The organism is Photobacterium satsumensis, assembly GCF_050336935.1.
Classification (GTDB): Bacteria; Pseudomonadota; Gammaproteobacteria; order Enterobacterales; family Vibrionaceae; genus Photobacterium; species Photobacterium satsumensis.
This window is the reverse complement of record NZ_JAKJSK010000018.1, coordinates 57,672-99,562: the sequence shown is the minus strand read 5'-3', so window position 1 is coordinate 99,562 and position 41,891 is coordinate 57,672. Positions and strand designations below refer to the sequence as shown.

32 protein-coding genes, 1 tRNA gene and 2 rRNA genes are annotated in these 41,891 nt (G+C 51.5%); 18 read left to right on the top strand and 17 right to left on the bottom strand.

Translation table 11 applies throughout. The features are described from left to right. The 4 genes from L4D79_RS26925 to L4D79_RS26910 form a co-directional block, all read left to right on the top strand. Positions 1 to 214, top strand: a 23S ribosomal RNA gene (locus tag L4D79_RS26925); the annotation flags it as partial. A gap of 124 nt (positions 215 to 338) precedes the next feature. Further along, positions 339 to 454 (top strand): 5S ribosomal RNA (gene rrf / locus L4D79_RS26920). A gap of 66 nt (positions 455 to 520) precedes the next feature. Then, positions 521 to 597: transfer RNA gene (locus L4D79_RS26915), tRNA-Asp, on the top strand. Between the two features lie 708 nt (positions 598 to 1,305). After that, positions 1,306 to 3,801 (top strand): FG-GAP repeat domain-containing protein, encoded by a 2,496-nt coding sequence (locus L4D79_RS26910; RefSeq protein ID WP_428656331.1) that lies wholly within the window; start codon positions 1,306 to 1,308, stop codon positions 3,799 to 3,801. 61 nt (positions 3,802 to 3,862) lie between these two features. On the opposite strand, the gene L4D79_RS26905 is transcribed toward L4D79_RS26910, so the two are convergent. The 5 genes from L4D79_RS26905 to L4D79_RS26885 form a co-directional block, all read right to left on the bottom strand. Then, positions 3,863 to 4,207: a DUF2799 domain-containing protein gene (locus tag L4D79_RS26905; protein WP_428656328.1), complete on the bottom strand. Its 345-nt coding sequence runs from the start codon at positions 4,205 to 4,207 to the stop codon at positions 3,863 to 3,865. A 37-nt stretch (positions 4,208 to 4,244) separates the two neighbouring features. Next, positions 4,245 to 5,444, bottom strand: coding sequence for a multidrug effflux MFS transporter (locus L4D79_RS26900; protein WP_428656326.1), 1,200 nt, complete (start codon positions 5,442 to 5,444; stop codon positions 4,245 to 4,247). Between the two features lie 243 nt (positions 5,445 to 5,687). Then, on the bottom strand, positions 5,688 to 5,987 hold the full coding sequence (locus L4D79_RS26895) for a hypothetical protein (protein WP_428656323.1): 300 nt from the start codon (positions 5,985 to 5,987) through the stop codon (positions 5,688 to 5,690). An 88-nt stretch (positions 5,988 to 6,075) separates the two neighbouring features. Further along, a complete protein-coding gene (gene dapD, locus L4D79_RS26890; protein WP_428656322.1) occupies positions 6,076 to 7,107 on the bottom strand; it encodes a 2,3,4,5-tetrahydropyridine-2,6-dicarboxylate N-succinyltransferase in 1,032 nt (343 codons plus the stop codon). Positions 7,108 to 7,358: 251 nt separating this feature from the next. Continuing rightward, a complete protein-coding gene (locus L4D79_RS26885; RefSeq protein WP_428656319.1) occupies positions 7,359 to 7,658 on the bottom strand; it encodes a YebG family protein in 300 nt (99 codons plus the stop codon). An 83-nt stretch (positions 7,659 to 7,741) separates the two neighbouring features. Here L4D79_RS26885 and L4D79_RS26880 point away from each other — a divergent pair, with 83 nt between their 5' ends. Beyond that, positions 7,742 to 8,428: a DNA-3-methyladenine glycosylase I gene (locus L4D79_RS26880; RefSeq protein ID WP_428656342.1), complete on the top strand. Its 687-nt coding sequence runs from the start codon at positions 7,742 to 7,744 to the stop codon at positions 8,426 to 8,428. A 2-nt stretch (positions 8,429 to 8,430) separates the two neighbouring features. On the opposite strand, the gene L4D79_RS26875 is transcribed toward L4D79_RS26880, so the two are convergent. Further along, positions 8,431 to 9,315, bottom strand: coding sequence for a LysR substrate-binding domain-containing protein (locus L4D79_RS26875; RefSeq protein WP_428656317.1), 885 nt, complete (start codon positions 9,313 to 9,315; stop codon positions 8,431 to 8,433). A gap of 152 nt (positions 9,316 to 9,467) precedes the next feature. Here L4D79_RS26875 and L4D79_RS26870 point away from each other — a divergent pair, with 152 nt between their 5' ends. The 4 genes from L4D79_RS26870 (at position 9,468) to recD (ending at position 20,123) form a co-directional block, all read left to right on the top strand. Further along, on the top strand, positions 9,468 to 10,448 hold the full coding sequence (locus L4D79_RS26870; RefSeq protein WP_428656315.1) for a TDT family transporter: 981 nt from the start codon (positions 9,468 to 9,470) through the stop codon (positions 10,446 to 10,448). A 142-nt stretch (positions 10,449 to 10,590) separates the two neighbouring features. Next, on the top strand, positions 10,591 to 14,049 hold the full coding sequence (gene recC / locus L4D79_RS26865; RefSeq protein WP_428656313.1) for an exodeoxyribonuclease V subunit gamma: 3,459 nt from the start codon (positions 10,591 to 10,593) through the stop codon (positions 14,047 to 14,049). Positions 14,050 to 14,341: 292 nt separating this feature from the next. After that, positions 14,342 to 17,986, top strand: coding sequence for an exodeoxyribonuclease V subunit beta (recB, locus tag L4D79_RS26860; RefSeq protein ID WP_428656311.1), 3,645 nt, complete (start codon positions 14,342 to 14,344; stop codon positions 17,984 to 17,986). After that, positions 17,979 to 20,123, top strand: coding sequence for an exodeoxyribonuclease V subunit alpha (gene recD / locus L4D79_RS26855; RefSeq protein ID WP_428656340.1), 2,145 nt, complete (start codon positions 17,979 to 17,981; stop codon positions 20,121 to 20,123). Before recB ends, recD begins: the two co-directional genes overlap by 8 nt. A gap of 189 nt (positions 20,124 to 20,312) precedes the next feature. Here recD and argA read toward each other — a convergent pair whose 3' ends face one another. Continuing rightward, positions 20,313 to 21,638 carry an amino-acid N-acetyltransferase gene (argA, locus tag L4D79_RS26850; RefSeq protein WP_428656309.1) on the bottom strand — a complete coding sequence of 442 codons (1,326 nt, stop codon included), beginning with the start codon at positions 21,636 to 21,638 and terminating at the stop codon, positions 20,313 to 20,315. A 250-nt stretch (positions 21,639 to 21,888) separates the two neighbouring features. Between argA and L4D79_RS26845 the strand changes: the two genes are divergently transcribed. Then, positions 21,889 to 22,290, top strand: a complete 402-nt coding sequence (locus L4D79_RS26845; RefSeq protein WP_428656307.1) for a DUF2850 domain-containing protein — start codon at positions 21,889 to 21,891, stop codon at positions 22,288 to 22,290. 13 nt (positions 22,291 to 22,303) lie between these two features. Here the strand turns inward: L4D79_RS26845 and L4D79_RS26840 are convergent, their stop codons facing one another. Then, the gene (locus L4D79_RS26840; RefSeq protein ID WP_428656305.1) at positions 22,304 to 22,537 is read right to left on the bottom strand and encodes a hypothetical protein; all 234 of its coding nucleotides are present in this window, start codon (positions 22,535 to 22,537) and stop codon (positions 22,304 to 22,306) included. Positions 22,538 to 22,787: 250 nt separating this feature from the next. Here L4D79_RS26840 and mltA point away from each other — a divergent pair, with 250 nt between their 5' ends. Continuing rightward, complete coding sequence (gene mltA / locus L4D79_RS26835) at positions 22,788 to 23,876, top strand: murein transglycosylase A (protein ID WP_428656302.1); 1,089 nt, start codon at positions 22,788 to 22,790, stop codon at positions 23,874 to 23,876. A gap of 90 nt (positions 23,877 to 23,966) precedes the next feature. Further along, the gene (tcdA, locus tag L4D79_RS26830) at positions 23,967 to 24,779 is read left to right on the top strand and encodes a tRNA cyclic N6-threonylcarbamoyladenosine(37) synthase TcdA (protein ID WP_428656299.1); all 813 of its coding nucleotides are present in this window, start codon (positions 23,967 to 23,969) and stop codon (positions 24,777 to 24,779) included. Between the two features lie 97 nt (positions 24,780 to 24,876). On the opposite strand, the gene csdE is transcribed toward tcdA, so the two are convergent. Continuing rightward, the gene (csdE, locus tag L4D79_RS26825; protein WP_428656297.1) at positions 24,877 to 25,308 is read right to left on the bottom strand and encodes a cysteine desulfurase sulfur acceptor subunit CsdE; all 432 of its coding nucleotides are present in this window, start codon (positions 25,306 to 25,308) and stop codon (positions 24,877 to 24,879) included. Positions 25,309 to 25,316: 8 nt separating this feature from the next. Beyond that, positions 25,317 to 26,537 (bottom strand): cysteine desulfurase CsdA, encoded by a 1,221-nt coding sequence (csdA, locus tag L4D79_RS26820; RefSeq protein WP_428656295.1) that lies wholly within the window; start codon positions 26,535 to 26,537, stop codon positions 25,317 to 25,319. Positions 26,538 to 27,015: 478 nt separating this feature from the next. Between csdA and L4D79_RS26815 the strand changes: the two genes are divergently transcribed. The 4 genes from L4D79_RS26815 to rlmM are packed head-to-tail and all read left to right on the top strand — an operon-like array spanning position 27,016 to position 30,116. Then, on the top strand, positions 27,016 to 27,936 hold the full coding sequence (locus tag L4D79_RS26815) for a transcriptional regulator GcvA (protein ID WP_428656293.1): 921 nt from the start codon (positions 27,016 to 27,018) through the stop codon (positions 27,934 to 27,936). A 14-nt stretch (positions 27,937 to 27,950) separates the two neighbouring features. Next, on the top strand, positions 27,951 to 28,631 hold the full coding sequence (locus tag L4D79_RS26810) for an alpha/beta family hydrolase (protein ID WP_428656291.1): 681 nt from the start codon (positions 27,951 to 27,953) through the stop codon (positions 28,629 to 28,631). 9 nt (positions 28,632 to 28,640) lie between these two features. Then, entirely contained in the window at positions 28,641 to 29,024 is a 384-nt protein-coding gene (locus L4D79_RS26805) for a DUF423 domain-containing protein (RefSeq protein WP_428656288.1), read from the top strand. Positions 29,025 to 29,033: 9 nt separating this feature from the next. After that, positions 29,034 to 30,116, top strand: coding sequence for a 23S rRNA (cytidine(2498)-2'-O)-methyltransferase RlmM (gene rlmM / locus L4D79_RS26800; RefSeq protein WP_428656285.1), 1,083 nt, complete (start codon positions 29,034 to 29,036; stop codon positions 30,114 to 30,116). 202 nt (positions 30,117 to 30,318) lie between these two features. On the opposite strand, the gene xni is transcribed toward rlmM, so the two are convergent. The 5 genes from xni to queF form a co-directional block, all read right to left on the bottom strand. Further along, the gene (gene xni / locus L4D79_RS26795; protein WP_428656283.1) at positions 30,319 to 31,095 is read right to left on the bottom strand and encodes a flap endonuclease Xni; all 777 of its coding nucleotides are present in this window, start codon (positions 31,093 to 31,095) and stop codon (positions 30,319 to 30,321) included. A gap of 100 nt (positions 31,096 to 31,195) precedes the next feature. Continuing rightward, positions 31,196 to 32,572 carry a nucleotide 5'-monophosphate nucleosidase PpnN gene (ppnN, locus tag L4D79_RS26790; RefSeq protein ID WP_428656280.1) on the bottom strand — a complete coding sequence of 459 codons (1,377 nt, stop codon included), beginning with the start codon at positions 32,570 to 32,572 and terminating at the stop codon, positions 31,196 to 31,198. Positions 32,573 to 32,803: 231 nt separating this feature from the next. Continuing rightward, positions 32,804 to 34,360 (bottom strand): sensor domain-containing diguanylate cyclase, encoded by a 1,557-nt coding sequence (locus L4D79_RS26785; RefSeq protein WP_428656278.1) that lies wholly within the window; start codon positions 34,358 to 34,360, stop codon positions 32,804 to 32,806. 133 nt (positions 34,361 to 34,493) lie between these two features. Continuing rightward, positions 34,494 to 36,773, bottom strand: a complete 2,280-nt coding sequence (locus L4D79_RS26780; protein WP_428656276.1) for a tetratricopeptide repeat-containing diguanylate cyclase — start codon at positions 36,771 to 36,773, stop codon at positions 34,494 to 34,496. A 175-nt stretch (positions 36,774 to 36,948) separates the two neighbouring features. Beyond that, positions 36,949 to 37,794 carry an NADPH-dependent 7-cyano-7-deazaguanine reductase QueF gene (gene queF, locus L4D79_RS26775; RefSeq protein WP_428656274.1) on the bottom strand — a complete coding sequence of 282 codons (846 nt, stop codon included), beginning with the start codon at positions 37,792 to 37,794 and terminating at the stop codon, positions 36,949 to 36,951. 63 nt (positions 37,795 to 37,857) lie between these two features. On the opposite strand from queF, the gene syd reads away from it, so the two are divergent. Both syd and L4D79_RS26765 read left to right on the top strand, forming a co-directional pair. After that, positions 37,858 to 38,424 (top strand): SecY-interacting protein, encoded by a 567-nt coding sequence (syd, locus tag L4D79_RS26770; RefSeq protein WP_428656272.1) that lies wholly within the window; start codon positions 37,858 to 37,860, stop codon positions 38,422 to 38,424. Between the two features lie 3 nt (positions 38,425 to 38,427). Continuing rightward, entirely contained in the window at positions 38,428 to 39,204 is a 777-nt protein-coding gene (locus L4D79_RS26765) for a Zn-ribbon-containing protein (protein ID WP_428656270.1), read from the top strand. A gap of 79 nt (positions 39,205 to 39,283) precedes the next feature. Here L4D79_RS26765 and L4D79_RS26760 read toward each other — a convergent pair whose 3' ends face one another. Together L4D79_RS26760 and L4D79_RS26755 are read right to left on the bottom strand one after the other, a co-directional pair. Then, complete coding sequence (locus L4D79_RS26760; protein WP_428656268.1) at positions 39,284 to 39,562, bottom strand: hypothetical protein; 279 nt, start codon at positions 39,560 to 39,562, stop codon at positions 39,284 to 39,286. Positions 39,563 to 39,639: 77 nt separating this feature from the next. Then, the gene (locus L4D79_RS26755) at positions 39,640 to 39,870 is read right to left on the bottom strand and encodes a DUF2789 domain-containing protein (RefSeq protein WP_428656266.1); all 231 of its coding nucleotides are present in this window, start codon (positions 39,868 to 39,870) and stop codon (positions 39,640 to 39,642) included. Positions 39,871 to 41,891: the final 2,021 nt, after the last annotated feature.

The following is a 41,891-nucleotide window of genomic DNA, read 5'->3' as shown; positions in this document are numbered from 1 at the left end:
CGGGTTGTGTCGCCAGACGCATTGCCCGGTAGCTAAGTTCGGAATCGATAACCGCTGAAAGCATCTAAGCGGGAAGCGAGCCTCGAGATGAGTCATCCCTGAACCTATAAGGTTCCTAAAGGGTTGTTGAAGACTACGACGTAGATAGGCAGGGTGTGTAAGCGCTGTGAGGCGTTGAGCTAACCTGTACTAATTGCCCGTGAGGCTTAACCATACAACACCCAAGGGGTTTTAGCGGACTCCATGAGCACTTGGATGAGTGTTGAGAACAACTAGTCAGATTTTCCCAGATTATGAAGATATTCCGCCTACCAGCTGAATGTTTTCAAAAGAATTTGCTTGGCGACCATAGCATTATGGACCCACCTGATCCCATGCCGAACTCAGTAGTGAAACGTAATAGCGCCGATGGTAGTGTGGGGTCTCCCCATGTGAGAGTAGGACATCGCCAGGCTCCCAATTTAGATATACGGATTGAACGACGTGTATCGGATAGACATGAACATGTTTATCACCGTGTGGAGCGGTAGTTCAGTTGGTTAGAATACCGGCCTGTCACGCCGGGGGTCGCGGGTTCGAGTCCCGTCCGCTCCGCCACTTATTAAAGAAACCTCAGTCGAAAGGCTGGGGTTTTTTGCTATCTGTAGCATTGAAAAAGTATTCTCACGAGCCTGCGGCTTGAGTCCCGCTTGTACGCAAGCCCGGCCGTTCCGCCACTTATACTAAGCCCGAGACTAGGCGTCCCCGACGAAAGACTCGGGCTTTTTTACACCTGTCGGATATGTTCGCCTTGCAGGCGAATGAGTCCCGCCGGAGTGCCGGCCCAGCCGCTCCGCCACTTATTAAGAAGCCTCGCTAGAAATAGCGAGGCTTTTTTGCATTCTGTGCGCCCTAAAAGTGCTGCGCACTTTAGTTGCGGCACTGGCCGTGCGCGTTGAGTCCCATCAGCTCCGCCACTTATTAAGAAGCCTCGTCGAAAGACGGGGCTTTCTTGTATCTGATGCTCCCGAAAGTGCTGTGCACTTTGGTCACGCCCGGAAGCCCGGCCCTCCGCCACTTATACTAGGCCCAAGCAGAAATACTGAGGCTTTTTTGTATCTATTGTTTTTGTGCTAATGGTTGCTTATTTGTAAGCAATAGCCCTTCATGCTTCTGGGGTATATTCGTTCATTTTTAGAGCTTGTGTTCTGTTTTTTAATGATTTGAAATAATTGTAAGTTGTTGTATTGAATTGGATTGTGCTAATTTCCCGGCGCGATGTATGCCATGGTATGCAATTCGTTAAAACTCATATATGGAATAATAATGGACATAAAAATAAAAAAACGGCTGCTTACAAGCGCTTTACTCTCTGTGCTGTTAGCAGGGTGTGGTGGAGACAGCAAGGATGCGCCTAGCGCCGAATTCGATGTGAATACTCAGTTTGCCGCGACTTACTTACAGTCGATTGGTAATGAGCAGGCTGACTCAGTTTCGGGTTACGCATCAAAATCGGCCAAAGCAACACAGGTTACACAGGACAAGCGTTATGACGGTGTCCTTGAAGTCACTGATATTCTAACGAATGACAAGCAAACATTTGATTGGCCTGTCACCCAGAAAGTAGATAGTGACGGCAATGTTGAGACAATTTCGCACCGCTCGTTGGCACTAAAGCCAGGAACCTATGATTTTGTTTTGTTGCTGAATTCAAGGGATGCCCAGCAGCGACAATATGTCGCACAGGCACTTGGTGAAAAAATTGTTGATGGCGTAGAACCTGAAATTGACTTTATCTTGTTGCCAAACCTAGGCGATACAATCAGTGACTTTGATAAAGTACAGTATGTTTCTAAACTTACGTTCTCTTGGCCGGCAGAAGAGCTGGAAGCACTGAACAATCCACAGTTTGGTTTATCTATTAATAATGCAGCCGAAACTGTTTACACCATCAACAAGGAAACAGGGATTGCCGAGATCATCATGAATGTAGAGCCAGGGGAGTACCTGATGGCGATGCGTCTTTATGATGGTAATTTGATGGTGGGCAAGAGCGAGGATGAAGAGAACCGCATTAACTTCGTTGAAGGTGAAGATGCGAAGATGGATGTCATCCCTCTTCAGACCGATGTCGACTTTGTGCTTGATGAGCTTAAGGATGAAGGCACATTTAGCTTTGTCATTCCCAATGAAGTTGTGGAGGAAGCGGGTTCGGCACAAGATTTGGCGCTGATTGTCAGGTTGAGCGGCGAGCATGTTCCCCCGCAGGAGAAAGTGCTAGAAGTCAAAGATGTGAACGGCACCTATAAAGCCAGTGAGATGTTTTTGACCGGCGGCCAAGATACAGTCGCGGCATACCTTGCATTCCACCAGGCTAATGAAGCCTCGGACCAATATAACTCGGTACCGTTCGCAAGCTGTAACACCTCTATCAATGTCGAGATCAACCAGACCCTAGGTTGTAAGCTTGAACTTAAGCGGGAGAGCATTATTTCCGGCCGTATCCTGGGGACGATGATGTTAAGCGTTCTGGATCGGGATTGGCAGCCAGCGATGGGCGCTGAGGTTTATATCAATGATAAATTGGTTGGTCTGACAGGCTCTGAATACAACACGGGTTCATTTAAGGCTCATTTGGTTGCAGGTGAGCATAACATTGCCGTTCGTGACAGTATCTTCGGTGCCTCTGAAACCTTGGTTATGGAACCCTTGGCGGTTGAAAACCTGCTGTTGCACCTAGAGAAGCGTGATGATATTGGTGACGGTCACTTTGAAAAACACCAACAAATCACTTATGGGGGCAGTGGTGAAGAACGCTATGCTAATGCGTCTACGCTAGCGGATATTACCGGTAATGGCCATCTTGACCTTGTCGTTGGTAAACGAACTAATGGAGTTATGATTTACCAAAATGATGGCAAGGGTAATTTCACTGAGTCTGAATTGAGCTTTGTTGATCAACGCCGTACCAACGCCATCTTTGCTGCTGATTTAAACGGTAACGGCCGCCAGGATCTTGTCCGAGCGACGTCTGATGGCGATCAGATTTTCTTCAATGGTGGAAACGGCAAGCTTGTTGATTCCGGTATTTTGCTTGGCAAAGGGGCGACAAAATCTATTGCTGTCGGTGATTTGAATGGCAATGGCTATCTAGATATTGTTGTTGGTCAAGAGTGGAAGGCGCCACTGGTTTATTTCAACGATCGCCAGGGTGGTTTTATTGATAGCGATGAGTATTTGAGTGAGCATGGAGCTTCATCACATTCATCCAACGTGGCGCTTGCAGATGTTGATGGGGTAAATGGGTTAGACATCATCTATGGTGGTGGCGATAACAGCACCATGATTTACCTCAATGACGGAGAAGGGCATTTTACCGATTCCGGCCAACGCTTTGGCGTCAGCCAAAAAGAGAAGCGCTTTAATGTTGCCGTGGGTGATGTGAATGGTAATGGCAAGCCGGACATTCTCCTTACCAATATGGACTTTCAGGGCGTTGAGCAAAATAACTTGTATATCAATGATGGCACCGGAGTTTTTGAAAAATCCGATGTTCCATTTGGTGTCAATGGCCGGGCTGTCGCTTTTGCTGATGTAAACAGTAATGGCCACTTGGATGTGGTTATTACAGGTGCATATGTTGAAGATGCCCAGCTTTACTTCAATGATGGTTCTGGTCAATTTACGCCATCAAGCAGCGGTAATTTCGGCAAATATCACAATGAACCGTTATTTGGAGATCTGGATGATGACGGCGATTTGGACTTGATTCTGTTTGGTTCGAGCGACAGTGGGGTTTACCTTAACCAACCCGCTCAATAAAAACTCAATGGCAGCCTCGGCTGCCATTTTTTTATTTAGGCTAACGTAGGGTGAATAACGCTTAATACCCCCGCTCAACCAAGCCATAGCTCGAACTTGATTGGCTATCTTGGCAGTCATCCGGATAGCCCGGGTTAATGACCGTCCCCACGGTTTGCTTACCCGTACAGTAATCAAATCGCCCTTTCAGGTAGCCTGCCCGGTATTTTTCATAGTCTATTTCAGAAAAGCCGCCACGCTTTCCGAGATCTATCTCATCCAATTCCCGATAACCTTGCTCTCCATGATAGGCACCAAGCTCTTCCCACTGCTTGTTTTTCGCCAAGTCGGTTTCATACTGGCTTGAACAGGCTGCCAGAAAAGTGAGTGAAATGCCCAGTAAGCAAAAACTCAGTAACCTAGCCATGGTTATTCCTCAATTAAAGAACTGAGTTAATTATGGTTTATCCGTTGAGAGTTGCCACTGCCCGGCGGCCGCTTTCGCTCATTGTCCCTAGGATTGCCAATAATAGCCCCATACCGGCGCCTATCACCATCAGCCCCCCCAAGTGCCAGGCTTGGCTGATCCCAAGCTTCAATAAGCCATTGCTTAGCAGCGAAGCAAACACCATCTGGCAGGCTCCTGACAGGGCCGAGACCGTACCGGCTTTGTTGCCGTAGGGAACAAGGAGCAGCGATTGGGCACAGGGAAAGGCAATACCGTTGGCCATTGCCATTAGGAAATGGCCGGTGACCATCCAGACCGGTGACAGAGGCGCTGCGATTAATACCGAGCCAGCCACCAGATGTAGCAGCGGGGAGAGCATTAACATTTTTTGCGTTCCCAACCGCGGGCGTAGCCTTTGGCAGATTAAGCCGCCGCATAGCAAGCCAAACGCAGGCCCCATCGCCCAAAGGGCGTAACGTTCGGAGGTCATTCCGATTTGTATCTGCATGATAAACGGCATCATCGAAATAGACAGGACAACCAGCGAGAAGTTAACCCAGCCGATACCGGCGAAGGAGAGGAAGTGCCGATCTTGGATCAATGACAAATAGGATTTAGCCAATTGGCTCACCGACTGTGGACGCTGGGTAGTCGATAGGGTCTCAGAAAAGCACAGTAGCAACAGTAACCAGACAATGGCGATATAGCCCAGTAGTACGGCAAACACCGTTAGCCAGCCAAAATGGTGGTTTACAATACCGCCGATGACGGGGGCCATGATTGGGGTGAAGGCGGCGACAATTGCCACCCAGGTCATAGCCTTGACCAGATCTTGGCGTTGGTAGCTATCACGAATGGTGGCCCGTGCTAATACCGCCACACTGCCTGCGCCCATCCCCTGAATAATTCGGCCGAGCAGCAACCAATGGAACGTGTCGGCACGTAAGACGGCGACAGCCAACCCCAATGCAGCAATTAATAGGCCGCTTAGCAAGACGGGTCGACGGCCAAGGACATCGGATAATGGACCATAGACAAGCTGTGAGGCACCGAAGCTGAATAAGTACCCTGAAACTAACAACTGGGCTTGTTCGGTAGAGAGCTGAAGGGAGTCTGCAATGGCAGGTAGTGCTGGAAAGACCAGTCCTAAACTTAATTGGCCGATACTGACAATCAAGCATGCAAGCAATAGTGGTTTCCAGTTAAATCCGGCCATTTTCTCTCCTGTTTTGTGGCTTATCCCCAAGTGATCTGAAGCTGCTAGATTGAGAACTTAACCAATTTGCTCAGTTCAAGGGAGATAACCGAATGGAATAGCGAGGGCGTGTTGACCTCCAGCAAATTCTTGCTGAACCCCGCATATTTAAGTCGCAGGGTATAAATATTATGCACAGTTAAGAGCGGAAGGATAAGCAGCGCGGGCTCACGGGATTATTTCCCAATTGGAACGAGCGCTTATTCACTTGCTGATGGTGTAGGTAAAGGGATTTGAAAAGGAGAACTTACTGCCTGTGGTTTGTACCTTACCTTGCTTCATTGCGACCAGTACTTCTTTTTGCACTTTGACCAAGGAGAAAAAGCGGATCACCATAAATACGATGAACATCGGCATAATAATTTGAGTCACTGGCATAATGTGCAATACCATTTCATTTACCAGCCATACCGTTAGCAATAGTAGCATCACATACAATGAATGGGGTTTAAGGACAATTTTGATCGCGTTGTCAGTCTCTTTCCGTTCACAGAAAAACGTCATTACTTACTCCTTATTTTTGTTTGCTGATACCTTCTCATAAACGCTAAAAAGAAAAAACGCCTCTGATGAGGCGTTTTGTTACAAGCTATTAGTTGTTGCTGTGCAACTCACTATTCAGCTCTACCGCTGATTTGTTTGCCAGACACTCGATCTGTCCAGTCACAGAGTTACGACGGAACAGTAGATCAGACACACCAGCAAGATCGCGTGCTTTCACCATTTCCACTTCCTGCCCGCTCTTATCAAGCATGCGAACTTTCGAACCAGCCGTCACGTATAGGCCAGATTCGATTGTACAACGGTCGCCCATTGGGAAGCCTAGGCCGGCATTGGCACCCAGTAGGCTGTTTTCGCCAATCGATACGACAACTTTACCGCCGCCAGACAGGGTACCCATGATAGAGGCACCACCACCAATGTCAGAGCCATTACCCACGACAACACCCGCAGAGATACGGCCTTCAACCATGCTTACACCCGTTGTGCCAGCGTTGAAGTTGATGAAGCCTTCGTGCATAACCGTTGTGCCTTCACCCACGTGCGCACCCAGGCGAACACGAGATGTGTCAGCAATGCGCACGCCAGTCGGCACCACGTAGTCGACCATTTTCGGGAACTTGTCGACACAGTCGACAGTGATGGTTTCGCCGTTCAGGCGCGCTGCCATTTGGCGCTCAGCCAGCTCAGGCAGATCGATAGGACCTTGGTTGGTCCAAGCGATGTTGTGAAGCAGGCCGAAGATCCCGTCTAGTACCACACCGTGTGGCTTAACTAGGCGGTGAGAGATAAGCTGTAGCTTCAGGAAGCCTTCAGAAACCGAAGCCGGTGCTTCGTCAGTCGCCAGGATCACAACCACAAGCGGCTGGTCTGATGCCGCGGCTTTCGTCGCGAAGCTTGCACTGGCTTCTTCACCAGCTGCGTTGAAAGCTGCAGCAAGATCAGCGCTCTGGGCTGTCGTGATTTCGATAGCCTGATTACCTTCCTTGTAATCGACGATAGCGGCAATGGCGTCAACTAGCGCGTCAGCTGGGTTTAGGATCGGGGTTGGAAAAAACGCTTCGATGATTTTGTTATCGCGGTTTTTGGTTGCAGTACCAAGGGCTAGTGAAAAGCTGGCCATTACTGTTGGTTCTCCATGTCAAAGTAATTCATGCCGGACGCTGTCGGTCGGCAAAGTGTGATGAACCCATCATAAAGACACTTGCGCCGATATTGAAGGGGGGAGGAGGGAATCGGTGAAAAATGATGAAATTATGACAATGAGGAACGGCTACCACTATGGATAATTTTAGCGGTGGAACATACGACTGCTGAAAATAAAAAACCTCCTTAAGAGGAGGCTTTTATGAAGAATCTTGGCAGGCTCAGCAATTAAGCTGCAGCGTCATCCTGTTGCTCGGCAACAACTTCAGGCTTTACCGCTTTTTTCTTCGGCGCTGCTTTTTTCTTCGCGCCCAGTGCAACTAGCACGTCTTCACGTTTTTGTGCCAAGAATAGCGAAAGCTCTTCTTGCTTGGCTTCATCCTCGAAAAGCTCACTTTCGCTTAGCAAAGTAAACATCTCGTCAGCCATATCTAGCATTTTGTCGTATGCGTCGGCTTCGGACTTAGAGGTGAAAGTCATCTTTTCTTCTCCGTTGCGCTCAACTACATATTTGATGATAACAGCCATGGTCACCCTCTCCCGAAATTGATTTACTGGCTGTTTATACAGTAGCATTAAGGGCAATGTCCAGTGATAAGCGTGTTAATGTGATGGCAAGAGAAAAATTTTCGCAAATATATGCCCGAGCCGCGGAACGTAAGGGTGGAGAGGGTGTGCTAGAGAGCATGTTGGCGACCCCATGGTCAGCTGATCAGCTAAAACAAATAGGCGATGATCGCTGGCTGGCGGCGTTTACCCAGAAAGTCTTTCAGTCCGGGATCAGCTGGCAGGTGGTACGTAACAAATGGCCCAATTTCGAAGAGGTGTTCTTTGGTTTTGATATTGAAAAAATGCTGTTGATGCCGACTGAAATGTGGGAGCGTAAAGCAACCGAACCAGCCATTATCCGCCACTTGGGCAAAGTAATGACCATTCCTGAAAATGCCCAGATGGTCCACGAAGCTGCGCTTGAGCATGGTTCTTTTGCGGCCATGGTCGCGGATTGGCCGCAGGATGATATCACCGGGCTATGGCGCTATTTGAAAAAGCACGGTAAGCGCTTGGGCGGCAATACCGGCCCTTACACGTTGCGTATCATGGGGAAAGATACCTTCATTCTGAGCCGGGATGTTGAAGCCTATTTGCGTCAGAGCGGTATTATTGATGGTGGGCGGGATACGCAAAAATCACTGACGGCCGCGCAAACAGCCTTTAGTGACTGGCAGCAGGAATCTGGCCGACCGATGTGCCAAATCAGCCAGATCATTGCGTTCAGCGGCGGTGATAACCGTGTGTGATGTTACAAGTGCCACTGCTGGCAAAAGGTGATAAACAGCTTTAGCAACGGGCTTTGGTATTTCTCTTTGTGGTAGAGCAGCCAATACTGGCGCTGCATATCGAGCGGTAGCGACAGAATGGTGAGGCGGTTGTCCTTGACGGCATGCTCGACGGCGCGGCGGGAGAGGCAGGTAATACCAAGGCCTGCAGCAGTACAGTTGATAATGGCTTCGGTGTTGTTGAGCTCGAAAGCCTGATGCCAGTTTTCCAGCCGAGGGGCCAGACGGCCAAGAAAATATTCCCGGGTACCGGAGCCGGGCTCGCGCAGTATCCATTCGCTGTGTTCAAGATCGCTCAAGCTAAGCTGCTCAACCTGTGTTAGCGGGTGGTCGGGGTGGCAGGCCACGACCATTTCATCGCCCAGCCAAGGGATCACGGCCAGGTTGTCGGCTTGTATCTTGCCCTCGACCAAGCCGATATCCAGCTCGAACTCACTGAGCATATGGCAGATTTGGGCGGTATTGGCAATGAACAGGCTCTGATCGCAATGGCCAGAGTCTTGGCGGAAGTCACGCAGCAGAAACGGGGTTACTTGATTGCCGACGGTATCACTTGAACCGATTTTCAACTTTCCGGTTACCGGCCCTTCCTGGCTAAACAACTGCTCAATGTCCTGGCTACGAGCCAGCAACTCATCGGCTAACGGCAACAAGCGTTTCCCCTGCTCGTTGATCAGCAGGCGATTATTGTTGCGGTCAAACAACTTGTGGCCAAGCTGCTTCTCCAGCTCTGAGAGCGCCATGCTGACTGCGGGTTTGGAGAGAAATAACTTCTCAGCCGCAGCAGTAATGGTCAGCTCTTGGGCGACAGTGACAAACACTTTCAATTGGCGTAGGGCAATATTCATTCGGTGTCTCTTTTTTTGTCTATTTATTACGTCTGACGTTTCGTTTCTCTTAACTATACATTAAATATATTCAAGTATCATAAACACAGAGGCATGGCTACACTAGCCGGGTGTTTAATACTACTGACGTGCTGTCTTTGGGGAGCGATGAAATGATTACAGTAACAAAGCAAAAAGTACTGGGTGCACCGACTCCAATGGCTGGCTTGGCTCTAGGTATTGCTAGCCTCGGCTGGTGTTGGGAAAATGCCGCGGATCTTGGAGGTCGAGGACAACTGATCGGGGCAGGGATCGCTAGTATCTTGTTGGTGGTGTTGCTGTTTAAGTTTCTTATTCACCCAAGAGCTTTATGGCAAGATCTCAGCCACCCTGTTGTAGGCAGTGTGGCACCGACGTTTGCCATGGGGGTCATGGTCGTGTCCAAGGCGCTGGGTATCTATTATCCGATTGCAGGCCAGGCATTGTGGCTTGCAGCCGTTGTACTGCACCTGATCTTCTTGGCACTGTTTACTTACCACCGTGTAAAAGAGTTTGAGTTGCACCATATGGTTCCAAGCTGGTTTGTACCGCCAATCGGTATTATCGTAGCTGACGTGGCTTTTCCTGGCGGTGCATTGCGCCCATTGGCAGAAGGTCTGCAGTTATTCGGTATGGGGATCTATGCGGTGATGCTACCTTTGATGGTATACCGCCTGATATTCAGCCATGAAATTCCTGATGCTGCCAAACCAACCATTGCGATTATGGCGGCTCCTGCCAGCCTGTCATTGGCAGGATATTTGACAGTAAGCCAAGAGCCATCACCGGTTTTGATTGCGTTGCTGGGTGGGATTGCAGTATTGATGACCTTTGTGATTTACGTTACGCTTTTTCGCTTACTGCGTCTGTCGTTCAGCCCGGGTTATGCCGCATTCACTTTCCCATTGGTGATTAGTGCAACGGCGATGTTTAAAGCGGCAGCTTGGATGACCACTCAGGGATACGGTGTTGAATATATCCAACAGGTGTCGGCGCTGGCGCACTTTGAACTCTATGTTGCGACTGTGCTAGTCAGTTATGTTGCTCTTCGCTACGCGGCGTTTTACCGCCCGGTTGCTCAGTTGCTGCACTGCCTGACTCCAAGCCGAGCGTGATAGGCTAGTTAGAAACTCGGTGCTTAAGAAGGCATCTGATTAATAGCCCAGCAATGCTGGGCTTTTTAATGATTTGAATTTGCAGCTAATCCATTGATGGTAGACAATCAAAGGTAATTTCCTCTACCGGTGAGTCACTCGCGTGTTTACTGTCTATCACTCTAATCAACTGGATCTTCTGAAGTCCCTGCTTGTTGAGCTAATCCGTTTGGATCCGTTGGCCAATCCGTTTGAGCAAGAGCAGATCTTGGTTCAAAGTCCCGGCATGTCACAGTGGCTGAAACTGGAACTGGCGAAGTCTCAGGGGATTGCCGCCAATATCGAGTTTCCGCTGCCGGCGACGTTTATCTGGAATATGTTCACCCAAGTGCTGAGTGATGTGCCTGAACGCAGTGCCTTTAATAAAGAGGCCATGACCTGGAAACTGTTGCAGGTGCTGCCTGAGCAATTATCACGTCCCGAGTTCGCGCCACTGGCCAACTATCTCAGTGACGATCCCAACTTGGTTAAAAGCTACCAGCTGGCTGAAAAAATCGCCGATATCTTTGACCAATATTTGGTGTATCGGCCGGAGTGGATCCAGTCTTGGGAATCCGATGTGATAGACCCCGAGCTGGTGGAAGAACACCCGTGGCAGCCATTACTGTGGCAGTCGCTCTATGATCACACCCTGGCTCTGGGCCAGTCGCCCTATCACCGTGCCAACCTGTACGATCACTTCATCGAAACGCTTGAAGGTTACTTGCAAAGTGGCTCGCCATTGCCGGAAGGGCTGCCTAAGCGCTTGTTCGTATTTGGTATCTCTGCGCTGCCGCCGCGTTATCTCGATGCTTTGGCTGCGCTGGGCAAGCATATCGATGTCCATCTGATGTTTACTAATCCCTGCCGGCATTACTGGGGGGATGTACGGGATCGTAAATTCCTCGCCCGGCTGGCGGCCAAACAGCGCCAGCAGCTGCAGTGGTGTGCCGATCACAGTGAACACGGTGCGGTTATTTCTCCGCTCAAGGGAGATATTGAAGCTAATGTGGTGGATGAAACCCACGAGGGGGCTGTGGGCAATACCTTGCTGGCATCACTCGGTAAGCTAGGGCGGGATAACCTGTATCTGTTATCGGATATGGAAGCCCATGAAGTTGAGGCGTTTGTCGATATCGAGCCTGACTCATTACTCCATGCCGTTCAGGCTGACATCCTCAATTTGGATGATCGGATCAATGATGAAATCACCGAGTCCAGCCACCATAAACTGGCCGTTGCTGGCGATGATAACTCGTTGAGTGTCCATGCTTGCCATTCACCGATGCGTGAAGTGGAAGTACTGCACGATAACCTTCTGGCAATGTTGGCGCAGAGCCCTGAACTATCCCCCCGGGATATTGTGGTGATGGTGGCGGATATCAACAGCTACAGCCCTTATATCCAGGCGGTGTTCGGCAATGCGCCGGGTGATCGCTATATCCCATTTTCTATTTCGGATCGCAGCGCTGATCAGGAAAACCCGTCCTTACTCGCCTTCTTACGCCTGCTGGCATTGCCGGAAAGCCGCTGTCAGGCTTCAGAGCTATTGGAGCTGCTTGAAGTTCCGGCGGTTATGGCCCGGTTTGGTTTTGATAGTGATAAGTTCGAGCGGGTCAAACTGTGGATTGAAGAAGTGGGGATCCGATGGGGGTTGGATGATGACACCGCCGAGGAGTTCTCCCTACCGCGCCAGCAGCAGAATACGTGGCTATTTGGTTTGCAGCGTATGCTGTTGGGCTACGCTATGCCGCAAGATGCCGGGCTATATCAAGGTGTGCTGGCCTATGAAGAAGTACAGGGGATGGATGCCGAAATGGCCGGCCAGCTCGGCCAGTTCATCGAAACCTTGGTGCACTACCGCCAGCAGTTGGCCCAGCCGCAGCCGATTGCGAGCTGGATTGCGCTGCTCAACCAGATGCTGGATAACTGCTTTGCGGTCGATATTGACGGCGAAATGGTGCTGCGGATGATCCGTGACAAGCTCCAGCAGCTTGAGCAGCAGTTGGCTGATGCCGGTTACCATTCCGATATTACGCCCGCGGTGATGCGCGATTACCTCAACGGCAAGCTATCGGGTGAGCGTGTCAGCCAGCGCTTTTTGGCCGGTCAGGTGAACTTTTGTACCCTGATGCCGATGCGTTCGATCCCGTTCAAGGTGGTGTGTCTACTGGGGATGAATGACGGTGTTTACCCTCGATCGATCCCACCCGAAGGGTTTGATCTCATGGCTGGCCGAACCCGTCACGGTGACCGCTCGCGCCGGGATGATGACCGCTACCTATTCCTCGAGGCTATCCAGTCAGCCCAGCAAGCGCTGTATATCAGCTATGTCGGGCGCTCAATCCAAGACAACAGTGAAAAAGTCCCATCGGTGCTGGTGAGCGAATTACTCGAATATTGCCAGCAGGGGTATTGCCTTGCCGGCGACGAAGCCTTGCCGGTCGATGAATCGGCGCACAAGCTGGTGGCGAACCTGACCAATATCCATCCATTGGTGCCTTTCAGCCCACAGTCTTTTTGCGGGGGGAGCAATAGCTATGCTGCAGAATGGCTTCCGGTCGCCAATCAGGCCTTTATTGAGCCTGAAATATTCCAGTCGGTGCCGCTAGAGCCGGACTTGAGCGATGACAGGGCCGAGGGCATATTGGAGCTGGCGGAATTGACAAGGTTCTGGCGTTTGCCGGTGCAATACTTCTTCAACCGCCGCCTGAAAGTGTTCTTTGATGGTCATCAGGGCGGGCCGGAAGATGATGAACCCTTTGCCCTCGACGGCTTGGGACGTTACCAGTTGCGGGAAGCCTTGCTGACGACCTTCCTCGACTGTCAAAGACAACCCTCACAAGGCAGATCAATAAACCGAGACCAAGCGTTCGAGCAGTTTGCTCGTTACCAGCAGGCGGCAGGCGGCTTGCCGGTGGCGCAGTTTGGTGAGCTGGAGCTATTGGAAGAACGCGCTCAGATAGAGCAACTGGCTGATAATGTGGCCCAGTTTATGGCTCAACCGCTACCAGATGTTGAGGTCGATTGCGTCGTGTCGGTTGCAGGGCGCGGGATCCGCCTACAGGGGTGGCTCAAACATGTTACCCAGCAAGGTTTGGTCCGCTATCGCCCCGGTAAAATCCGGGCGCAGGATATTTTGGCCTGTTGGCTTGATCACTTGTGCTTGGCGGTAATGAAGCCAAGCCAGCCGACTTACCTTATCGGGGTTGATGGCAGCTGGCTGCTTGAACCGGTATCGGCACAGTATGCGATGGAACAATTGGCTGTACTCATCGAGGGCTATGACCGTGGGCTTACCCAGCCGTTACCGTATTTCCCCCGTACTGCCCATGCCGGGATCCAGGCCTGTATTGATAAAAAGGGACAATGGTGTGACGACTCAGCGACCTTGGCGAAGGCCGATGGCAAAAGGGCTGAGGCCTTTAACGGCGGTTACATGTTCGACGGTGAAGGCAATAACAGCTATATCCATCGGGTGTGGCCGCTATGGGATGACGAACTTGCTGCGCAGTTATTGCAGTGGGAAACCCATATCCTCAAACCTGCCGTGATGCAGTTGCGAGAGGTCGAGCAGGGCTAATCGTACTGTGGGCAAGGCAGGGAGGTGTAGCGTGGCCGCCAGCAAATCATTATTGATTGTAGGGTGTTCGCTGTACGGCCACCGGTCCAGAGGTGACCAGATTTCGTGGCTCAGATACTAGCGGACCCGCTGGTTGGAAACCGTGAAACGTCTCTCATATTGATAGATGAGTTAGTGTCGGATTTCGATATATTTATTTGAATTCGTGCTAGATCACAAAAAATAATTTTGAACAGGTGGGGTTTTCTGATGAAAACGTGGCCCAGTTCACTGATAGGAATCGGCGTATTCTATGACTCAACAATCTCTTCTCATTACTCCGGAGCCGCTGGAGCCGATGTATTTTCCCCTCCACGGCAATCGTTTGATTGAAGCATCGGCCGGTACCGGGAAAACCTTCACCATCGCCAGTTTGTATTTACGCTTGCTGCTTGGCCATGGTGACGATCAGACTCGGTTTCCCCGTGAGCTGACGGTGGATCAGATCTTGGTGGTAACCTTTACCGAAGCGGCAACCGCTGAGCTACGTGATCGTATTCGTCGCCGGATCCATGATGCCCGCTTGGCCTTTAGCCGAGGCAGCAGTAATGATCCGGTGATTAAGCCACTGTTGGCCGATATCTCTGACCACAAGGCGGCAGCCGCGATCCTGCTACAGGCCGAGCGCCAGATGGATGAGGCCGCGATCTTTACTATCCACGGTTTTTGCCAGCGGATGTTGACCCAGAATGCCTTTGAGTCGGGCAGCTTGTTCAACAATGAGTTTGTGACTGAAGAGAGCCATCTGCGAGCGCAGGTCGTGGCCGATTTCTGGCGCCGTAATTTTTATCCGCTGCCGCGAAGCTTGGCCGCGGAGGTTCGGAAGATCTGGGCTGCGCCGGGTGCCTTGCTAAAAGAGGTCAACCGCTTTTTGTCTGGGGCAGAAATTACGGTTCGAGCTCCAGAGCTGAGTGGCAGCCTCGAGCAGGTACACGAACAGAATTTGCAGCGCATCAATCACGTCAAGCGACTGTGGCGTGAAAGTGCCGGCGATCTGCATGACATTATCGCTAGCTCTGGCGTGAACAAGCGCAGCTACACCAAAACCAGTTTGCCCAAAGCGCTGGCTGAAGTTGGTGAATGGGCCGATCGGGAGAATACCGGTTACCAACTGCCCAAATCACTGGATAAATTTGACCAGCACGTGCTGTTTGACAAAACCAGTAAAGGGCAACCGCCGGAGCACCCGGTGTTTGTGGCGATCGGTGAGCTGCTGGCTGACAAGCCCAATGTGCGCGATCCCTTATTGGCCCATGCGATAAAAGAGTGTCGCCAGTTATTGCTTGAAGCCAAGCAGCGTAAGGGCTGGCTCTCTTTTGACGATCTGCTAACCCAGCTTTCGGCAGCACTGAGCCAAGATGACAGCGGGTTGCTGGCGAGCCGCATCAGGCACCTGTTTCCGGTGGCGATGATCGATGAATTCCAGGATACCGATCCACTGCAGTACAGTATTTTCAGTACGATCTACGGTCAGGATAGTTATGGTGAGGAGCGCCTTGAAGCTGAATTGCCAGAAGGCGGCTTAATACCATCTGATTCTAGGCCATGCGGCTTGTTTATGATTGGTGATCCCAAGCAGGCGATTTATGCCTTCCGCGGCGCTGATATTTTTACCTATATTCAGGCGCGCCGTCAGGTCACAGCCCACTACACGCTGGGTACCAACTGGCGTTCGACGGCGGAGATGGTCGGTGCGGTTAATCGGATCTTCCAGCATCCGGACCGGCCGTTTATCTACGATGAAGACATTACCTTCCTGCCGGTTGATCATAGCCCGAAGGCACAGGGGCGGGGGTGGCAACTTGATGGTGTGAAGCAGCCTGCAATGTGCTTCTGGCACCAGCAGGCCGAGGAGCCGGTTAAGAAAGGCGATTACCAGCAGGTGATGGCCGAAGCAACGACGGCTGAGATTCAGAAAATCCTCACCCAGTCACAGCAGGGCAAGGCCGTATTGGTGGATGGTGAACAAACCCGGCCGGTTCATGCCAGTGATATTTCGGTATTGGTCCGTACCGGTAGCGAAGCGGCATTGGTCCGTCGTACCTTGGCCGATCAAGGCATTGCCAGTGTCTACCTGTCTAATCGTGACAGCGTTTTTGCCTGTACCGAAGCGGTAGATTTATTGCGTTTCCTGCAGGCGGTACTGACCCCTGAAGATGATCGTAATATGCGTGCTGCATTGGCTTCAAGCCTGTTTGCCCTGACAGCGCAGGCGCTTGATGCGATGAACACCAGTGAAACAGTCTGGGAGCAATATGTCTCGGAATTCCGTGGTTACCGTAAATTGTGGCAAAGCCGCGGGGTGCTGCCGATGCTACGCCATATGCTGGCCCAGCGTAAGATCCCGGAAACCTTGCTGAGCCAAAACGGCGGTGAACGTCGGGTAACCGATATTCTGCATATTGGTGAGCTACTGCAGCAGGCAAGTCAGACCCTCGACAGTGACCATGGCCTGTTACGCTGGTTGGCTGAGCATATTGAAGAACCCAACGGCAATGCCGATGAGCAGCAGCTACGCTTGGAGTCAGACCGTAACTTGGTCCAGATCGTCACTATCCACAAGTCCAAAGGGCTTGAATATGACATTGTCTTCCTGCCTTTTGTCTGTAGCTACCGCGAAGCCAGTACCGCGCTGTTCCATGATGAGCAGAGCCAGCAATCGGTGTTGGATATCGCCGCCAGCGAAGAGAGTATGGAGCTGGCCGAGAAAGAGCGATTGGCGGAAGATCTGCGCTTGTTGTATGTGGCCCTAACCCGTGCTGTGTATGGTTGCTATATCGGGATGTCGCCGATCCGCAACGGCTTGAGCCGCAAGGAGCCAACGGGCCTGCACCGCTCGGCAATCGGCTGGTTGGTACAAAACGCCCAAGAGGGCGGCTTGATCGAGTTGGCAAATGCGCTCGACGTGTTGGCTGCCCAGTCTGAGGCTGTAACGGTTGAGCCGCCGCCACCTTTACCTGACAGCCCATGGCTACCGATTGAGGAAGACAAGCCGCAATTATCGGCATCCGTGTTTGATAAACAGATTGACCGTAGCTGGTGGATCACCAGTTATTCGGGGCTGATCAAGCAAGGCCATAGCCATCATGATGCCTCTTTCGAGTTGCCTGGGTTTGATACCGACTCATCGGGTGATGAAGCCTTGGGGGATGAAGAGGTCGAGCCAGCCCGTTCAATCTATACCTTTCCGAAAGGGGCGCGGCCGGGTACTTTCCTACACACTCTGTTTGAGGAAATTGAGTTTACTGCGCCGGTCGACAGTCCGGAAACGACAGAGAAGATCCTGGAGTTGCTGCGGCTGGAAAATTACGACGAGGAATGGCTGCCGGTATTGCAGACCATGATCCGTGATGTCCTGGCGTGCCCGCTTGATGGTGATGCGATGCGGTTGGGTGAGATGGTACCAGCCCAGCGCTTGACGGAAATGGAGTTTATGCTGCCGATCAATTTGTTGTCGGCGCCACTGCTCAACAAGGTGATTGCCCGCCACGATAATTTGTCGGCTAAAGCCGGCGAGCTGGGTTTCGCCACCGTTAGCGGCATGCTCAAGGGCTTCATTGACTTGGTATTCGAGCATGATGGCCGCTATTACGTATTGGACTGGAAGTCGAACTGGTTGGGTGATGATCCCAATATGTACCGGGGAGACATGCTGGATCATGCGATGGTCGATCATCGTTACGATCTCCAGTACCAGCTCTATGCACTGGCCTTGCACCGCTTCCTGAAAAGCCGCAAGGCTGACTATAACTACGATGATCACTTCGGTGGTGTCTATTACTTGTTTCTGCGGGGGGTTAAGGCCGGCAGCGATAGCGGTATCTTTAGTGCCAAGCCATCTCTGGCTTTGTTGACCGAACTGGAGACCTTGATTGACGGAGAATCACCAGATGCTTAACCACCTTGAAACGCTTGCTCAGATTGAAACGCTTGCCCGCCAAGGAAGCGTGCGTCCGCTGGATCACCAGTTTGCCAAATTTGTTGCTTTAAGCAGTAGCCAGCAGCCGCTTACCGGAGACCAAGCTGAATCGACAGGGTCTGTTGACCCGCAAGTGAGCCGTTTAGTTACGGTAGTCGCGGCACTGGCAAGCTATGAGCTGGGACAGGGTCATGTATGCCTGCGATTGCCGCAAATTGATACCGCGCGATTATTCGGTTTGCCAAGCAAACTCAGCTTACCTTTGGTTGATGGCTTGCCTGAGCCCCGTTTATGGCAATCCCTGCTGGCTCTGTCGGGGGCAGTATCGGACGGTAGCCGTCCGACGCCGTTGGTTATCGATGGCGAAAGGATCTATCTCAACCGCTATTGGCAGTTCGAGCAAATGGTCGCGTCTCAGCTCCGCCTGCGGGCGCAAGATGGTGAAAATGATCTTCAGCCCGAATTGATGGCATCCAAACTCGATGAATTGTTTGCCCGTGATTATCGTTACTTGTTTGCCGCATTGCAGCAGCTTGAACAGCAGGGGGGCACCGCGCAGGACCGACAGAGAGAAGTCTGCGACAAGCTTGATGTCGTTACCCCAGACGCTTTGGATTGGTCTGCGATAGATGCTGCCCTTGTTGTTGCCGGAAGTGTCGAGGCGTTGTCGGTGCTGGATACCTTGGTCCCGGCCGTGAGCTGCCTCAACTGGCAAAAAGTTGCGGCGGCTGTTGCCCTGACCCGTCAGTTTGCAGTGATCTCCGGCGGTCCCGGTACCGGTAAAACGACCACGGTTGCCAAACTGCTTGCGGCTTTGGTGACCCAGGGGATCCAACGTGATGTACGGGATGAGCAAGGGGCTTTGCAATTACCCGATATCAAGCTGGTGGCACCCACCGGTAAAGCGGCAGCAAGGCTGACCGAGTCGATTGGCTCGGCGGTGGATTCCCTCGCTGTTGACGATGTGGTGAAAAGTCATATCCCGACGCAGTCCAGTACCATTCACCGCTTGCTCGGTGCCATCCCCAATCGGGTTGCTTTTCGTCATAACCGCGAAAACCCGTTGCACTTGGATGTCTTGGTGGTGGACGAAGCCTCGATGGTAGACTTGCCGATGATGGCACGTTTGCTCGATGCCTTGCCTGCCCATGCCAAATTGATTTTATTGGGTGACAGGGATCAGCTGGCCTCGGTAGAAGCCGGGGCGGTACTGGGCGATATATGTGGTTTTGCTGAGCAAGGTTACACCACAGATCAAAGCCAGTTGCTTGGCCGGTTGACGGGTTTTAGTTTCCAGCAAGCACTGGCTGCACCGTCAGCGGTTGCTGATAGCTTGTGCATGCTGCAAAAGAGCTATCGCTTCCACGCCCAGTCAGGGATTGGCCAGTTGGCCAAGGCGATCAACAGCGGTAAGCCATATCAGGTTGAACAGGTTTGGCAAAAGGGGTTTCGTGATATCCAGTACTATCCGCTGGGTAGCGATAGTTACCTGACGATGATCACTAATGTGGTGACATTCTACAGCGATTACCTCGACGCCATTGCCGAGGGCAAAACACCGGGCGACGTGCTGCAAGCATTTGCCCAGGTGCGCCTGTTGTGTGCGGTGCGTGAAGGTGACTTTGGTGTCGCGGGTCTGAACCAACGTATTGAGCGGGCCTTGGCGCGCAAGGGGAAGATTACCCCTGGAGATGAGACTTGGTATGTCGGCCGACCAGTGATGATTAGCCAGAACGACCATGGTCTGGGGCTTTACAACGGTGACATTGGTATTGCGATGTACGACAGCGAGGTCGATCCGCTCACGGGTCATCGCCCGCTAAGGGTCTACTTCGAGATGCCGGATGGCACCATTCGCGGCGTGCTGCCAAGCCGGTTACCTGATCACGATACAGTGTATGCCATGACTATCCACAAATCGCAGGGCTCGGAGTTTGCCGATACCCTGATGGTACTGCCGCCTGATTTTAGTCCGATCCTCACCCGCGAGTTGGTATACACCGGGGTGACGAGGGCGAAATTCAAGCTGTATATGTTTGCCACCAAGGATGTGCTCAATCGCTCGGTGACTATGCGAACAGAGCGGGCGAGTGGCTTGGCGAGCTTGTTGAGATAGTTATTTGAAATGGTTATTGAAATAGTTTTTGATGAATTTGAATAGCAGGCTGGGGAATAAAACTCCCAAACCTACCCGTCAGGGATGACGGGTAGGTTTGGAGCTACATGGATGTACTCGTGTGGTTTTGGGAGTTTTCATTCTTTAGCCAGTTGTGCGCGGCCTGTGTGTTTCTTACTGGCTAGCGAACTACAAATCCAAAATCAAAATCTTGGATCGGCGCTGGAAGTTATACAGCGCTTTCTTGGTAACCGGTAGGCTTTCGACGCTGGATTCACTGAAGCCCTGCTCCCGGAACCAGTGCAGGCTGCGGGTGGTGAGGACAAACAAGTGGAGTAAGCCCATCCTCTTGGCTTGCAGCTTGAGTTGGTTGAGCAACAGGGCACCGCGGTCACCATCGCGGAAATCGCGGTGGACGGCGACGCAGGCCATCTCGGCCATTCTCTCGTCAGGGAACGGGTACAGGGCGGCACAGCCGATGATCAGTCCATCACGTTCGACAATGGTGAACTGCTCGACTTCCTGCTCGAGTTGCTCGCGCGAGCGGCGGACCAAAATACCGTCTTGCTCCAGCGGGCGGATCAGCTCGAGGATCCCCCCGATATCATTGATCGTGGCCTGCCTGACTTTCTCGGCACTTTCCATGACTATTTGGGTACCGATCCCATCGAGAGAGAACAGCTCCTGGATCAAGGCGCCGTCTTCTTTGTAGCTGATCAAATGGCTGCGAGGGACGCCAGCCCGACAGGCGGTGATCGCACCGCGCAAGAAGCGTCCAGTACCGCTACCTTCCTGTTGACATGCAACCAGCCGTTGTAGGGCATGCTCTGCTTCAATCGGCAGCATTTCGGAAACCACCTCTGCGTCGCAGTCCAACACCCCTTGCTCGGAGCAAAAGCCGATTAGTTTGTCGGCCTTCAGTTTTATCGCTAGCTGGGTGGCGATTTCTTCCGAGGTCAGGTTGAAACACTCACCGGTGACAGAGCTGGCTATCGGACCAAGTAACACAATGGCACGTTGGTCGAGTTGACGGTGGATGGCTTCGGTATCTATCCGGCGGATCCGCCCGCTGTGGGCGTAATCCACCCCGTCATCAATTCCCAGCGGTTGGGCAATAACAAAATTACCGCTGACAATATTGATTTGTGAACCGGCCATCGGGGTATTGTTGAGCCCCATCGAGAACCTTGCCGTAATATCTAGCTGGAGGTGTCCTGCTGCCTGTTTGGCAATTTCCAGTGCCCGCTCGTTTGTTACCCGAACCCCTTTGTGGTAAGGGGTTGGATAATTCATTTGCTCGGCGAGGTTGGAAATTTGCGGCCTGGCACCATACACCATCACAATACGCAGCCCCAGACTGTTGAGAAGCGCGATATCATTGACGATATGAGAAAAGTTTTCATGGGCAATGGCTTCCCCGCCAACCATGATGACGATGGTTTTGCCGATGTGGGCATTGAGGTAAGGGGCCGACTGGCGGAACCCTTTGACCAAGGCAGTACTTCTGAACTTCACAGCTGGCTTTCCTTGTAGCAGTGTTGTCGACGCGGGCAATGATCGTGCTTAACGACGAGATAATAGAGATGTTATTAATGATTATGCGATTTATGTCAATAAAAATTCACTGGTGGGGTTGTTTTACGGATGTAACTTCTCCAGCAAACTTGGGGACAAGATCTCGTTCTCTGTTTTGGTTGGCAGATAACTCCCGATATTAGCGCGCTATGGGGTATATTTAGCGGGAAAGCGCTAAATTTAAGAAGTTATGTCCACAGAGCAAAAAACACCCTTGTTTACACATCGACTGATCAGTTTTGCCGTGGCTGCCGCCGCGACCGGTGCATTGGCATTGGGGTTGCTATTGGCCGGCTTGCTAGATGGTAGCAAAGTACATTCTAGCAACCTTCCTGACATCAACGGAATGTGGCTTGAGCAGGATGTCGCCCCCTACGCGGCAGACAGTTTTGAAATTCGCCCGGAAGGGGTGTTTGTCGATGGCCGTCAGGTAAATACCCAATACCAATGGGATGGCAACACTCTTGAGTACCTACGGGGAGGCACCCTTTATTCTTATTCTTTCTTGTCTGGCAGGTTGATCCGCCAGCGTCCGGCGCATTATATCTCTTCTTTTTCTCGCCAGAAGATCGCCCTGCGTCAGTCCCACTAGTTCATTGACACCATCAGTTCATCGGTATTTTGGGGAGCTCCCGCAGTAGCTGGTTAACAGGGAGCTGCTTGAGAGCCACTTTCCTCATGATATCGGCAGTATCAAGGTTACCCCCTAAACATCGCTGGATCACTATATTGATATGGTGTGGCGAATTCCCTTCACTGACCAAATTGCGTATCCACTGGTATTCAATTGAATTGATGTTCAAGAGGGTGTCTTTGCCTACTTTGAGCGGTTGGTACATATGACGCCTCCTTGCGTTCTTAGATGACATTCCTGTTACGCTTTTATTAATTACAGGACGACTATGACACAAATATGACAAAAGTGTCATATGGGCGTGGAATGCGACGCAATTCAGACAAACTGCTGACAATGGAAAGAGGCAGATAGGGAAAAATACCATTTCGTAAGTAACCACTTGTAGGCGAGGGTGCCACAGTTGGTTACACTGGTGAAAATTGGATTCCAAACAAGACGATATAGGATTCACGGTGTTTCGAAAAGCAACAATTGCTCTTTTTATTATGGGGTTGGTGGGGTGTGCCAAGCCAACTGATCGTGGTCAGCAATACCTGGATGGGGAGTTTGAACAGGTACTCAACCAGGTTACGGTTATAGAGTCAGACAAGCCGAAAGACTTTAGCCGTTTCTCGGCACAGATGGAGAAGGTGATTGAACGCTCTCCGTCGATGGCAGGAACGTATCAGGCCCTTTACCGGCAGGTAGAGAACTGGGTTGCCCAAGGCGGTGATCTGTCTGAGTTGGGTAACTTCGGTATCGAGCTTGCCCAGATGGGCGGCGGTGACGGCAACGGTAACGTAATGTTCACGGGTTACTTTTCACCGGTGATTGAGTTGCGCCATCAGCCGGATGACGTATACCGCTACCCGGTTTACGGCATGCCGGAATGTGACGGTCAATGCCCGAGCCGGGCTGAGATCTATGATGGGGCATTGGAAGGTAAGGGATTGGAGCTGGGTTACAGCGCCTCGATGCTAGATGTGTTCATGATGGAAGTACAGGGCAGTGGTTTTGTGCATTTCGATGATAATGACGAGCTACAGTACTTTGCTTACCGCGGTAAGAATGGTCACCGTTATGTCAGTATCGGGCGTATCCTTATCGAGCGAGGTGAAGTCCCGCGCGAGAAAATGTCGCTCAAGGCGATTGATGAGTGGGTAAGCCAGCAGGATGAGGAAACAGCTCGTGAGTTGTTGGAGCAGAACCCGTCTTATGTGTTCTTCAAGCCACAGGATAATCTCGATGTGATGGGAACGGCAGGGATCCCGCTGCAGGCCTTCGCGTCGGTCGCGGCTGATCGCGACTACTTGCCGATGGGCAGTGTACTGTTGGCTGAGGTACCGCAGCTTGATGAAGCAGGCAATTGGAATGGTCAGCATGTGCTTAAATTATTAATGGCACTTGATACTGGCGGGGCGGTGAAGAAAAACCACCTCGACTTGTATCATGGTATGGGCGCCCAAGCAGGCGTAGATGCAGGCCATTACAAGCACTTTGGCCGGGTCTGGAAACTCGGGCTGCAGGGCACGAAAACCGAGCAGCCTTGGGTGGCACCATAGTTTAGCTTTCTGCTGACTGGACAATTTCCCAAAGAGTGCGTATAAATCGCACTCTTTCTTTATGAATGTGTGAATCAGCGCGGAATAGCCATGCGAGAACTAGATACCCCAGCATCAGACAATTACAACCAACGTTTCGGTGGGACCCGCCGCTTGTATGGTAACAGCGAAGTGGAAATTTTCCGTGCCGCGCATGTGTGCGTAATTGGTATTGGCGGTGTCGGCTCGTGGGCAGCAGAAGCGCTGGCACGTTCAGGGATCGGGGAGTTGACCCTGATTGATATGGATGATGTCTGTGTCACCAATATCAACCGCCAGATCCATGCTATGTCAGGCACGGTGGGGCAAAGCAAAATTGAAGTGATGGCCGAGCGTATCAAGCTGATCAACCCTGAGTGCAAGATCAACCTTATTGATGACTTTATCACCCCAGAGAATCTGTCTGAATATATCGACGGACGCTATGACTATGTCTTGGATGCTATTGATAGCATGAAGCCGAAAGCGGCACTGCTGGCTTACTGCAAGAGCAACAAGTACAAGGTGATCACTACCGGCGGTGCGGGTGGTCAAATTGACCCGACCCAAATCCAAATCGCTGATCTGACCAAAACGATTCAGGATCCGCTGGCGAAAAAGCTGCGTGATACCCTGCGTCGCCACCATAATTTCCCGAAAAACCCAAAGCGCAAGTTTGGTATTGATTGTGTCTTCTCGACCGAACAGTTGAAGTACCCGCAGGCTGATGGGTCGGTATGTGGTGTAAAGTCGACGGCTGAAGGGCCGAAGCGAATGGATTGTGCCAGCGGATTCGGTGCTGCAACCATGGTGACGGCGACCTTTGGCTTTGTGGCGGTATCACGTATTTTGCAGAAGCTGGTGGATAAGCACCTGATAAAATAGCGTGTTGGGATACGCGATTGAATAAAAGAAAAGCGAGGATTTATCCTCGCTTTTTTTGTTTTGCCCGATGGTTATTGGCGAGCGGCGCCTAGTGAAATTAATCTTCAGCCAGGGTCTTGATCTGCTCGACAATCGCCTTGAGCCCGTTGCCACGAGAAGGGCTGAGGTGAGCGATCAGGTTGAGTTGCTCAAAATACCCGTCAATATCGAACGCTTGGATCTGCTGGGCGTTCTTGCCTTCAAAGGCTGCCAGTACCAGCGTGATCAGGCCGCGGACGATACGTGCATCGGAATCTGCGGCAAAATGGAAAGTCCCGTCTTCCTGCTGCTGGTGGGTGAGCCAAACCTGGCTTTCGCACCCACTGACCTTGAGTTGTTCCTGTTTGAGTTCCTCAGGCATGGCAGGCAGTTTCTTTCCCAGCTGGATCACGTTGCGATAGCGATCTTCCCAGCCATTGGCCGTCGCCATTTGAGCGATGATTGCCTCACAGGTAATTTCGGTACCGAAAGGATGGCTTGGCAGTGTCATAATCTCTCCTAAAGCAGGCTGCAGGCTTTGTGCAGCGCCGCAATAAATTGGTCTATATCTTGTTGGGTATTATACAGCGCAATGGACACCCTGAGGGTACCGCTGACATTGAGGGCATCCATCATCGGGTGGGCACAGTGATGCCCGGCGCGTAGGGCGATCCCTTGCTGGTCGAGCAAGGTAGCGATGTCCTGGTGGTGGACGCCATCGACCACAAAGGAAAACAGACTCGCTTCCGGCTGGAGGCCGATGATCCGTAAATCCTCAATACCTTGGATCCCTTCGATGGCCCGCTGGCGCAATGTGTGGATATGGCGCTCGGCACCTTCGTGATCGATACTTTTCATCCAGTTGACGGCTGCCGCCATCGCTAAGCTGCCTGCGACATTGGGGGTGCCGGCCTCAAATTTACCCGGTAGGGCTGAGAAGGTGGTGCCGTCAAAACTGACTTTTTCGACCATCTTACCGCCGCCGTGCCAGGGTGGCATCGCTTCAAGCAGGGCCTTTTTGCCGTACAGTGCACCGATCCCTGCCGGGGCAAAAATTTTATGGCCGGAGAAAACGTAAAAGTCGGCATCCAAAGCCTGTACATCGACGCGCTCGTGGGCAACGGCTTGGGCACCGTCAATCACAGTAATCGCACCTATAGCGTGGGCGGCCTTGATAATGGTTTCGACTGGGTTGCGGGTGCCTGTCACATTGGTGACATGGGCAACGGCGACTATCTTGGTATTGGGTGTCAAACGCTGGGCGAAGGCATCCATATCTAACGTGCAATCGCTGTGCATCGGGATTTTGACGACCTTAGCGCCAGTCTGCTCGGCGACAATTTGCCACGGTACGATATTGGCGTGGTGCTCAAGCTCGCTGACCAAGATTTCATCCCCGGCTTGGAGGGTATTGCGGGCATAGGTCTGGGCGATCAGGTTGAGGGCTTCGGTTGCGCCACGGGTCCAGATAATTTCCTTGCTGTCGGCGGCGTTGATGAAGTGCTGCACCGTCTCTCTTGCTTGCTCGAACTGCGCCGTGGCTGTTGCCGTAAGCGTATGGCTGCCCCGGTGGACATTGGCATTGTGGCCACTGTAGTACTGCCGGATTGTTTCAATGACCTCAAACGGCTTTTGGGTCGTGGCTGCACTGTCGAGGTAGACCAGTGGCTGGCCGTTGCATTCTTGGGCCAGGGCGGGAAATTGCTGGCGAATACGTTGGATATCAAATTGGGCAGTCATGGTGTGTCACATAGCAAAAAAGACAAGGAGGAGATCATGCGGCGAAAAAAACAATAGGGCAAGTATTTCTCCAGTTGCTTCAATTATATCAAACGACCGGAGTGACTCCGATTGGATAGGCTATAAAACCTCTGGTATTTAGTCTGGGAGGACGTCGATGCGTCTAAGTTAGGAGAGTGACAGGAAGGGAGAGTCGGTGACAGGTAAAAAAAAAGCACTGCGTTGGGGCGCAGTGCCAAGAATTATTTTGACAGACAGGTCAAAAATACAGGAAGTAAAATTGGTAGATTGACTACCGATCCGGCATAACCCGGACAATATGCAAACACAACATCGCAACGGTGTGGTCGGTCAAATGCCTGAGGGCTAAAAACTTGGCCTTGCTCACCGTTGCGGGGCAAATCATATGGTTTATGTAGCACTTGAACAATGGACAATTTATAATGTTTCCCATAAAAAAAACTAATGCAGGAAAAGTATGTCTAGACGTCTCCCTCCACTCAATTCGCTAAAAGTCTTTGAAGCGGCGGCCCGTAACCTCAGTTTTACCCGTGCTGCGGAAGAGTTATTTGTCACACAAGCTGCTGTAAGCCACCAAATTAAAGCGCTTGAAGAATTTTTGGGGCTCAAATTATTCCGCCGCCGTAATCGCTCTTTATTGCTAACTGAAGAGGGGCAAAGCTACTTTCTCGATATAAAAGACATCTTTTCTGCAATCTCAGATGCCACTGATAAGGTCTTGGAACGCGGCGCGAAAGGAGCGTTAACCATTAGTTTACCTCCTAGTTTTGCTATCCAGTGGCTGGTGCCTCGTCTGGCAGATTTTAACGAGCAACATCCGGATATCGATGTGCGGATTAAAGCGGTGGACTTGGATGAGGGCTCGTTAACCGAAGATGTCGATGTCGCTATCTACTACGGTCGGGGTAACTGGCCGGGGCTGCGCGCTGATAAGCTGTACCAGGAGTTCTTGCTGCCGGTCTGCTCTCCGATGCTGCTCAATGGTGCGAAACCGCTTCGCACGTTGGATGATCTGAAACTCCACACCCTACTGCATGATACCTCTCGCAAGGAGTGGAAAAACTATGTGCGCCATCACGGCATTGAAGGGACCAACGTCAATCAGGGACCGATTTTCAGTCACTCGACCATGGTGCTTCAGGCAGCGGCACACGGTCAGGGAATTGCCCTTGGCAACAACGTACTGGCGCAGCCTGAGTTGGAAGCGGGCCGCTTGGTATGCCCATTCGATGAGGTGTTGATGAGCAAGAATGCCTTCTTCCTTGTGTGCCAAGAACGTCAGGCCGAAACCGGCCGTATCCAGGCCTTCCGCGATTGGGTGTTGGCCAAGGCTGCCCGTGAGCAGGAAGATATGCCAGATGTCGAAGATGGTTTGTAAGATTAACAGGGATAATGCTGGAGACGAGTGTGACTGATTACATCATTGATATGCCGCCAAGCGGAGAATATAGCGCGACCTTCCTGTTTGCCCATGGCGCCGGGGCGGGCATGGAGCATGAATTTATGACCGATATCGCCAAAGGCCTTGCCCTGAAGGGGATCCGGGTGGTGCGGTTTGAGTTTCCCTATATGGTCAAGCGCCGTGAAGATGGCAAGAAACGTCCGCCAGACAGGCAACCTAAGCTGCTGCTGGATCTCCAGCGCCACATCGAGGCGTTTGCCCAAGATGGCAAGTTGGTGATCGGCGGCAAATCCATGGGGGGACGTATGGCCAGCCTGATGGTGACTGATATCGCCAATGCGTCGCCGGATGTGACGAATTGCCAAGATAAAGTCAAAGGTGTTGCTTGTTTGGGCTTTCCGTTTCATCCGCCGGGCAAGCCAGAGAATTTTCGCGGCGATCATTTGCAAACCATCGCACTGCCGACCTTGATCCTGCAGGGGGAGCGCGATACGTTCGGCACCCGCAGCGAAGTGGAAGGCTGGCAATATGCCCCGAGCGTCGAGGTTGGCTTCCTGCCCGATGGTGACCACAGTTTCAAGCCGCGCAAAGCATCGGGCCATACCGAGCTTGGCAATCGGCAGTTGACCGTGAAGTTACTGGCGAAGTTCATCACTGAATGTACGGCCTAGAGAGGGAATATGATGGATAAAGCAAGCCGTTGGCTGTTGGTGTTTGCCGCACTGAGCGGGGCGGTTACAGTGGCTCTGGGGGCATTTGCTGCCCATGGTCTAAAGTCACAGCTGCCGCCGTATTTGCTTGGGGTCTTCGAAACTGGCGTCCAGTATCAGGCATGGCATTCCTTGGCGATTTTTGGCTGTGCAATATTGGCACGCATTCTTCCTTCAAAAGGGGTATTATACGCAGCCCTGTTTTTTGTGGCAGGGATCATACTCTTTAGTGGCAGCCTGTATGCGCTGGCATTGACGAGTATTAAGTGGTTTGGCCCCATCACCCCGATGGGAGGCGTCTGTTTTATCATAGGCTGGGTAGTGCTTGCAGTGGCTGCCTGGCGTTCAGCTTGAGGGTTGAGAGTGAATCAAGTTCTGTTGTACTGCCGTCCCGGCTTCGAGAAAGAGTGTGCCGGTGAAGTTCAAGACAAAGCAAATGCACTGGAGTTGTATGGCTTTCCTCGCGCGAAAAACAATAGCGGCTATGTGTTGTTTGAGTTCTACCAGTCGGGTGATGCGGATAAGTTTATCCAGCAACAACCGTTTGCCGAGCTGATCTTTGCCCGCCAGATGGTTGCAGTCATGCCGATGCTGGAAGATCTGCCGCAAGAAGACCGTATTTCTCCAATCATGGAAACGGTGGTGGATTTCCCTCGCTGTGGCGATCTGCGTGTTGAAACACCGGATACCAACGAAGCCAAAGAGCTGCTGAAGTTCTGCCGCAAGTTCACTGTGCCGCTACGTCAGGCATTGCGAAAGTCTGGAGCCTTGTACAATAAGGACAACCTGAAAAAACCGGTTATGCACCTGTGTTTCATTGCGCCGGGCTGCTGTTTTGTGGGTTACTCTTACACATTCAACAATTCTTCGTTCTTTATGGGGATCCCGCGCCTTAAGTTCCCGTCGGACTCGCCAAGCCGCTCAACCCTGAAGCTGGAAGAAGCCTTCCACGTCTTTATTCCACGAGAAGAGTGGGATGAGCGTCTGGCTCCCGGCATGTGGGGGGTTGATCTGGGGGCTTGCCCTGGTGGTTGGACATATCAGCTGGTGAAGCGCTCGATGTTTGTCCACGCGATTGATAATGGTCAGATGGCACAGAGCCTGATGGATACCGGACAGGTCAAGCACCATGCGGTTGATGGCTTCAAGTTTGAGCCGCCGCGTAAGAACGTGACGTGGATTGTTTGTGACATGATTGAAAAGCCGGCCCGTGTGGCTCACCTGATGGGTGATTGGCTGATCAAGGCCTGGGCGAAGGAAGCTATCTTTAACCTCAAGCTGCCGATGAAAGGCCGCTACGACGAGGTACTGCAGGACATCGAGAACCTGAAAGTGTACCTGATCCAGAACGGCGTGAAGTTCAAGCTACAGGCCAAGCACCTGTACCACGACCGTGAAGAAATCACGGTACATATCCAGCGTCTGGATAACCGCTCGCCGCACTAGTGCTAGGCATAGTTATAAAACACCACCTCCGGGTGGTGTTTTTGTATTGGTCGGATAGGAAATATGGAGTGACAGCAGGCCTAGGAAAAGCGGGCCCTTGGTTCTAGGAAGATCAAAATTCAAAAGCTTGATTAAGCTAGGATTTGGTAATTTCTTCCCTAGGACCTAGGACCTAGGACCTAGGACCCAGGATTCGCTCTTCCTATCCTCCCGCCGTAAAACGAATATCCTGCAGATTGAAGCCGAGTACTAGGTCGGTTTTCAGCGATGCCACTTGCTTGGAGGCGAGGGCTTCATCACGGCTGGCGTCGATTTTCTTCTGCCACTTGGCGGGCAGATCATCGGCAGCCAGAATGGCCTCTAGGTTAGAGTAGAGGCCGAGCAGTTCGACGGCGGCCTTGGGGCCGATCCCGGTCACGCCCGGGATTTTGCTTGAGCTGATCCCAGCCAGTCCCCAGTAGTCCGGCAGTTGTTCGGGCTTGACGCCAAATTCTTTTTCGACAAACGGGCTGTCGAGCCAGCGTTGCTGGAAGTAATCACGGATCCGCAATGTCGGCTGGAGCAGCTGGCAGTAACCCTTGTCGGTAGAGATGATTGTTACTTGCTGGCCACGCGTCGCAACTTTCAGTGCCAGTGTCGCGACCAAATCATCTGCTTCGTCACCGTCTGACAGCAATGAATCGATCCCCATATCCATGAAGGCATCCTGGATAACATCCATCCCGGTCACCAGTTCTTCGGGCATCGGCTTTCGCCCTTCCTTATAGTGTGGGAGCAGTTCGGCGCGCCACCCCCTGTCATCACCATGGTGATCAAAGACCGCGACAATATGGGTCGGCTGGCTGCTTTTGATGATTTTCCCCAGAGCCTGACAGCAGACCTTGGCCGTGTTTGGGATATCGGGCTCACCATGCTGAGCGGCATGGACGCGGCGGATCAGGTTGAGGGCATCAATGATGACAAGGTGGATAGACGACATAGCGTAAACCGTGTAGCTGTAAAGAAAAAAGGGTCAACAGACCCTTCATTGTACGCATTGTTGCAACTAATGTGCACCGTCATCTGGCAGCAGAGCGTGATTATTTCGCAATTGGTGCGGCGGCGGTGATGATTTCGTAGCAGGGCTCGTAATGGCTACCGGGTAGTTTCATCCGTTGTTGCTCGACAAATTGTGTTAGCAGTTTGTCCATTCGCTTCATCAGAGCGACATCACCGTTGATTTTAAAGCGCCCTTTTCGCTCGATTTCGCGGATCCCTTCTTCCTTGACGTTACCGGCAACAATGCCCGAGAAGGCTCGTCGCAAGTTGGCTGCAAGATGCTCTGGTCGCTGGTTCATATGTAAATCTAGGCTGGCCATTGATTCATGGGTGGGTTCGAACGGCAGCTGGAATTCCGGCGGAATCGTCAGTGACCAGTTATAGCTGTAGGCGTCGCCAGTCGCCAAGCGCTGTTCTTTGATCAGCGGCATGGCCGATTTCATGACCCGTGCCACTTGGGCAGGATCATCAATGATGATCTGGTAATGCTTGGTTGCGGCATCACCCAAGGTATCGCGAATAAAGCTATCAAGGGTACGGAAATAAGGCTCGGATTCTTTGGGGCCGGTGAGTACGACCGGCATAGGCTGGTCGGCATTTTCTGGTTCCATCAAAATACCGAGGATATAGAGCAGTTCCTCGGCGGTACCTGCCCCGCCGGGGAAGATAATGATACCGTGGCCGACTCGGACAAATGCTTCCAGACGTTTTTCGATATCCGGCAAGATCACCAGCTCGTTTACTATCGGGTTAGGGGGCTCGGCGGCAATAATTGACGGCTCGGTCAGGCCAATGAAGCGGCTGTTGTGATAGCGCTGTTTAGCATGGCCAATGGCCGCTCCTTTCATCGGTCCTTCCATCGCTCCAGGGCCGCAGCCAGTACAGATGTTGAGTTCGCGTAGTCCCAATTCGTTGCCGACCTCACGGGTATATTGGTACTCGATAGGATTGATGGAGTGGCCGCCCCAGCATACAACAATGTTGGGATCGCCTCCGGAGCGGACGGTTTGGGCATTGCGCAACACACTGAAGACAAAATTGGTAATGTGCGGTGCACTGGTCAGGTTGATGTCTTTGCGTTGCTGGACATGCATGTTGACGTAAACAATATCGCGCAGAACGGCAAACATGTGCTCCTGGATTCCGCGGATGATCCGACCGTCGACAAAGGCGTGCTCTGGCGGATTCATCAGTTCGAGTTTGATCCCGCGTTCACGCCGCATGACGTTCACATCGAAGCTTTTGTGTTTTTCGAGCAATTCTTTTGAATTATCGGTGTGGCTGCCAGAATTGAGTACCGCCAACGAGCAGTTACGATACAGACGGTAGATGTCGCTGGAGGCCGTTGCTTTGAGCAAGTCGACTTCGTGCTGAGAAAGTAGGTCCATTGAACCTACCGGACTGATATGAGTGATCATGATTACCTCCCTGATCATGACAAGACGGCGGTATCCACTGGGTGTATTCATTGTAGGAAGAATCGGTGAATACTGCCGGATGAAGCAGAAAGTAAACCGCTCGGGAGTACACTCTGTTTCCTGAAGATCAGCCTATGAGAAAAGTATTAGATACAAGTGACTGATATATTTACCATACACAGAGATGCCGTTTTTTACCAGCCATTGATAGGGTGATGATTTACAGTGTGATCAGAAAATCCAGAAAATTCGATTGCTGCCAGCGCTGCGTGCGCCAGTGAGGGCTTTGTCGGTTCTCTCAATGATGTCAGTCGGGGTATCGTTGCTCTCGAACAGGGTGGCCCCCATCGAGACTGTGATGGCGATGTTGTTGTCGCGAAAGCGGAATGGCAGCTGCGCAATGGCTTGGCGAATAGCGGTAAGGCGCAGGTTGCGCTGCTCTTCGCTAACATCCGGTAGGATCAGCATAAAAGCATCGTCGCCGAAGCGGCCGATAAAATCGGTAGGCTCTAGCTGCTTGCGAATAGTCCGGGCGATAATTTTTAAAATCTTATCACCGGCCTGATGGCCATATTGCTGGTTCACCGTGCTGAAGTTGTCGATGTCGACCAAGGTCACGCATAGTGGGTGCTGGTAACGCAACCAGCGCCGGTACTCGTGCTCGAGACGGTCATTGAGAGCAGTGCGATTGTACACCTTGGTCAGGTTATCGAGGAAGATACGCTGCTCTTGGTCAGTTAGCCGCTGGCGGTAATCCATGGTTTGATCGTAAAGGTGTTCGATCTTCGATTTGTTGTAGCTTAGCTGCTCCAGTAAGGCCTTTTCCCGTTTTTCCAGTGCCTTATTACGCTCGGCAAGCACCAGTAGCTCTTTGGTCAAGTGCGTCAGTTCGGGCCGCCAGCTATCAAGCTGCTTATGGGTTTGCAGGCCAGACTTGATTGACTGGGCCAGCTCGGCCAGCTCGTCGGTCATCTCACCGCGGTGTTCGTATATGGTGTGACTTTGTTCGGCACTTTGCTGGGTGGTCTTGCACAGGGTACCCAGTTCACCGTTCACACTATCAAGAAACTGTTGTGAGGCTTGGCGCTCTTGGTGGGTCCCAGCGAGCACCAGGCGCAACACTTCGAGAGCGATTGTCAGTAGCTCTGATGGCAGTACGCCTTTGAGTAATTGATTCCTGATGGTTAGCAGCTTGTCTCCGGCTTCTCCATCGAAGTCGAGCTCGGTGATCAAGTGCTGCAATTCGGCGGTCAGCTTCATCAACAAGTCTTGCTGGATAGCTGCCGGGTTATTCTGCAGCCCCTTGGTGGCGACCAGCTTCAAGGCTCGCTCATACAGCGACATTAAACCAAGAACATGCTGGAGTGATCCTGACAGTGTCGTGGCTGGCTGGGAGAGTAGCTGGTGGAGGTCGCGTTTTAACTGGGCGGGAAGGCCGGGAAAACGGCGCAGGATTTCACTGTTGCGTTGGAATTGTCTATCCAGCAGCTCCCGCTCTTTGGGGTGGGCATCTCCCATCCGGTTTGCCAGCCGTTCAACGACCGCAATACGTGGGATGAGCAGGCTGATGTCTTTCTGCTGTTCCAGATCCTGGCGCAGCATGCCCAGCTTCTCATCCAGCTCTAAGTCTAACCCACGGCAAGCCACTGATAGCCGGCTGATCAGACGTTTCAGGATCGCGATTTCCCGCCGGGACTTCAGAGAGGCGTCACGGTGGGTAAGTTGAGCTTGGTCCAAACGTAGCTTCAACTGACTCAATTGGGAAGCTACGGCATTTATGTCTGTCACAGGGTTACGGTGTGGTCCATGGTGGTAAACTTGTTTCTTATCAGCTGGTTAAAAAGTGATAAGGAAAATCATGCTAGCAAAAACTCTATTTTAATTCATAGTTATCGGCCATGGAGCCGTTAATTCCATCACATTAACTGATATTTTTGTCAGAAACGTGATCGTTGTTCCAGCTAATATCGCAATTGCCTGAAGTTTGTACTTTTACCAGCCCATTATGGATGCCTTGGATACACGAGCGGCGGATATTATCGCTGGCAAAACTGGCGGCTGGGGCGGCATCGATGGCACTGAGGTGAACCCACTGGCTGCCTGATTCCTGCTTACTGATCTCGCGGGCGGCATTGGTCGCCATCAGCAAGATATCGAGTAGCTCGTGGTCATTGATCGCGGTGTAGGCCCGAGGGAGGAATGGGTATTCTGCCATGCCAATCCTGACCCGGTTGTCGATGTGCTTGTTTTCGAGGAAGCGGTCAACCAGCTGCTGCAGAGATCCCGCCAGCTGTTCCGGTGCCGAATCGAGCCGTGAGTTTGGTTCGATATACAAGAACATCGCATCGGAGAAGTGGTACAGCCTGGCCGGTTCGCAAATTTGCTCGGTGAGGTATTCACCAAACTGGCGCTCGAGTTCTAACCCTTGCTGGTAGCCATGCTTGAGGTAAATGTGCTTGAGGAACGGCACTTCGAACAGGGCGAAGCGCAAGCGGTCACTCAGTGGCTCGTTGATGATCTCGCCAAGGTGCCATTGCTCGAAGTTGGCGCTGCTCTGCTGCAGGGAGTTAGGCAGTTTGGCGGTCAGCATCCGTAAGTTTCGCAGCCCGCTGCGCGGGTGGGTATAGAAGTCGCTGCGAAGGCGTAGCAGGCGTGCCTGCAGCTGTTTGGCGGTCTTGTGGCGTCTCATCAGTAGGATAAAAATGACGCCGGTCAGGCAGAACAGGAAGATGGTGACATTTTTTTGTTTGTATAAGGCTTTGCTGCTCTCAAATTGCTGGCGCTCCAGCTCTTCGAGGTGCAGCGAGCGCTCCAGCATGCGCTGCTGCTGCTTGAAAACTTCGACGTTGCTTTTCACCTGTGCTTGCTGTTTGGTCGAGAACAGCTGTTCATACCGGCGCTGGCTCAGCAGGGCATTGTAGAAGTCGCTCTGTTGTTCGAATGCTTTTGACAGCAGGCTTTCCCCTGTCAGCTGGAGATCACTGTTGCCGAGACGGCTGGCAGCAATCAATCCGGTTTGCAGGTTGGAGATAGCCTCTTCGATGTTGCCTTCGGCCAGTTCCAGCTCTCCCTGGAGAATTTGGGCATCGGCCAAGATTGCCTCGTTGCCGGTCTGGGTGGCAAGCAAGCGGGTATGGTGCAGGTACTGCTCTGATTTCGGGTAGTTGTACAGCTGGAGATAAACCCGGGCGATGTTAAGCCTTAGCCTCGCCGAGCGAATTTCGCTGTTCAGCTGATTTTCCTGATCCAGCGCGTTGAAGTAATGAACCAGGGCCAGATTGTAACGGCCTTGCTGCTCATAAATTGAAGCGATCAGCTCCAGTGTCTTGGCGAGTGGCCGGCTGCGATCGTAATGTTCGAAAAACTCACCGGCTTGGGTGGCATGCTCCAATGCTTTGTCAAAGACCTTACGCTGCTCGAACAGAACCGCCAACTCGTAATTGGCAATCGCCGTTTGGGCTTGGTCTTCATTCTCGACAGCAAGCCAGTAGCCGCTCAGCAAGCGGTCCAGTGCGGTATCGTAGTGGCCATGTTTGAAATAATGTCGGCCGACAACCAGTTGGTAATGGATTAATTCACCGGGATCATCGAGGTTGATTAGGTAGCGTTTGGCCTTGAGGAAGCCTTTTTCTGCCAGATTTTCTTCTGCAGTGGCCGATTGGATGATCGAGCGTTGCATCAGTGACTGGTATTGCAGACGTTTGATCTGGCTGTCGAGCATCAGGTTGGTGCTTGATGCAATATCCGCATCAATCTTATCCAGCATTTTCAGCGAGCGGACGTTATTTTTTAGGTTGCCCCAGTAAATATCGGCACGGATCAACTGGCTTTCGAGCCGGCTGAACGTGAGGTTTTCCTCGGTGGAGATATCGCTAGCTTGTTTGATAGCCGCCAATGCCTTGTCAGGTTGATTGAGCAGCAAATGGGCCTGGGCTAAGATTTGTAACGCATTGACGGTACTCAGCGGTGTTCGGATTGAATGGTCAGTTTCGTCATTGATGTGAACGCGGGAGGTTTCTTTGGGGGCACTTAACCGGCGCTGGTCGAGATAGCGGGTGGTGAGAACCAGAGATTGCTCAGGGTTGGTTTGGAGCAGCTCATTGGCTTCTGCCAGGATAGGCGTGGTAAAAATTTTAGCTTGTGTGCTGAACGAGATAATGCCAATCAACAGCAAACGGAACAGCCAACGGCTAGCAGACATACTTTCAAGAACCCAAAAAAACAGTACCACCAATATTAATGGGTTAGCTTATCAAGTCCAGCAAAGTCTTCGAATTTGCTGGACTAATCCCCAAGTAACTCGGGTATACACCAAACTGAGTAATAATTTGCACATCTCTGTGTATCAATCAGTCGGGCGTTATCACAACGCTGAATTACTGCCTTGCAAGGCGGAAGTTATCGCTAGGCGTTTTACCCATGTTAGTGCGGTAAGGGTTGATATCAAGCCCGCCACGGCGAGTATAGCGCGCATAAACGGTTAAAAGCTCAGGCTTACAATAGTGCATAATGTCGGTGAAAATACGCTCGACACACTGTTCGTGGAACTCGTTATGGTTACGGAATGAAATTAGGTAACGTAGGAGCTTTTCACGGTCGATCTTCTTACCTGTGTAAGAGATGCGTACGCTTCCCCAGTCGGGTTGGCTGGTGATCAGGCAGTTAGACTTTAGCAGGTGGCTGTGCAAGATCTCAGTGACACTTTCTTCTGATACCGCCCCTTCAAGGTAGGATGGATCAAACTCGTAGTCAGTGATTTCGATATCTTGATCATCAATACACTCGCCAAAGAAGTTAGCGATAGGTTGGTCGTCAAAATCTGATATCGGCTGAATGGTGACATCAACATCTTCACCTGCACACTGGGTTAAATCTTTCTGCAGAATATCGGCCACTTCCTGCCAGCTTGCAAACTTAGTTTGGTTAAAGCTGTTGAGGTATAGCTTGAATGATTTTGACTCAATCAAGTTTGGACTCGTCGCCGGCAGGCGAACCTCACCAATGGCAACCTGTGGCAAGCCTTTGCTGTTTAGCCAAGAAAGCTCATAGAGTGTCCAGATATCATAGCCCGTGAATGGCAATGTTTCGCCAAGTGCGAGATCATCTCGGTTCAGGCTACGAGGCACTGGTTGAAGAAGGGAGGCATCGTATTGATCTTTGTACTCGGTACCCTGACCTAAGGTCAAACCGGCTAATTCTTTCGCGTCTTGATATTTGCTCATACTGTCCTGGACACACTTGGATTAGAATAGGCAAAGTTTACTTAATCTTTTGAGAGGTTGCGAATGAATCATCCCGTTGCAACGGCGTTATCTGAATTTTCTTCCCGTTTTTTGCAAGCATGGTGTGATGCCGGTCAAGGTTTTCCCCGTAGTGATGACTTGGTTGGCCTTCCTTCGCCTTGTGTAAAGGCCGATGATGGTTACGAAGTGAGTTGGCAGCCGGTTGTCCGATCGCCAATGGGGGGGCTTTCCGGTGTGGAAAAAGGGATCGAACTTCGCCTGCATGAAGACATCGTTGCATTCTACGGTGCCCAGTTTAGCGGGGATATGGCTGCCAGGTTCCAAACGGTGACGGGCCATATCGAGCTTGATTTGCTACAGGCTTTCAATGAAGACGATGTATTGCGTTTGCAGGAAAATATTCTGGGTCATCTGGTGACCCAGCGTCGTTTGAAGCTCAAGCCAACAGTGTTTATCGGGGCAATGGACTCCGAAAGTGAAGTGGTGTCGGTATGTAACCTGACCGGCGAGGTGATCCTAGAGACGTTGGGTAAAGACAAGCGAGAGGTATTGGCACCAAACCTTGAGCAATTTTTGGCTGCCCTGCAACCTGTGGTAAAGGCCGAGTAAGTTATGTACGTCGTTGAATTGCAATTTGAATGTTTTGATAACACCACCATTGCGGCTGTGGATACCGCCATCAATGGTTTATTGGACGCCCTGCGTTATAACGGCCAGGTATTGGGACGAGAATTTCCCATCGTAATGGATGAGGCTACTTTTAAAGTGCGGGCGGTGTGTCCTGAAGAGGACAGCCTGCACGCTCGCTTCAACAGCCCACAGGTGAAAGCGTGTATGAACCGGCTGAGCCAGGCCAGCCTGCTCAGTCCTAAGGTGAAGCTGCTGGGACGGGATCTCAATTCAGAAGCGGCTGCCGAGGATTTCTCTCCGAGCTGGCAGGTGATGTATACCACGTATGTTCACACCTGTTCGCCATTGCGCTGCGGGGATACCCTGATGCCGATACCGCTTTACCGCCTGCCGGAGCCGACACTGAACGGCGATCATAAAGCGGTAGTTAAGTGGCAGACCGAATGGCAGGCCTGCGATGAGCTGCAAATGGCAGGGGCGTGCCAAGCCGAACATGCGGCACTGCATGAAATTCGTGATGCCGACAGTGATATTTTCCGCCGTGGCTGGGACTTGCGTGGACGGATCGAGTTTATGACCAAGATCCCGACCTATTATTATCAGTATCGGGTGGGTGGGGAAAGCCTCGAAAGCGAATTGAATCGCCCTTGCCCGAAATGCGGTGGCCAGTGGCGATTGGATGAGCCCTTGCATGGTATTTTCCATTACAAGTGCGACAAGTGCCGTATTGTTTCTAACCTATCGTGGGACTTCCAGTAGGTGACATGTCAAACTGAGTGAATAGCGAGGCGCAGGGCAAACCTGCGCCGCTAGATTTGCGATATGTTGCAGCGGCAAACTACGCCTGTGTCTTTTCCAGTTGCTCCAGCCGTGCAGTCAGTGCTGCGACTTGCTGCTCCAGGGCAGCAATGCGGACCTCGGCGCTAGGCTGCTGGTCTACTTTTTCTATTTTGGGTACCCGCGCGCTCGATTTCCAACTCTGCAATGCTTTGATGATCAAAGGCATTGGCAGGGGGTCGACCAACCTCGATTTAATTAATGCCACCGAGGGCTCTTTGCCTTCTGCAACCAAGGCGTTGATAGCCTCGGTGAGGGCTTGGGTGATTTCTGAGGACATGCGGTTTCCTTGTTGCCGTCGTATATGGGTATATTCTCCCTCAATCGCGCCAGTGTGCACAATAGACAAGGCGTGGCTCATTTCCTTAGTAAGGCATCCAGCTGATCAATAACTTCACACCAGTCAGCATCCTGCTCTTGTGATTCTTTGAGGAAGCGCTTCTGTGAAGGCTGCCAGAAATTGGCTTCAGATAACTGTTCATGCTGGGCGAGGCGGTGCTCGGCCAGGAAGGTTTCGATAAACTCATTAGAATTGTTCAATCCCAACTGGCTGAATAGAGAGGCAAGGTTGTGGTTGAAGGTTTCCATGGACACTCCTTGGCTAGCGCAATAGTTTTACTTATACCTAGATACCTCAAGATGTTTGCTTATCCGTCTCGCAGGAATGGCCTATCAAGGTACCTTGAGTCTAATTATAGAGAAATATTTCAGACCGCTAGCGATGATTCATTTTTCGTAAATGTCCATTAATCTCATGACCGTGTGAGAGATCTCTTACAAGGGTGTGGGACATTTAGGAGAAGCGCTTGGTGAATAAGTCACCCTGTATTCTTTAACTTATTGTTTATTAATGGCTTTGTGTCTTTTTCTTGTTTGCCGATTATCTCCAGGGCAAAAGATTATCTCTTAGGTCGCTGTTTTGTCAGGGTAGAAATCCGTAATATTAACCCTGTCGGAAGGAACTGACGGAACGGAACAGGAAATAAACCAAGGATTTGGTTAGTCTCAGGATGAGACCGGTGTACTAGGATGGTATATCGAACAAGGACTGTGAAGGGATAGCCGAGGAACGGCAAAATGGTAAGCAGGAAGTTTACCAGTCAGGATGACAAAAGGACCACTTCAGGACGAAGTTAGGGACACCTCCAGGATGGATGTTGAGAGTCAGGACAGGATGGACTGGCGGGTCAGGAAGGCCACAGGATCACTTCAGGACGAAGTAAAAAAGGACAATGCTGAAGGAATCAGCTGTCAACGGAATGATGCAGGGAGCACCATAGTAGCGGGATTGCTGCAAGTAAGACCTAAGGGCGCAACGCAAGTTGCGCCCGCTCTTTTTTGTGTTAAGCAAAATACTTCCGATATCCCAATTTAAGCGCTTTAGCTTTATCACTTATCTCCTTGTATATCGCACTGGCCTTAGGAAGAGCGGGTCCTTGGTCCTAGACAGAGCAAAAGCAAAGAAAGAATTTGACGTTCAATCGCCTTGTTAAACCCTGCAGACCCAGACCCAGACCCAGACCCAGACCCAGACCCAGACCCAGACCCAGGATCGCATCAACTTCACCAAACAACGACTTATCCTGTATATCATAGGGTCAATACTGTCATATTTTGGACTAATCTCTGTAACTTAAATGAAACGCAGAATAATACCCTTGTGAAACCAGGTGCAGTTATAGCCTTGAGCCCTTGTGAGAGATCTCTTACAAACCTGTGAGACTAACAAAGATCGAGTTTGGCAAAAATAGCCGGCGAACTTTTGTTTTACCATTGATATCAAGTGTTTACTGTTTTCATTTTTATGGTGAATGATCTCGTGTGAATTATGGTACGTGATAGTCAATTGTATGAAATCGCAATGGGCGTAAGATGGTTCTCGTCGACAGGGAGTTGGCACAGGAACTGGAACGCAGACGGATGCTGCAAGCCTAGGAAGGGCGGTGCTAACAGGACAGTTAGCTGACAAGATGTCATGGACACGGAATGGATACCGTCGGGGATCAGGATGATTGCCGTCAGGATGAGCAGGACAGCTTTGGGAAAAGCCGGAACACCTCAGGGATTGGGGCTTAAGGATAGTGCTCTTGGACAGGGCAAGAGGACAACTTAAGGACAAGTTTCAGGAACCCCTTCAGGATGAAGGCAGGGACACCGCCAGGAAGGATGAGAGAGTCGCACAAGGACAACGCGGCAGGTCAAGGAACTACCAAGGAAGCCCGGGGATGGGGTTTAGGGATTACCGCTAAGGATTGAGAACAACAGGGATAGTCGCAGGGAGCACCATAGTAGCTGGACTGCTGCATGTAAGACCTAAGGGCGCAACGCAAGTTGCGCCCGTTCTTTTATTGCCTCGAGTAAAACACTTCTTATCGTCTATCCTTTGCGCTTTTTACTTATCACTCACCCTATAGATTGCCACACCGGCACTAGGAAAAGATGGCCCTAGGCTCTCGGAAAAGCGAAAAGCGAAAAGCGAAAAGCGAAAAGCAAAAAGCAAGAGCTTGACGGTGAGTCGTTTTTTGTTAAATCGCCCATCGCTTTCCATGTCTCATCAGTAATACTCTTTCCCCTTTGTGAGAGATCTCTTACAAGCACGTGGGAGATTA

Coding starts and splice junctions, on each gene's coding strand:
- L4D79_RS26910 (WP_428656331.1), top strand. CDS start 1,306: ATGGACATAAAAATAAAAAAACGGCTGCTTACAAGCGCTTTACTCTCT.
- L4D79_RS26905 (WP_428656328.1), bottom strand. CDS start 4,207: ATGGCTAGGTTACTGAGTTTTTGCTTACTGGGCATTTCACTCACTTTT.
- L4D79_RS26900 (WP_428656326.1), bottom strand. CDS start 5,444: ATGGCCGGATTTAACTGGAAACCACTATTGCTTGCATGCTTGATTGTC.
- L4D79_RS26895 (WP_428656323.1), bottom strand. CDS start 5,987: ATGACGTTTTTCTGTGAACGGAAAGAGACTGACAACGCGATCAAAATT.
- dapD (WP_428656322.1), bottom strand. CDS start 7,107: ATGGCCAGCTTTTCACTAGCCCTTGGTACTGCAACCAAAAACCGCGAT.
- L4D79_RS26885 (WP_428656319.1), bottom strand. CDS start 7,658: ATGGCTGTTATCATCAAATATGTAGTTGAGCGCAACGGAGAAGAAAAG.
- L4D79_RS26880 (WP_428656342.1), top strand. CDS start 7,742: ATGGCAAGAGAAAAATTTTCGCAAATATATGCCCGAGCCGCGGAACGT.
- L4D79_RS26875 (WP_428656317.1), bottom strand. CDS start 9,315: ATGAATATTGCCCTACGCCAATTGAAAGTGTTTGTCACTGTCGCCCAA.
- L4D79_RS26870 (WP_428656315.1), top strand. CDS start 9,468: ATGATTACAGTAACAAAGCAAAAAGTACTGGGTGCACCGACTCCAATG.
- recB (WP_428656311.1), top strand. CDS start 14,342: ATGACTCAACAATCTCTTCTCATTACTCCGGAGCCGCTGGAGCCGATG.
- recD (WP_428656340.1), top strand. CDS start 17,979: ATGCTTAACCACCTTGAAACGCTTGCTCAGATTGAAACGCTTGCCCGC.
- L4D79_RS26845 (WP_428656307.1), top strand. CDS start 21,889: ATGTCCACAGAGCAAAAAACACCCTTGTTTACACATCGACTGATCAGT.
- L4D79_RS26840 (WP_428656305.1), bottom strand. CDS start 22,537: ATGTACCAACCGCTCAAAGTAGGCAAAGACACCCTCTTGAACATCAAT.
- tcdA (WP_428656299.1), top strand. CDS start 23,967: ATGCGAGAACTAGATACCCCAGCATCAGACAATTACAACCAACGTTTC.
- csdE (WP_428656297.1), bottom strand. CDS start 25,308: ATGACACTGCCAAGCCATCCTTTCGGTACCGAAATTACCTGTGAGGCA.
- csdA (WP_428656295.1), bottom strand. CDS start 26,537: ATGACTGCCCAATTTGATATCCAACGTATTCGCCAGCAATTTCCCGCC.
- L4D79_RS26815 (WP_428656293.1), top strand. CDS start 27,016: ATGTCTAGACGTCTCCCTCCACTCAATTCGCTAAAAGTCTTTGAAGCG.
- L4D79_RS26810 (WP_428656291.1), top strand. CDS start 27,951: ATGCTGGAGACGAGTGTGACTGATTACATCATTGATATGCCGCCAAGC.
- L4D79_RS26805 (WP_428656288.1), top strand. CDS start 28,641: ATGATGGATAAAGCAAGCCGTTGGCTGTTGGTGTTTGCCGCACTGAGC.
- xni (WP_428656283.1), bottom strand. CDS start 31,095: ATGTCGTCTATCCACCTTGTCATCATTGATGCCCTCAACCTGATCCGC.
- ppnN (WP_428656280.1), bottom strand. CDS start 32,572: ATGATCACTCATATCAGTCCGGTAGGTTCAATGGACCTACTTTCTCAG.
- L4D79_RS26780 (WP_428656276.1), bottom strand. CDS start 36,773: ATGTCTGCTAGCCGTTGGCTGTTCCGTTTGCTGTTGATTGGCATTATC.
- queF (WP_428656274.1), bottom strand. CDS start 37,794: ATGAGCAAATATCAAGACGCGAAAGAATTAGCCGGTTTGACCTTAGGT.
- syd (WP_428656272.1), top strand. CDS start 37,858: ATGAATCATCCCGTTGCAACGGCGTTATCTGAATTTTCTTCCCGTTTT.
- L4D79_RS26765 (WP_428656270.1), top strand. CDS start 38,428: ATGTACGTCGTTGAATTGCAATTTGAATGTTTTGATAACACCACCATT.
- L4D79_RS26760 (WP_428656268.1), bottom strand. CDS start 39,562: ATGTCCTCAGAAATCACCCAAGCCCTCACCGAGGCTATCAACGCCTTG.
- L4D79_RS26755 (WP_428656266.1), bottom strand. CDS start 39,870: ATGGAAACCTTCAACCACAACCTTGCCTCTCTATTCAGCCAGTTGGGA.